The following is a 56,693-nucleotide window of genomic DNA, read 5'->3' on the forward strand; positions in this document are numbered from 1 at the left end:
GCGCGGGGGTGCCGGGCTCCGCGGCACGCCGCGTAAGGGTCGGTTCAACAGGCATGGATCAACGATATCGTCATCGGGACAGAGTCGCTATCGCCGTTATCACTTTCATGTTGACGTCGATAGTATCGGTGGTGGCTTTAGAACAGTTCCACTGGAAACATCGCTGCGAGGAGAACCATCATGTCCGACCGTTTGCGGATCACCGGGTTGGAAGAGACCGTCGTGGTGCCGGCCGTCCACGAGGCGTACCAGCGGGCCGGATCGCCGCAGATTTTCTCGCGTGGCTTTGGGGACGACCCGATCGCAAAGAATCTGCACGAGGTTGGTGAGCAGCGGCTGGCGCACATGGACGACCAGGGCATCGATGTCGCCGTGCTGTCCCTGTCGTCTCCGGGCGTGCAGGACCTGCCGGAGGCCGACGCCGTCGCGGTGGCCCGCGAAGCCAATGACCAGCTTGCCGAGATCGTCGCCTCCCGGCCCGACCGCTTCCAGGCGTTCGCCGCGATACCCACCCAGTCACCGGCCGCGGCCGCGGCCGAGCTGGAGCGCGCCGTGTGCGAGCTCGGCTTTCCCGGGGCCATGCTGTACGGCCGCACCGGGGACAAGCTGGCCGACCACCCGGACAACGACGAGCTGTACGCGACCGCCGAGCGGCTGGCCGTGCCGTTGCACTTCCACCCGCAGACACCGGTCCAGCCCGTCATCGACGCCTACTACTCCGACCTCCCGGACCCCATGGGCCCCGTGCTGGCCGGGGCCGGACTCGGCTGGTACTACGACCTCGGCGTCCAGTACCTGCGCATGATCTTCTCGGGTGTCTTCGACCGGTTCCCCGACCTGCAGGTGATCGCCGGACACTGGGGCGAGGTCGTGATGTTCTACCTCGACCACACCGGCTTCTTCGGCGAGGCAGGCCGCTTGCGGCAGCCCCTCGCCGACTACTTCAAGCAGAACTTCTGGGTCGCCGGCAGCGGTACCAACAGCCCCCGCTACCTGCGCTGGACCGCCGAGGTGATGGGCACCGACCGGATGCTGTACTCCACCGACTACCCCTTCACCTACGGCTTCCGCCCCGGCGGCTTCCCCTACGTCGACACCAGCAACGGTGGAGCCCGCTCCTTCCTGGAGAACTCGCCCTTCACCGACGAGCAGAAGGCCGACATCGGCCACCGCAACTGGGAACGCCTCACCGCCCGCGCCAAGCGCCTCTCGGCCTGAAGCACCGCCCACAGGGGCCGGCCAGACCGCCAACGCGCGCTCGATGCACCTCGCGGCAAAGCTGGGGTTCACCGAAGTGGAGCGGTACGAGGACTTCGGCGCCGAACAGTGGTTCGGCGTGTGCACTTCGGCCACGCCGCCCGGTTGAGCTCGTGCTCGACAGCGCGGATCCTCGGCGCCATCGAGCGGTGGTCGGCCTCGGCGCGGACAACAATCGAGTACGCCGGAGCCGCGCGAGGGCGGCGGCAGGTGACGTGGACTACTGCTCAAGCGGTGTTCCGAGAGAGGCTCTGGCGGCGTCGGCGTCGCGCATCGCGGCGCCTGATCGATCGTGTGGGGCCATCACCGATGGCGGTGGCGGAGGTAAGCGTTGATGATCTGCTCGGTGAGCTTGTCGAGCCGGCGGGGATGGCCGCCGATGGGCAGGCGGGGCTTGTCGAGGTCCACGTCGTCGAGGCCGAGTTTCTGCAACACGGTAGGACGAGCGGCGTGCACGGCGGTGAGCGCGAGGATGAGCCGGCGGATCGGTGTGGTGGCGTGGGCGACGAGCGCGTCAAGCTGATCAGGCTCCAGCCGTTGCGGCATGCTCGGCTCGACCGGTCCGCGCTTGACGCGGGCGGTCGGGTTTCGGAAGAGCCGTCCGGCCGCCTTGTGGAACTGAAAGATCGACCTTGGAGCGACCAAGACGCGATTGCGCTGCAGGCCGGTCAGGGCCTTCACAGCCTCTTTGACGTCCTGGCGGGTGACCTCGTGCAGGTGCTGATACCGGCCTGACCAGTCGATCAGCAAGGGCAGGGCCGCACCAAGGTAGTCGCGGATGCTCTACGAACGCCGGCTCGCCGAGCGCCTCGCAGCCGTCGAAGATCCCACACGACACCAGCTCCTGCACCGGTTCGCCACCTGGCACCAACGGCGACGCCTTCGGGCGAAGGCCGACGCCGGTCCGCTCGGACGCTCTCGTGGCCCAGAAGAGCATGACTCCGTGTATCCATGGCCCGTGTTCCAGGGCCGGGTCGCCTTCCGTCCAGTACAAACCGGTGCCGCCGGACTCGTCCCATCGCTCGGCCGGAACAGTCGTGTCCCTCAGATCCTGTCAGCCCGCCCCTGAACCACACCTGGGCCAGGGGCGCGGGCCCCCGGGCGGATCTCTGCGCGCGTTCGACGCGCGAGCAATGCGGCCGCCGATCGGCGTCGCGCACCACACAAGTGCTGCCGCTAGGTGCCGTGACCGGCAACGTTCACCGGTTTGCCATAGATGAACGGAGAGCCAGGCAGAGCGGAACCGATGTCTGGACTACTGCGCTGAGGGAGCGCGCTGTGCGGTGAGCACGGGCTGGCAGTACCCGCTGGAGGTCGGACTGTGCCAGGTGATGTCGGTGAAGCCGGTTTCAGCCACGAACTCTGTCAGCTGCGGGGGCGTCAGCGCCCAGTAGGTGCTCCGGCGGACTCGGACATGCCAGGTGTTCTCCGCAGGGATGAGCTGGAAGTGCTCCAGGTCGTAGCGCTCGCCGTCTTCATGCCAGTGCCACAGCTGGAAGGTGATCACTTGGCCGTCGCGTGTCTCCGAGACCTGGGGAGGTGTCGCCGTGGGTCTGGTCTGGCGCGTCTCGTCGTAGGCCCGGACAGTGATCACCAACAGTCCGTCGTCTCGGAGCACCCGTCTCATGCCGAGGAGTGCCGCCCGGAGATCTTGCCCGGAGAGCAGGTGCGGGAGCGAGTTGTCCGCGCAGAGGACGACGTCGAATGACGTCTCTCTGAACGGCAGTTGGCGCATGTCAGCCGCAGCGACCGGAAGCCGGCTGCCCCGGGCCGCCGCTTCGGCGGCGGCGCGCGCGGCGGCGACCGGGCTCAGGTCGCTGCCGACGACCTGGTGCCCGGCCAAGGCCAGCCCGATGGCCTGGGTGCCGATCCCGCACGAGCAGTCCAGGACAGTGTGCGGTCCGGCGCCGAGAGATTTACGGACGAGCCCGCCCAGTACCTCGGCCTGGTAGGCCATGCTCGCGTCCCAGTCCCGGAACATCAGATGGTAGTCGTGGGCCAACTCGTCGTAGAAATTCCGCACGGAGAGCTCGGACATGTGTCCCACCGTAGTGCGTGGCTGCCAGGAAGGACGAGCAGTTCAGGCAGTAGCTGGCAGACCTTCGGCCGCCCCAGCGGATGCCCTTCTCGCTGCGGATGCGGGCGCGTTCGCGACGCTGCGCCGCGAGGACGTCGGGGTGGGTGGGCGTTGGTGTTGCGCCAGCGCGGATAGGCATGCAGGGCCCGGGTCTGCACGCTGTGGTTGCGGTGGTGGGAGTTGGCGATCGTGAACTGCCGCAGTGGCCCGAAATGGGCTTCGATCGGGTTGGCCCAGGAGGCGTAGGTCGGGGTGGAGCACAGCTCGACGCGGTTCTTCTTCGCCCAGCGACGGTTCTTGTCGCCCTTGTGGGCGGACAGGTTGTCCAGGTTGATGTAGATCGGGAGTCCACGATCCACACGTCATCACTCCGTACGGAGGTGTCGGTTGCCAGCACCCGGGTCACCCGCCGCAGCAGCTCGGTGGCCTTGTGCAGGCGCTTGTTGTAGCCGGGCTGCTTGGGCAGGTAGGGGAAGAGATGCCGCAGGTGGGCGCGGGCGTGGCGGAGCCACTTGGCCTCGGAGGTGAAGCCCAGCACGGCCTGCATCATCGCGAGCGTGACCAGCTCGGCATCGGTCAGTTGCGGGGCGATCCCGACCGCCGGACGCCAGGGCGCCAGGTGCGGTGAGTCCTTCAGCAGGTCGTCGGTCTTCACATAGAGCGCGGTGGCGAGGGAGTCCAACTCTGTCTTCACACACTGACGTTGGACTCCCCCCTTCCAACCCTGCGGGCGATTCTCCGGAACGGATCAGCATGTGGAGATCGATGGCTCGTGCGGACTCAGGCGCCCACGGTCCCGTCGACACCTTCGCGCAGAAAGTCCGCGTGCCCGTTGTGGCGGCCGTACTCCAGAAGCACGTGCGTCATCACCATCCGCAGCGACACCTCCTCGCCCCATCGTGGCTGATACCCGGCCTGGTCCAGGGACTCAGCCTCCCGCTCGATACGGCGCGAGTGCTCCACCTCGGCATCCCAGGCCACGAACGCCTCGTCCCTGGTCGACGCACTCGCGTCGTACGCTGCCTGAAAGTCGATCTTGTCGGACCAGACCATGGGCGCGTCGTTGTCCTCGAACACTCGACGGAACCAAGCACGCTCCACCTCCGCCATGTGCCGCACCAGACCGAGCAGCGAAAGCGTGGACGGCGGCATCGACTGCTGCCGCAGTTCCTCGTCGGTGAGCCCTTCGCACTTCAGGACGAGGGTTGCGCGGTGGTAGTCGAGGAAAGCCCGCAGCATGTCGCGTTCGCTGCCAAAACTGGGCGGTCCTATGCGATTGTCGCTGGTCATTGGCCGTGCTCCTCATCCGTGCCTGCGTTGAGGGCCAGTATCTAATCCCGTCGACCGTCCCCCTACGAGGCCGTCAACCGGACCTGATTGTTCCCACAGAGGTCGCCCAACACAGGAATGAGAAAGGCTCATTGGACCCCGCGCCACAACTGCCCCTTGGAATCGATCATCTAGACGGGCTCTGGCCGCGATTCCGTGAAGCCGCAGGTCAGCGGCGGAAATACAGGAGGTCGCGGGCTTGGCGGGCGAGTGTGGTCTTGCCCGCTGCGGTCGGCATCCCGCCACGGTCAGGCAAGCATCCGGATCCTTTGGCGCCCTTGCCGCCCGAGTTCGGGCGACCGGGTCAGGGTGGGCAGCCAGCCACAACTGCGGTTCACGATGCCGGAACCGAGAGGGAGGTATGCACCTCTTTGCCCGGTTCGCTGTTGTGTGTGGACGAGGCACAGTGATCAGTGGTTTGGGGCGTGGCCGATACCGGGTGCCGAGCGACGTAACTCAGTGGGCGGGAACCGGCTCCGACGACGGCCGCCACTCCCGCCTGATCAGCCCGTAGACCCACGAGTCAGAGACCTCGCCGTTGACTACGCAGTCCTCCCGCAATGTCCCTTCACGCGCGAAGCCGAGCTTCTCCAGCACGCGGGCAGATGCCACGTTGCGCGTATCGGCCTCAGCTTGGACGCGATTTAGCTCCAGCGTGTCGAATGCCCACCGCAGCAAAGCGCGCGCGGCCTCGGTCGCGTAGCCGTGGCCCCACGCTGCATCGTCGAAGCAGTAGCCAAGCGACGCGCTGCGGTAGTCCGGATTCCACCTGTTCAGGCTGCACCAGCCGATGAACGCCCCGTCGGAGACACGATCCACGGCCAGCCGCGCCCCGGTGCCCTCCTGTGCCATCTGCCGGCAAGCCGTGATGAACTTCTCGGCGCGCACGCGTTCGCTCCACGGTGGCGCGTCCCAGTAGCGCAGCACGTAGGCGCTGCTGTGCAGTGCGAAGAGGTCGTTCACATCCGCGTCTTCGAATGCACGCAGTCGAAGGCGAGCGGTGTGCAACGAGGGGGTGGGCAGCGACATACTCACGTTCTCTTCCCTGATCGGTGGCCGATCAATCAGACATCCGATGCGGGTCACTCGCAATGGGTTTTCTCGGCGGGCCGACAGAACGACGTGTCCCCTCATCGGCGCGACCGAGCCTCTCTCCGTGTGGTTGGGAGCGGACCGCGACGGCGTTCCCCGTCCCCGGCACCGTCCGTGGGCAGGTACAGAGCCCGGCCGGTCACCATGTGGCCGCGGTCGGTGGCGAAGGTGAGGTGGACGGCGACCTGGCACACCCCGACCCCGCCCAGCGCGCCGGAGTACTGCGGGCCGGCGCCGACCGCGTCCGTGGAAGACTTCTCGTCCCCGGCCCCCACCTCGCCGACCAGCGCCACCCAGATCACGAACTACTGCTGCCGTGAGAACACGGAAATCCTGCTCAGCAACCAGAAAGCGCTGCTCGTGCCGACGCCGTAGGCGAGGTGGGCGGTCAGATCATCACCCAGCGTCTTGGCGTCGTATGTCCAGATGGGTTTGTAGAGTCCCGCGATCGGAAGCAACACGTATCCGCTGAGCCACACGAGCGCACCGTACGGGAGCCCGTAGAGGACATGGGGCTTGCCCAGCGAGGCGCAGACGACGCCGTAGAAGGCCGCGTTGCCCACTCCATAGGCCCAGTGCATGAACGTGCTGACGGGGAACGCCGCACTGTCCGGCAGCTCGCGCAGCGTGAATGCCTCGGCCAGGCGCTTTCCGACCTGCCCGGGATCCGGCGCCTCCTGCCAGGTGCGGACCGGGGCGAACTCCCAGCGCAGGGCGTTGTGTTCGCCACCGGCCCGGCGCTGGCGCAGGAACCGCACGGTGTCCATGCAGACGGTGCCGATCACTCCCGCCGCCAGACCCGCACCGACAGCGCCGAGCGGAGCCGGCTGCTTGCGAGTGCGCATAGGTCGATCACTCCCGATCCCGGTACTTTCAGAAGCCGGCGCTCTGGCCGCCGTCGACGTGCAGGATCTCGCCGGTGACGAACGATGCCTGTTCGAGGTACATGATCGCCTCGACGACGTCGTCGATCTCGCCCATCCGCCCGAGCGGGTGCAGCGCGGCGAGCGTGCCGCCCGGGTCGTCCGGGTGCATCGGAGTGCGGATGACGCCGAGTGAGACGGCGTTGGCGCGGATGCGGCGCGCCGCGTATTCGATGGCCAGCTCCTTCGTCGCCGCGACCAGGCCGCCTTTGGTCAGCGAGGCGAGCGCCGCGGGTACGCGCGCGTTGGCGCGGTCGACCAGCGACGTCGACACGCACAGGACGTGCCCGCCGTCGCCGCCCGCGAGCATCGCGGGAATGGCGCTGCGCGTGACGTCGAAGAAGCCGCGCAGGTTGACGCCGGTCACCAGGTCGTAGTCGGCGTCGGTGTAGTCGGTGAATGGTTTCTCCCGGTAGACGCCGGCGTTGTTCACCAGCGTGTCGATCCGGCCGAAGCGGTCCAGCGCCTGCTCGACGATCTGCGCACCGGTACCGGGCCGGCTCAGGTCGCCGGGCACGGCGAGTACGTCCGGATCGTGCGACGAGGGGATGGACCGGGCGGTCACGACGACGGCGTACCCGCGCCTGCGATATGCGTCGGCGACGGCCGCGCCGATGCCTTGTGAAGCACCGGTGACGATTGCCACCTTCTTCTCCGAGCTCATGGGTATGTCCAAGCTGAGGTTCTCGCGTGGGTATGTCCAAGCTGAGGTTCTCGCGCTGGAAGTCTCCGGCTCACGGCGGGCCACACGCGGCGGCGGCGCCCACCGGTTCTCACTCTACGTGTCGCCGAGCCCCGGCGCCGCGTGGAGCTCTTCGGGTGCGGTCGGCGGCCGACCGTACGACGCTGGAGACACCGGCCTGTCGAGCGCGGGAGGAGCACAGGTCATGGCCGCTCTGATCGCCGTGAACGTCGGCATGCCCAAGGACGTCCCCTGGCACGGCAGGACCACCCGCACTGGCATCTGGAAGCACCCCGTCACCGGGCCCGTAATGGCACGCCGCCTCAACCTGGACGGCGACGGGCAGGGTGACCTCGCCGGGCACGGCGGCGAGCAACGTGCCGTGCTGGTCTACCAGTTGAGCTCCTATTGCCATTGGCAGGAGTACCTGAAGCGGGACGACTTCACGTACGGCCAGTTCGGCGAGAACCTCACTGTGGACGGACTCGCCGACGACGAGGTGTGCATCGGTGACCGCTACGAGATCGGCGGCGCGGTCTTCGAGGTCACCCAACCCCGCGTGACGTGCTACCGCGTGGGGTTGCGGCTCGGCGAGCCGCAGATGGCCGCCCTACTGGTGTCCCATCGCCGCCCGGGCTTCTACATGCGGGTGCTGACTGAAGGGCGGGTGCGGGCCGGGGACGAGATCGTGAAGATCGCCTCGGGCCCCGAGGAGATGACCGTCGCGGAGATCGACGCGCTGCTCTACCTGCCCGGCCACGCCCGACCGCAGCTCGAACGGGCCCTGCGCATCCCCGCGTTGAGCCCCGGTTGGAAGACGTCGCTGCGAGCCCTGCTCGACGACGCGGATCGCGGCTCCGGCGCCGTGGGTGGAAACCGCGGGCTGACCACCAGCAGCCCGCCGCCGGCCTGGCCCGGGTTCCGTCGGCTCGAAGTCGCCCGCATCGAGCCGGAGAGCGCGAGTATCTTCTCGCTCACTCTGGCGGCAGTCGACGGTGAGCCGCTCCCGGCCGCTCTGCCGGGGCAGTTCCTCACGGTCCGCCTGCGGCCGGACCCACAGGCCTCCCCGGTCATCCGCAACTACTCGCTCTCCGGCCGACCGGGCGCCGAGACGTACCGCATCAGTGTCAAGCAGGAGCCACACGGCGTCGCCAGCACCTACCTGCGTCAGCACGTGAAGGTGGGTGACGTTCTCGATGTCGCCGCTCCGCGCGGCACGTTCCTGCTCACGGACGCGGACACTCCGGTCCTGCTGCTGTCCGCCGGTGTCGGTGCCACCCCGGTCCTGGCCATGCTGCACGCTCTGGCCGCGGAGCGCTCGCAGCGCGCGGTGTGGTGGCTGCACGCGGCCCGGGACGGCGAGAACCACCCGTTCGCTGGCGAAGTGCGCGCACTGCTCTCCCAGCTGCCCGCAGGCCGGTCTTTCGTCTCCTACAGCCGTCCGTCCGGCGTCGACCGCCCAGGTGTCGACTACACGGTCAGTGGGCGGTTCAGTCCCGAGCGGATCCGCAGCCTGGAGCCGCCTCCGGACGCCGACGCCTACATCTGCGGGCCGAGCGCGTTCATGCGGGACATGACCGGAGCCCTGGAGGCCTGCGACCTGCCGTCCTCCCGGATCCGCACCGAGGTGTTCGGGGCCACGTCCGCCGTCACCCCCGGTGTGGTGACCGGATCCGCCCGGGCACCGCACCAGCCGGCCACTCCTCCCGGCGGCCGCCCGGGGCCGTCCGTAGCCTTCGCGCGCAGCGGGCTGATCGTCCCCTGGCACCCTGACTACGGGACACTGCTCGGACTCGCCGAGGCGTGCGACGTGCCCGTGCGCTGGTCCTGCCGCACCGGAATCTGTCACACCTGCGAGACCGCGCTTCTCTCCGGCCACGTCGAGTACGCCCCGCAGCCCCTGGAGCCCCCCGCCGGAGGAAGCGCGCTCATCTGCTGTTCGACGCCCCCGGCCGACGTGGTCCTGGACATGTGACCGGAAGCGTCCCTGGCCGAGGGCACCACCGCCGACGTCGCGATACGCGTCCAAGGCCGCCGACGGAGCACCGGGTTGCGCGCGGTCGGCGCAGCTGCCTAGCGTGGTTGCGTGGGAAGGGGAGAAAACCGGCGGGGCGGGTCGGTTTCGTGGGGCACCCCGCCGAACCCGCTCCTGGCATGCGTCCGAGAGGGGATTTCCCCATGGCAAAGGTGCTTTTCATCGTCAGCGGAGCCACCTACTGGGTGTTGAAGGACGGCACACGGCACGCGACCGGCTACTGGGCCGAGGAGTTCGCGAACCCGTACAAGATCCTCACGGACGCCGGTCACGAGGTCGTCGTCGCGACGCCGAACGGTGTGACGCCGACCGTCGACATGATGAGCCTGCGCCCCGAGATGGTCGGCGGAAACGACAGCGCCCTGGAGCTGGAGGCCATCATCCGTTCCGCGGAGGTGATGCGTCGACCGCTGCGGCTGTCGGACGTGCGCCTGGAGGACTACGACGCGGTCTACCTGCCGGGCGGTCACGGACCGATGGCGGACCTGGCGTGGGACGCCGACGTGGGGCGGCTGCTGACCCAGCAGCTGGCCTCGGGCAACCCGCTGTTCATCGTCTGTCACGGTCCCGCCGCGATGCTGGCCACCAGGATCCACGGCGAGTCGCCGTTCAAGGACTACAACATCACCTGCTTCACCGACGAGGAGGAGGAAGGCGTCGGGCTGGCCTCCAGGGCGCCGTGGCTGCTGGAGACCGACGTGAAAGCGAAGGTCGGGGTCAACTTCAGCCGTGGTCCGATCTGGGAGCCCTACATGGTCGAGGACCGCAACCTGGTGACCGGACAGAACCCGGCCTCGGCCGCGGTCCTCGGGAACCGGATGCTGGAGATCCTCAAGTGACCTGTCCTGGAGCGATCCGGCCCAGGCACGCGCCCGCCAAGTCACCCTCACCGAGGAAATCCGCCCGGTGATCGCCGGACGCATCCTCGCCGTCGGCCCCGACCCCGACGCGCGGCTCTTCACCGGCCCCCCGCGGCGGGCGCATCTCCACCGCCGTCCTACGGGACGCAGCCCACTGGGACGAGGTGGTCATCTCACTCGGCCATGAACACCTGCGCCGCCACGACCTCCGCTGCCTCCGCCACACAGGACTCACCTGGTTCGCCGGCGCCGGTGTCCCCGTCCACGTCCTCCGCAAAATCGCCGGACACGGCTCCCTCCTCACCACCCAGCGCTACCTCCACCCCGACATGGCCCGGATCACCAAAGCCGGCCACGCCCTCACCGCACACCCCCACCCCATCCGCACACCCCTCGCCGTCCAGCCGGCAGCAGGACGGCACCGCTGGACACCGTGGTCCCCAACTGGTCCCCAGGAAAAGCGGAAAGGCGGTACCGGATTTCTCCGATACCGCCTGCGACCTGCGAAAAAACAAGTCGGGACGACAGGATTTGAACCTGCGACCCCTTGACCCCCAGTCAAGTGCGCTACCAAGCTGCGCCACGTCCCGCTGCGATTCCCCCCGGTGTTCCCGGGCGGCTGCGCAGGACAAACATTACCTCACTCTGCGGACCGGATCGACGCCCGTGCCTGGTGGGCGCGGTTTGCCAGGGATTCGGCGCCGCATGCCGTGGCCAGTTTGTGGGCCCTGGCCAGTTCGCGTGGGGAGCGGATGGCGATGCCGTAGTCGACGAGGGCCAGGGCATGTTCGTACGCGGACGGGGACGCCTCCAGATGGCGGACCGACTCGGCCAGCAGATGCGTGGCATCCTCCGGGCGGGCGAAGAGGGCGACACAGCGCAGGGCCTCACCGATCGCGGTGTCCGTGCCGAAGCGTTCGGCGTGGACCCGGGCCGTGGTGGCGAGTTGGGCGGCGCGGAGCGGGTCCTCCTCGGCCAGCGCACGGGCGAGATCGCCCGCCCAGGGCGCCCGTACGCCGTTGTATCTGCCGCGGGGTTCGAGGGCCTGACCGGCCGCTTCGAGTTCCGTGGCCGCTTCCTTCATACGGCCTTCGGCCAGCAGCAGCCGACCACGTACGCACGGGGCGTCGGGCAGCACCATCGCGCTGGGGTAGGGCGAGCCGAAGTCGTAGCGGTCGGCGATCTGGCGGGCCTCGGTGACACGGCCGCGGGCGACCAGGGTGTCGATGAGGAGGCAGGCCGCGTCCCAGTGGACGGGAAGTCCGCTGCCGACACGGTCGGCGAGGCGCAGCCCTTCACGGAGGAAGCCCTCGGCCTCGGCGAGCCGGCCGCGACGGCGGTGGACCAGCCCGAGCAGGGTGTGCGCGAACGCGAGGTGCGCGCCGCTCCAGCCGGAGATCTCGAAGGCGCGGACGGCCTCGCCGAACAGTTCCTCGGCCCGGTCTACGTGGTCCGTGAAGGCGTAGGTGATGCCGACGAGGGTGGGGAGTTCGAAGCCCCATTCCGTATCGGTCCAGCCGAGCCCGCGTGCGGGATGGCCGTCGACCAGGGCGCGTTCGCAGAGGTCGACGATGAGCTGGGCGTTCTCGCCGCGCATCATGGCGTCGAAGGCGCGGATGGTGAGCAGGGCGCGCTCGGCGTTGTCGCGGCCGGAGAGGTGGTCGGCGTTCCGGGCGAGCCGGCCGGAACGGGCGGGTCCGTCGTCCTCGGACGCCTGCATGCCCTCCCAGAGGAAGTGGGCGGCCTGGAGCCGCATCAGGCCGGGGCCCGGGGCGGTGCGCGCGGCCTCGGCGGCGAGGGCACGTGCCGCTTCCTTCAGCTGGTTGTTGTGGGAGTGCGCGGCTGCGAGCCGGTAGGTGGCGTCGACGCGCTGGTCGCCGGAGAGTCCGGGCATGTCGAGGGCGTCGCGCAGGTGCTGGACGGTGGTGGCGGGCGAGCTGAGCAGTGTGGCGCAGCCCAGTTCGTACAACAGGGTGGCCTTCACGCGGGGGCTCGGTGGTTCTTCCAGGGCGCGTTCGAGGCAGCGGCGGGCGGCCTCCGGGGCGCCGACCGCGAGGTGCTGCTTGGCGGCTTCGCGGAGTTGCCCGACGAGTTCCTGGTCGTTGTCCGGGTGCACTTCGAGGAGGTGGCGGGAGGCCGCTGCCGGGCCGAGCCCCGCGCGGGTGATCGCCCACGCCGCCCGGCCGTGGAAGGCCGTGCGGGTGGCCGGCGGGATGGAGCGGTACACCGCGGTGGCGATCAGCGGGTGGACGAACTCCAGCGGGTCGAATCCGGTGACGATACGGGCTTCGCGCAGCCGTGCCGTGCAGTCGGCGGCCTCGGCGGGGCTCATTCCGGCAAGGGTGGCGGCGAGGTCCTGCGAGATGTCCGTGCCGAGGACGGCCGCGGCCCAGGCGAACCGGTTGGCGTTGGTACCGAGCCGTTCGAGCCGGGCGACCAGACCGCTGCCGCGGGCCGATGCGCCGAGTTCGCGCAGCAGCCCGGCCGACTCCTCCAGCGGCACCAGTTCGCGGTCCTGGACCTTGGCGACGAGTTCGACCGCCTCGTAGGGGTTGCCTCCGGTGACGGCCCACACCTCGCGGCAGAACGGATCGTCGGCGTGTTCGCCGAGCGCCGCGCGGACCAGTTCCGCGGTGGCGTCCGGGGTGAGGGCGCGCAACGCCACCCGGACCTGGGCGGGATGGGCGCTGCCCGGTCCGCTCTCCTTCTGCCGCGCTGCCAGTTCTTCCGGCCGGTGGGCCTGGACGACCAGGACGGGCAGTTCGCCGAGGCGGGCGGTGAACGAGGCGAGCCAGGCGAGGGATTCGCCGTCCGCCCAGTGCGCGTCGTCGATGACGAGCAGGAGCGGACGGTGGCTCAGCCGGGACGCGAGCCGGGAGACGACGAAGTCGAGGCCGTCCCGGACGCCTTGCGGATCCGGCTGCGGACCGCTCGGTTCGGCGAGTCCGAGTGCGGGCGCGGCGATCTCGTACCAGGGCCCGAACAGGGTACGCACCTCGTCCGGCGGGAACTGGTCGAGGGCGGGCTGCAGCAGTTGGCGTACGACATGGAACGGCACGGACGTGACCGTTTCGCCGCCGCGTGCGGACCAGACGGTGCAGCGGTCGGCGGCCATGGCCCTGATCTCGGCGAGCAGCGCCGTCTTGCCGATGCCCGCCTCGCCGCTGAAGATCAGCAGCCCGCCGGCTGCCTGGGCGCCGCACAGGGCGTCCACGGCTTGTGCGGCGGCGGCGAGTTCCGGCTCGCGCTCGTACAGTGGCCGGGACTGCTTCATCCCTACCCTCCCCAAAGTGGTGCGGATGACAGTCGACACTAGTCGTGCACGGGGGTCCACGGACAGTGGTTCGGCCAGTTCGCCGCAGGTGCGGGGCACAATCGGAGGGTGGACGAGACTCGCAGGGACCGCGACGCGGAGGGCCGCGCGCGCAATGCGCGCCCCCGTGACGGGCTGGGACGCCCGCTGCCGTACGGGACGCCGGGAGTGGAGCGGCAGCCCGAGGGGGTGGTCCGCACCCCCGAGGAGACCTTGCGGGAGGCGCAGCGGCTGCTGGACGCGGGGATGCCGTTCCACGCGCACGAGGTGTTCGAGGACGCGTGGAAGTCGGGACCGGTGGCGGAGCGGGAGTTGTGGCGGGGGCTCGCGCAGCTGGCCGTCGGGCTGACGCACGCGGCCCGGGGCAATGCCGCGGGCGGGGCCCGGCTGTTGCGGCGCGGCGCGGCGGCGCTCGCGGAGTTCGCAGCCGCCCGGCCCCATGGGATCGGGGTCGACGGGCTGATCGGCTGGGCCGGGGAGCTGGCGGCGCGGGTGGAGCGGCGCGAGGCCCGCGGCGCGGACGCGGCCGGCGGCCGGGTGCCGGACGACCGCCCCGTGGACGCCGCCGCCGAGGCACCCCGCCTGCGGCCCCGGGACCGGTAGGGCCGGCCCGGCGGACCGGGGTCGCGACCCGTCCGCGGTCCGCCGGACCGGTCCCGGCCCCGGCGCCCGGTGCGGTGGGGCGTGGGGCAGACTCGGTGCGGTGAGAAAGATCTATGTCATCGGCATCGGCGCGGGCGACCCCGACCATCTGACCCTGCAGGCCGTCAAGGCGCTGAACCGGGCGGACGCGTTCTTCATCCTCGACAAGGGTGAGGAGAAGTCCGACCTGACCGGGCTGCGTCGGGACATCCTCGATGTGCATGTGGAGAACGCCGCGTACCGGCTCGTCGAGGCGCGTGATCCGGAGCGGGACCGCAGGACGCCGGACTACTCACCCGCGGTGGACGACTGGCGTCGGCGCCGCGCGGATCTCTACGAGCGGTTCATCGCGGAGGACCTCGGCGAGGACGAGTGCGGGGCATTCCTGGTGTGGGGCGATCCCGCCCTGTACGACTCCACGCTCGGCATCCTGGAGGAGATCCTCGACCGGGGTTCGGTCGCGTTCGAGCACGAGGTGGTCCCGGGGATCAGCAGCGTCTCCGCGCTGCTGGCCAGGCACCGGACGGGGCTGAACCGGGTGGCGCGCCCGGTGCAGATCACGACGGGCCGGCGGCTGGCCGAGGGGTGGCCCGAGGGGGTCGACGATGTGGTGGTGATGCTCGACGCCCGGCAGGCGTTCACCCGCCATCTCGACCAGGACCTCCACATCTACTGGGGCGCGTACGTGGGGACCGAGGACGAGATCCTGGTCTCCGGGCGCCTCGCCGAGGTGTCGGACCGGATCGAGGAGTTGCGGGCCGAGGCGCGCGCCCGCAAGGGCTGGATCATGGACACGTATCTGCTGCGCCGCGGCTGAACCGGCCTTTCCCACGGAGCAGCCGGAGCACCGACGCCACATCCTGCACGAGGGGCACGCCGTCGGGCGGTGGCGGGCGGCGGACCACGACCACGGGCAGACCGAGGTTCCTGGCCGCGGTGAGTTTCGCGGCGGTGGCGGGGCCGCCGCTGTCCTTGGTGACGAGGACGTCGACGGCGTGGTCGCGCAGCAGCGCCGTCTCCCCTTCGACGGTGTACGGGCCGCGGTCGAGGAGCACGTCCGCGTGGCGGGGCAGTGGCGGCTCGGGGGGCTCCACGGACCGTACGAGGAAGTGGAGCGCGTCCGCGCCGGGGGCGGTCGCGAAGACGGCCAGGCCCAGGCGGCCGGTGGTCAGGAAGATCCGGCGGCCCAGGGCGGGCAGCCGCTCGGCGGCGTGGGCGAGGTCGTCGACCGGGTGCCAGCGGTCGCCGGGGCCCGCGGTCCAGCCGGGACGGCGCAGCGCGAACAGCGGGGTGCCGGTGGCCTTCGCGGCCTCGGCGGCGTGGGCGCTGATGGTGGCGGCGAACGGGTGGGTGGCGTCGACGACGGTGTCCACGCCGTGGGTGCGCAGCCAGTCCGCGAGGCCCCCGGGGCCGCCGAAGCCGCCGATGCGCACGGCACCGGCGGGCATCCGGGGCCGGGCGACCCGGCCGGCCAGCGAGGTGGTGACGCGCGTCGTCGCGGCGCCGCCGCCGGGCCCGGTCAGCTCGGCGGCGAGCTGCCGGGCTTCGGTCGTGCCGCCGAGGACGAGAATGTGGCCGGGCATGCACCGAACCTACGTCACTTTCGCCGCCCGGCGTCCGGAGCGGTGAACAGGGGCGCCCGCAGCCATTACGATCCGGCGTCATGAGCACTTCTGACCAGGACCAGGCCGTGGACCTTCCGATAGAGGCTTCCGGAACGGCTTCCGAGGCCGTTTCCGAGAAGGCCTCCGAGGCGGCCTCGGAGTCGGGGAGCGACACCGAAGCCTCTCCGGAGAGCGCCTCCGGGGCCGATGCGCAGACGGCACCCGAGCCCGACGAGCGGCGGCTGACGCCACGTCAGGCGAGACGGCTGCGCATCGTGCTCTCGTCGGTCGGCATGGCGGCGATGGCGGTGGTCCTCGCACTGCGGATCGCCAGCCGGTCGTCCGTGCTGGTGGTCGGGGTGTACGGGCTCGCGCTGATCCTGTGCGGGATCGTGATCGAACTCAGCAGGAACGGCCGGACCCGGCTGGGCAGTTGGCTGCTGGGGATCGGCCTGCTGGCGGCGATCGGATCCGACTGGCTGCTGATTCCCTGACGTACGGTCGGTCAGCGCACCGCGATCCGCACGGCCGTGCCGTGCGGATCGACCCGGCGGCGCCGACGACGGTCACGTCGTAGACCGGGGCCCCGGGACCGGCCGCCGGTGCTCCGGCGGTGGTGATCGTGCGGTTCAGGGGGTGGCTCTCGTACGCGTCAGGCATGTTCCAGCAGGGTCTGCACGGCCGCACGGAATCCGGCGAGGCGTTCGGCCGCCTCGTCGGCTCCGATCCGGGGCTCGTACACGGCGGCGGGCTTCCATTCGGGTACGGCCTGCCGGAGCGGGAGCCGCGGGTCGAGGCCGAGGCGGGCGACGGCACCGATGCCGAGCGCAGTGACATCGGGCAGTGCGGACACCTCGACGGGGCGTTGCAGCAGATCGGCCTGGGTCTGCATGAGCAGGGCGGAGCGCGTCAGGCCGCCGTCGACACGGAGCGAGGTCAAGGGGGATCCGAGATCGGTCGCGACCGCTTCGCAGAGTTCGACGACCTGTGCGGCGATGCCTTCGCACAGGGCGCGCACCAGGTGGCCTGCGGTGGTGTCGAGGCCGAGACCGGTCACCGATCCGCGCAGGTCGCCGCGCCACCAGGGAGCGGCCAGCCCGGCGAGTGCGGGGACGAACGTGACGCCACCGGAGTCCGCGACGCCGGCGCCGACCGGGTCGAGGTCGGCCGCGTCGGAGATCACCCCCAGGCCGGCGAGCCAGTCGACGGCGGAGGCTGCGGTGTAGACCTGTCCGTCGAGGCAGTAGCTCGTACGGCCGCCGAGCCGCCAGGCGACACAGCTGACGAGCCCGGTGGAACCGCGGCGCGGCGCGGGCCCGGTCTGGGTGAGCAGGAACGCCCCGGTTCCGTAGGTGCACTTGGCGTTGCCCGGGTCCAGGGCGTTCTGGGCGAGGAGGGCGGCCTGCTGGTCGACGAGGAGTCCGGTCAGCGGGAGTTCACCGCCGAAGGCGCTCGTCGTACCGACCGTCCCGTCGGAGTCGACGACGGCCGGGAGGCGTTCGTCGCCGAGGCCGAAGACGTCCAGGGCCTCGGGTGACCAGCGGACCCGGTCGAGGTCGAGCAGCTGGGTGCGTCCCGCGGTCGCCGCGTCCGTCACGAACGCACCGGTCAGCTGGTGGACGAGCCAGGAGTCGCTGGTGGTGACGGTGCCCTCACGGGTCAGCTCCCGGCGGATCCAGGCCATCTTGGGCGCGGCGAAGTACGGATCGAGCGGAAGCCCGGTGAGCCGCGTCAACTCTTCGCCGTGTGAGGAGAGTTCGGCACAGATCGAAGCGGAACGCCGGTCCTGCCAGACGATCGCGTCGGTGAGCGGCCGCCCGGTGTCCGGATCCCAGGCGAGCACCGTCTCGCCCTGGTTGGCGAGGCCGACGGCGACCACCGGTTCGCCCGCTTCGTGCAAGGCCCGGCGTCCGGCGTCGACGACCGAGCCGAGCAGTTCTGCGGGATCGACCTCGACCGCTCCCCCGGCGCCGTGCCGCGGCCGCACCGGCGCCGAACCGGAGCCGATCACGCCGCGCTCGGGGCAGATCACCAGCGCCTTGGTTCCCGACGTGCCCTGGTCCACAGCGAGTACCGGGCCTGTCATCGACACTCCAGCTGTACGGAAGCTCTGCGGCTTGAACGGAATCGTGATCATCGATCTGTGCCGCCCAGACTGGTGCAGACCACCGCGTACGTCAAGGGCCGACCGGGTGCGCGTGCGGAACGACCGGACGCCGGTCAACGTCCCTTCGTGTGCGTCGACTTGAGTAAGATCCGCGAATCGGTCCGGCGTTCGGCGCAACTGGCCTTACACTCACCGCCGAGCAACAACCGGACGCTTTCGAGCAGTTCGTTTTTCAACAGCTGCTTCACCCCCCACGTCCTTGAGGATTGATGAGACCGACACCCCGCCCCGAGCGCCGAGACTTCGACTCCCGGGCCTTCCGATTCCGTACGGGTTCCATGCCACCGCCGGGTTGCGTGACGTGCTGAGGAGATTCCCCAACCGTCGCATGCCGTCCCGCCGCATGTCGTCCCGTCGCACGGGGGCAGGGCGATTCCATGGCCAACAGTGATTTCCGGCCGGTCTACCACCCGGCCGGCCATGACAATGAATTGCGTGTCGCGTTACAGGATTTGCGCACCGGACGCTGGATGTCCATGCGGAACCTGCTGGAGAGTACGCCGGACTGGACCCTCTGGACCCAGCGCACACAGGTTCTCGGCGCGGTCGCCGCCGGTTCGGACGCGGTGCAGGCCTGGCAGGCCGAGGAGCCCCGAAGCGTCGCCGCCGCCGTGATGAACGCGCGGGTCGTCGTCGAGCGGGCCGTGCGGGCCCACCGCGAGGGCCACCACCGCGCGCAGGAGCTGTGGCAGGAGGCGTGGGGAGCCTGCCGGACGGCCGCACACACCTCGCCCGCGGACCCGGTGCCCTGGGTGTGCCTGCTGGCCCTGTCCCAGCTGGACGAACACCAGCAGTTGGAGGAGCACCGGCTCCATCCGCCGGGGCCGATGCTGTTCCCCGGCCCGTGGGGGCTGCTGGCGGAGGCCGACAAGCGCGATCCGTGCAATCGCGAGGCCTACCACCGAATGCTCCAGTTCGTGTACGCGCGCAAGGGCGGCGGAAGTCTCTCCGAAGCGTTCAACTTCGTCCAGTGGGCGTCCTCCTCGGCTCCCGACGGCTCCGCACTGCATGTACTGCCCCTGTATGTGCGGGTCGAGCGGTACCGCCGCGAGCGCGGTCACGAGAAGGCCCTGGATCTCCACTGGGTCACCGAGGACGCCGAACGGGACGCGGCACGGGCACTGGAGCTCTGGTTCCGCCGCACGGCGCCGGTCTCGCATTCCCTGCCCGACCTGAACCATCTGGCCCACGCCCTGTGGGGGGCTCTCCAATTCGCCGACGCAGCACCGGTGTTCCGGGAACTCGGCCCCTATTTCACCTCGGTTCCCTGGCTGTACCGCACGCGTGATCCCAAGAGCCCGGGAGGCGCCGAGGAAGTGTTCCTGCGCGCCCGGAGCCGCTGCCTCACCGTGTCCCCCGGCCCCGGGCGGGGGCCGCACGGCTGAGCCGGGACACCGAGCCGGCGCACGGCCGCCTTCTTCCGTTCCGGACCGATCCCTTTCCGTCCCTTCCCCAACCCGCTCATGGAGGTTTTTCCCATGTCCATATCCACCCCGACCCAGTCGGGTGCGGAGGCCGTCCCACCGAAGGACGAGGAGCAGCGCCTGCGCGAACTCGGCTACCAGCCGGTGCTCGCCCGCCGCATGGGCGGCTTCGGCAACTTCGCCATCAGCTTCTCCGTCATCTCCATCCTGTCCGGCTGCATGACCCTGTACGGCTTCGGCATGTCGACCGGCGGCCCGGCGGTGATGCTCTGGGGCTGGGCCGGCGTCGGCCTCTTCGTGCTCTGCGTCGGCATGGCACTCGCCGAGGTCACCAGTGCCTACCCGACGTCGGGGGCGCTGTACTACATGGCCGACCGGCTCGGCGGCCGCAAGTGGGGCTGGTACACCGGGTGGCTGAATCTACTCGGGCTGCTCGGCGCGATCGCCGGTATCGACTACGGTGCCGCGCTGTTCACCGGTGCGCTGATGAACCTGCAGTGGGGATTCACCCCCACACCGGGCAAGACAATGATCATCTTCGTCTGCATCCTGCTGCTGCATGCCGTGCTGAACCTGTTCGGTGTCCGTCTCGTCAGCGTGCTCAACTCCATCAGTGTGTGGTGGCATCTCGGCGGTGTCGCGGTGATCGTCGCCGTGCTGGCCATCGTGCCCTCGCACCACCAGTCGCCGTCGTTCGTCTTCACCGAGTTCGTCAACGACACCGGCTGGCACAACCCGTTGTACGTGGCGGCGATCGGCCTGCTCCTCGCCCAGTACACCTTCTGCGGCTACGACGCCTCCGCCCATCTCTCGGAGGAGACGTCCAACGCCTCGGTGACGGCCGCCAAGGGCATCGTCCGCGCGATCTGGGTCTCCTGGGTCGCCGGTTTCGTCCTGCTCGCCGGACTGACCTTCGCGATCCAGGACTACGCGGGCACCCAGAACAGTGCCACCGGGGTGCCCCCGGCGCAGATCCTGATCGATGCGCTCGGCACGTCCGGGGCCACGGCCATGCTCCTGATCGTGATCGCGGCGCAGCTGTTCTGCGGCAACGCCGAGGTCGCCGCCGCCAGCCGGATGGTGTTCGCGTTCAGCCGCGACAACGCGCTGCCGGGTTCGGCACTGTGGCACAAGGTGAGTGCCCGCACCCAGACCCCCGTCAACGCGGTGTGGCTGTCGGTCGTCGTCGCCGGCGTGCTGGCACTGCCGTCGCTGTACTCCGCCACCGCGTACGGCGCGGTGACCGCGATCAACGTCATCGGCATCACGCCCGCCTACGCCATCCCGATCTTCCTGAAGCTGCGCTCCGGTGACCGGTTCGAGCGCGGGCCGTGGCATCTGGGCCGCTGGAGCAAGCCGATCGGCTGGATCGCCGTGGTGTGGGTCGCCATCGTGACCGTACTGTTCCTGCTTCCGCAGTCGTCGCCGGTGACGGTCGACTCGATGAACTACGCGTCGATCGCGCTGGTCGCGGTGCTGGCCCTGGCCACCGTGTGGTGGTTCGTCGCGCGCCGTTCGTACAGCACGCCGTCGGCGTACGGGAACGCCCGCGAGCAGGCGGAGATCGAGGAAGGCATCATCTGACCCGTCCCCGCCCGCCCGTCGTCCTCAGCCCTCCCGGGTCGCAGCGAGTGCCCAGGGAGGGCTGAGACGTGTGTGCGGTGATGCGGAACGCCGTGTGCGCTCAGCGCGGCAGCAGTCGGAGTCCGCCGAGGACGGTCGCGCCCCTCGCGCACGCAAGGCCGGCCCGGGTGCTTCCTCGGATCGGTGGGGCGTACGGGGCGGTCCACCCGTAGGTGCGGCAGAGGTGCGATGGCTATGCTGCGACCCAAACGCTCACAGGAAGCGTTCAAACGAACAACGCGCGGCGGTACGGCGAGGGGGCCAAACAGCGATGCGGGAGCCGGTTGAACTCAGGCGGCAGCGAATCCTGTCGGTGGTGGAGTCGCGCGGCGCCGTCAAGGTCAGCGTGCTCGCGGCCGAGCTGGACGTCTCGGTGGTCACGGTCCGGCGGGACGTCGAGGAACTGGCCCGGGCGGGACGGCTGCGGCGCGGACACGGCGTGGCCCGGCCGGCGGGAGAGGCGCGGCCGCCCGCCGCGGCGCCGGCACCGCGGGGTGACGGGTCCGCCGGGGACGGCGGCGCGATCGCCCTGGTCGTCCCCGATCGGCATTCGTACCTGTACGAGACCCTGCACGGCGCCCGGACCGTCCTGGAGGAGTCCGGGATGCGGATCGCGCTGCACATCGCGCACCAGTCGGCCGGCACCGAACGTCCGCTGGTGGAGCGGGCACTGGCGGACGGCGCGCGGGGGTTGCTGATCGCGCCGCGCTGGCGCAACGCGCGCTCGGAGGAGCTGGAGTACGGCTGGCTCGCGGACGTGGGGGTGCCGACCGTGCTGATGGAGCGCCGGCCCCGGCCGGGCAGCGCGCTGCACGCTCTGGATTCGGTCTGCTCGGATCACTGGTACGGGACGTATCTGGCCGTGGAGCACCTGGTGTCACTGGGGCATCGGCGTATCGTGCTGGCCGCCCGCGACGACAGCCCGACCGCGCGCACCATCCGCGCCGCCTTCGCCGGGATCGCCGCGGCCCGTGCGGAGGTGGAGGACTGGTCGGTGGTGCTCAGTTCTCCGGAGGCGGTGCCCGGCCCCGGCCCCGAATCTCCTGCTGCGGGAGCAGTCACCGCCGCGGGAGCCGATGCTCCGCCCGTCGCCGCAGCCGGCGCCCGCGCGCCTCTCGACCTCGCCGCCCTGCTGAGGGAACGGGGTGCCACGGCGGCCGTGCTGCACGGCGACGTGGACGCGCTGATGCTGGTGCAGCGGCTGGCGGAGAGCGGTGTCGAGGTGCCGCGCGACTGCTCGGTGGTGGCTTACGACGACGTGGTCGCGGCCCTCGGCAGCACACCGCTGACGGCGGTGGCGCCGCCGAAGGCGGAGATCGGGCGGGCCGCCGCCGAGTTGCTGCTCCGCCGGCTGTCCGGGGCTGCCGGCGCGGGCGGTCCGGTGCGCCGGACGGAGCTGCTGCCCACGCTCAAGGTGCGCGGATCCGCGCGGGAACGGGTCCCCACCATGAAATGATCGTTTGACCGCTTTGATTTTCTTCTGAGCGATCTATTGACCAGTACCGATCAGCCGATCAGGATTTCCCGTGACCCGGATCAGAAGCCGCGGGAGGCGCACATGCCCGGCCGACGGAGCCGTCGATCCGCGCTCGCCACGATCGCCACCCTGCCGATGACAGGCGCGCTCAGCGCGTGCGCCTGCGGCAGCGGCAGCGGCAGCGGCAGATCGACAACAGGGTCGGGCAGCACCGGCAGAACGGCCGGCAGGAACAGAAAGAGCAGCAGGACAGCAGGAACTCGAAGCGGGCCGCACACATCACCGCCTGGTCCGCCCTGCGCGGCAGCCAGGCGTCTGTGGTCGCGTTCAACCGCACCCACGACACCGCGGGCCCACGGCGAGCGCCGTCAGGCAGCCGGGCCACCACCTCCACCCCGTACCAGGAGAGAGATGTCCAGCACCGCCCCCGACGTACGCGTCACCCGGAATCGGCCGCGCGCGGCCCTCGCCATGAAGCCGGACGCCGCGGCCGCGCTCCTCGACGCCCGGTCCCTGGCCTCACTCGGCGAGGTGTACGACCTCGCTCCCCTGCCCGTACTCGACGACTTCACCACCGACCGGGCCCGCGCCTTACTGGCGGACGCGGAGGTCCTGGTCACCGGCTGGGGCTGTCCGCCGCTCGACGCGGCCGCCCTGGCCGCCGCACCGCGCCTGCGCGCCGTCGTCCACACCGCGGGCTCCATCCGCGGCCACATCACCGAGGCCTGCTGGGAACGCGGCATCGAGGTGTCGTCGGCAGCCGCCGCCAACGCCCTGCCGGTGGCGGAGTACACCGTCGCGATGATCCTTCTCTCCGGCAAGCGGGCCCTGGAGCGGGCGCGCGACTACCGGACGGAACGCCGCCGCGACAACTGGCTCGCCACCTCGACCGAGGTCGGCAACTACGGCCGCACTGTCGGGATCCTGTCCGCCTCGCTGATCGGCCGGCGCGTCATCGAACTGCTGCGGCCGTACGACCTGCCGGTGCTGCTCCACGACCCGTACGTCACCGAGGCGGAGGCCGCCGCGCTCGGCGCCCGGTCCGTCGGCCTCGGTGAACTGTTCGCACACAGCGACGTGGTGAGCGTCCACACCCCGCTGCTGCCGGCCACTCGCGGTCTCGTCAGCCGTGAACTGCTCACCTCGATGCGTCCGGACAGCGTGCTCGTCAACACCGCGCGGGGCGCCGTCATCGACCAGGACGCGCTCACCGACGTACTCCGGCAGAACCGGATCCGGGCGATCCTCGACGTCACGGAGCCCGACACCCTGCCCGCCGCACACGCTCTCTGGGAGTGCGACAACGCATTGATCACCCCGCATCTCGCGGGCTCCCAGGGCAATGAGTGGCGGCGCCTGGTCGATCTGGCGGTCGGCGAGGCCGGCCGCTGGGCCGCGGGCGACGGTTTCGCCCATCCCGTACGACGCGAAAGGCTGGCATTCCTCGCATGACCGCACCCCACCTGGGTTCACCCCTCGAACTCCCCGCCGAAGAGCGGGTGTTGAGCCCGCACACCGGCTACACCCGTGCGCACTGGGAGGCCGCGGCCGACGGGCTGCTCAAGGCCGCCTGGACATGGGCCACTCCGGGCGGCGCGCTGCTGGACCTGCCGGGCAGGCCATCCGCGTCCGGTGTGCGCTCCGACGGTCTGGAGGGGTACGCGCGCACGTTCCTCGCCGCCGCCTTCCGGGTGGCGGGCGCGGACGGCAAGGACCCGCACGGCTGGCTCGACCGGTACGCGGACGGGCTCGCGGCCGGCACCCTCACCCCCGGCCGGGACGACGCCGAGTCGTGGCCGCTGATCCGCGACCACACGGTCTTCGGCCAGCCCATGGTCGAATCCGCGTCGGTCGCCATCGGACTCCGGCTCACCCGGCCGTGGCTCTGGGACCGCCTGGAGTCCGGGGTGCGGGACCGCGCCGAGGAGTGGCTGCGCGGCGCGCTGCGGCACGTCCCCTCCCCCAACAACTGGTACCTGTTCCCCTACTCCGTGGCCGCGTTCCTGGAGTCCGTGGGCCGGGGCGACGCGGAGACCGCGCGGGCGAAGGAGCGCGCACTCGGTCTGCTGGAGGGGTGGTACCGCGGAGACGGCTGGTACGCGGACGGCGACGGCCGCGCCTTCGACCACTACAACGGCTGGGCGCTGCACCTCTATCCCGTGCTGGACGCGCATCTGTCGGACGACGCCGAGCTGTCCGCGCACTACGGCGCCCGGCTGCGCGAGCACCTGGAGAGCTACTCCCTGCTGTTCGGCGGCGACGGTGCGCCGATCCACTTCGGCCGGTCCCTGACCTACCGTTTCGCCGCCGCCTCGTCGGTGGCGCTCGGAGCTGTCACCGGGCACACCCCGCTCGCGCCCGGCGTCTCGCGCCGGGTGATCAACGGATCGCTGCGCTACTTCCTGGACCGCGGTGCGACGGGCACGGACGGGCTGCTGAGTCTGGGCTGGCACGGCCCGCACGAGGCGACTCTGCAGTACTACTCGGCCCCCGCGTCCCCGTACTGGGCGTCCAAGGCCTTCGTCTCGCTGCTCGCCCCGGACGGCCATCCGCTGTGGGCCGCGACCGAGGAACCCGCCCCGAGCGAGGGCCCCGACCGGGTGCTCGCGCTGCCCGCGCCCGGACTGCTCGTCCAGTCCACCCGGGCGGACGGGATCGTACGGCTGCACAACCACGGCAGCGACCATGTGCGCCCGCACGAGGGCGAGTCGGGGGTCGCGGACGATCCGCTGTACAGCCGTCAGTCGTACTCCACGGTGACCGGCCCCACCTCGGCGGCCAACGCGGCGGACAACCATCTGGCCGTGGTCGTCGCCGGGGTGCGCAGCGGTCGCCGCGTCATCCGTCCGCTGGGCGCCGGGAGCGGTGACGGCTGGGGGTGGGCCGCGTCCTGGCACCGCCCGGTGTTCACGTCCGGTTCCCCGCTGGTGCCGGGGATGCGGGTGGAGAGCGTCACCGTGGTGCGTGGCCGGTACGAGTTGCGGGTGCACCGGGTGCTCGGCGCGCCGCCCGGCGCCCGGGTGGAGCAGACGGGCTGGGCGACCGGCCGGGACGACACGCTGACCTCCGCGCTGCACGGCCTGCACGGCTGGGAGTCGCGGGACGGGATACGGGCCCCGCAGGGCACCGCGTACACGCGCTGGGCGGAGGTGCCCCGGCTCTCCGCGGCCGCGGAGGGCACGGTGGTGCTGGTGGCGCTCGCCTCGTTGACCGCGGAGCCCGGCGCGGCGCCGCTCGACGCGGTGGTGAGCGGGGTGGAGGTGGACGGGGACACCGTGGAGGTCCGCTGGGCGCGGGACGCGACGACGACACGTATCGGCTTCGCGCCGATGACGGTCACGCACGGGTGAGCACCGGGGTTGCGCGGTCGGGAGGCCCCGCAACCCCGCCCCCTACACGTCCGTCCGGATCACGACGGCCAGCGTGCGCGGACCGTGCACGCCCTCCACCCGTTCCAGCTCGATGTCGGAGGTGGCGGAGGGGCCGCTGATCAGTGTGGTCGGCCGCTCCGGCACCAGCCGGGCCACCGCCTCCGGTACCCCGGCCTCGACCGTCGACAGATCGACGACACACACATGCAGATCGGGGACGAGGGAGAGCGCCCTGCGCCCCTGGTCGGGCGAGCCGTCCAGGAAGATCGTGCCGGTCTCGGCGCAGCTGACGGCCGAGGCGGTGACGACGCCGTCCAGCGCGTCGAGCCGGGGCGGCGGGATGTCGGCGCCGTCCTGCTGGACCTCTCCGTCGTACGCGCCGAGCCACGCCGGGTCGAGTCCGGCCGGCACACCGATCCGCCGGGCTCCGCGTTCCCGCAGCACCTGGGCGACGGTCGCGGCCGTACTGTCTGCGGTGCAGGTGTGCACGTGCGCCTTGTAGTCGACGAGCCGGTCGGTGAACAGGGCCAGGAGTTCGTCGTCGGGGAGGGTGCGGCCGGTGCGGTAGGCGCGCGGGACGGTGGTGTCCGGTGCGGGGGCGAGGGCCAGGGCGTCCTTGATCCTGCCGAGCACCGTTTCACGAGCGGTCGTCACTTCTCCCCCTCCTCCTTCTTCTTCCGGTTCTTCTCGTACGTGTCGGCGGCGGCCCGCCGCATGGTCGCGGCTCCCTCGTCCGATGCCAGCCACGCGCGGAAGGGCTGCTTCGGCGGCGCGGCGGTGTCGCGGCTGTCGCTCCAGCCGTTGAACGGCGGCGGCAGATGCGAGATCTTCCCGTCCCGCCCGGCGGCGATCCGGCCGATCACCGCCCCCTTCTGCGCGGCGGTGAACAGCTTCGGCTTCTTCATGACGGTGGCCGCGGCCTTCATGGCCAGCTTCTCCGCCGTCAGACCGGTCTGCTCGGTGTGCTGGTGGCGCAGTTCGACCAGCAGGGACGGAATGTCGATCTTGACCGGGCAGGCGTCGAAGCATGCGCCGCAGAGGCTGGAGGCGTACGGCAGCGAGCTGTTGGGGTCGTCCTTGGCCGCGTGCATCCCGGCGAGCTGCGGAGTGAGGACCGCGCCGATCGGTCCGGGGTATGTCGATCCGTACGCATGGCCGCCGGCCCGTTCGTACACCGGGCAGACATTGAGGCAGGCCGAGCAGCGGATGCAGTTGAGCGCCTGGCGGCCGATCCGGTCGGCGAGCGCCGCGGTACGTCCGTTGTCGAGCAGCACCAGATGGAAGTCCTGCGGTCCGTCGCCGGGCGTCACCCCGGTCCACATCGAGGTGTACGGGTTCATCCGCTCGCCGGTGGAGGAGCGCGGCAGCAACTGCAGGAAGATTTCCAGGTCCTGATAGCGCGGCAGCACCTTCTCGATGCCCATGACGGTGATCAGGGTGTCGGGCAGGGTCAGGCACATGCGGCCGTTGCCCTCGGACTCGACGACGGCCAGGGTGCCGGTCTCGGCGATACCGAAGTTGGCCCCGGAGACGGCCACCTTCGTCGTCATGAACTTCTCGCGCAGATAGGCGCGGGCCGCGGCGGCGAGATGCGCGGGTACGTTGTCGAGGCCCGGGTCCACGCCCGGGATCTCCTTGAGGAAGATCTGCCGGATCTCGTCGCGGTTGCGGTGGATCGCGGGCACCAGGATGTGCGAGGGCTTGTCGTGCGCGAGCTGGACGATCAGTTCGGCGAGGTCCGTCTCGTACGGGGTGATGCCGGCCGATTCGAGGTGCTCGTTGAGGCCGATCTCCTGGGTGGCCATCGACTTGACCTTGATGACGTCGCTGCTGCCCGTCGCCTTGACCAGCCGGGTCACGATCTCGTTGGCCTCGACCCCGTCGCGCGCCCAGTGGACGGTTCCGCCGCGCTCGGTGACCTTCCGCTCCAGTTGTTCCAGCAGTTCGGGGAGGCGGTTCATGGTGTCGGTCTTGATGGCCGACCCGGCGTCGCGCAGCTCCTCCCAGTCGGGCAGTTCCCCGGTGACGTTCAGGCGTTTGGCGCGGATCGTGTGGGTGGCCCGGCCGAGATTGCGGCGCAATTGCTCGTTGCGGAGCTCGTCGTGGGCGGCCTCGGGGAAGTTCCGGTCACCGCGCAGGTTGCCGGTCCCGTACGGGGAACGGGGCGGGGTGGCGGGCATGCCGAGGAAGGTGCTGCTCATCGGACGGCCTCCGTCGGGACGTACGGCGAGGTGCGGGTGGAAGAGAGGATCTGCGCGAGGTGCAGGGTGCGGGTGCCCGAGGCGATGCGGGAGAGTCCGCCGCCGATGTGCATCAGGCAGGAGGAGTCGCCGGCGGTGCAGACGTCGGCCCCGGTGGTGGCGATGTTGCGCATCTTGTCCTGGAGCATCGCCGTCGACGTCTCGGCGTTCTTGACGGCGAAGGTGCCGCCGAAGCCGCAGCAGGCGTCGGCCTCGGGAAGCTCGACGAGGTCGATGGAGTCGACGGCACGGAGCAGCTTCAGCGGCTTCTCGCCGACCCGGAGCATGCGCAGGGAGTGACAGGTGGGGTGGTATGTCACACGGTGCGGGAAGTACGCGCCGACCTCGGTGACGTCCAGGACGTCGACGAGGAGCTCCGACAGCTCGTACGTCTTGGCCTTGACGGTGGCGACCCCCGCGCGCAGCGCCGCGTCGCCGTACCGCTCGGCGACGATCTCGTGCTGATGACGGACCGAGCCCGCGCACGACCCGGACGGCATGACGACGGCGTCGATCGACGCGTCGCCGAACTGCTCGGCGAAGTTGCGTACCAGGGGCACGGGTTCGCGCTGGTAGCCGGTGTTGATGTGCATCTGGCCGCAGCAGGTCTGCCCCGGCGGGAACACCACGTCATGGCCCAGGCGGGCGAGCAGGACCGCGGTCGATTTCACCGCCTCAGGGAAGAGCGTGTCTCCCAGACAGGTGGCGAAGAGTCCGATGCGCATGAGGTCTCTCCGATCGTTTCTTCAGATTTTTATGGTCCGACCATACTAGCCTCGGTCCGGAACGTGAAGGACGCGACGCGCCTGGGCGGCACTCAGGGAAAGTCATGCACCTGACAATCACACATCCGATTCCCGCCCGACCGGACTCGCATACACGCGCCCGCAGCCGGGATCCCCTACCGCCGGTCGGAGTTCTCGTCGACCAGGGTGCCGTGGAGGCTGCGGATGTGCCGCTCCACCAGGTCGGCGGCGCTCGCGCCCTTCCCCGCGCGGACCAGCCGCAGGAGCTCCGCGTGTTCCGCGTTGAGTGCGGCGGCCGTGGCCGGCCAGTCCTCGGCCTCCTCCAGAGCACGCAGAATCAGCGGACGCACCGACTCCCGTACGGCGGAGGTGAGCGTGGAGGTCAGTTCATTGCCGGAGCTCCGGGCGATGTGCACATGGAAGCGGGTGTCCAGGTCGTTGAACTCGGGTACACCCACATCCGGCTCCCCCATCCGTACGACAAGGGCCTCCGCCTCGTCGAAGTCCTCCGCCGAGGCATGCCGTGCGGCCGCCTCGAAGCTGGACCTCTCCAGCACGACGCGCGCTTCCAGTACGTCCTCAAGGCTGTAGCTGCCGAGCGCGAAGTGCAGACGCAGCAGTCGGCCGAGGGCATCGTCCGGATTGCGCACGATGCGCGCCCCGGCATCCGGCCCCCGGCCCGGCTGGGCCACGAGCACACCGATGGTCTCCAGCACTCTCAGCGCCTCACGCAGCGCCGACCGGCTGACACCGAGAACCGGTGCCAGCTCACGCTCGGGCGGCAGCCGGTCCCCGGCCCTGAGGTCACCCGCGAACACCCGCTCCTCGATGCTCTGGAGCACGAGTTCATGCGTACGTGACTGCCGTACGGGTTGCCACTCGACGGGCATCCCGCCACCCCCTGCCTCGGCCGGAATCGTCCGGTTGCCGTCGCCTCTGCCGCCTGATCCTCCACTATGTCACACATCACATATGGTCGGACCAAAGATGGGGCGTCGCCGGACTCACCGCCCGGACCGCCGGCCCACCGGCAGCACGGCGACGATCAGTCCGGCCGCAGTCGTGATCACTCCGACGAGTGCCACCGCGGACCAGCCGCTGTCCGCCCAGGCAAGCGTTCCGGCCAGCGACCCCAGGGCGATACCCAGAAAGCGGAACGTGAAGTACAAGGTGTTGAGCCGACTGTGGACGGCGGGGTCGAGCGCGAACAGAGCCGTCTGGCTGGCGGCCTGGCTCCCCCAGACCCCCACGTCCAGCACGACCACCCCCGCGACGATCCAGCCGAGTCCGCCGCCCCCGGGCAGGAGCAGCAGCCATCCGACGACGACCAGGCCGATCAGCGCGGCCAGGGCGCCCCGGTGGCCGAACCGCTCGGCCAGTCTCCCCGCATGGGGCGAGGCCAGAGCACTGGCCGCCGCCACGAGTCCGAAGAGCCCGATCCCGGTCGGCCCGAAGCCGTACTCCTTCTCCAGCAGGAATGTCAGCGCGGTCCAGAACGCACCGAACGCGACCCCGACCAGGGCGCCGGAGAGGGTGATCCTGCGGATCAGGGGCTGCGAGGCGAAGAGCCGCGGCAACGAGAGGAGCGTGGCCCGGTAGCCTGCGCCGCCGGCCGCCTGTCCGCTGCGGCTGCCGGACGGGACATGCGGCAGCGCACGTCGCAGCACCAGCATCAGGAGCAGCGTCAGCACGCACGAGCAGGCGTACACGGCCCGCCACCCGAGCAGGTCGCCCACGGCTCCGGCGTAGGCACGGGAGGCGAGCACCCCGGTCAGCAGACCGGCCTGCACGATGCCGACGATCCGTCCCCGGCCGACGCCCGGAGCCCCGCGGTCCGCGAGTGCGACGGCGAGCGGTGTGACCAGCTGGGGGACCGGGGACAGGAGCCCGACGGCGAAGCTCGACACGATCAGCCACGCCACCGAGGGGGACAGCGCACAGGCGGCCAGGGCCAACGCCGAGGCGGCACCGAGGCCCAGGATGAGCCGACGCCGGTCATGGCTGTCACCTGCGGGGACGAGCAGCAGAATGCCCGTCGCATAGCCCAGCTGCGTGGCGGTGGGCACGGCCCCGAGCGCGTCGGGCGCGACCCCGAACGAGGCGGCGGCGGCCCCCGTCAACGGCTGGCTGAGGTAGACGTTCGCTGCGGTGACGGCACTGGTGGCGGCGAGCAGCGCGGTCAGACGCCGACCGGTGGCGCGTTCCGGGTCGGGGGCGAGGTCTGTTTCGATCACATGACCCGACGCTAGGCCGACCCCGTACTGGCATACTTTCGTTGTTGCGCCAATACCTGTCGAGAGTGCGCCAATGTACGGCAAGAGTGAACTTCGTGACGACTACCAGGACGTGCCCAGGCCCGTCGCGGCGATGGCCCGCGACCTGCCCGACGGCCATCACATCCCGCCGCACGAACACCCGCGGGCCCAGCTGATCTACGGCACGACCGGCGCCATCACCGTCGCCACCGGCCATGGAGTGTGGGTGGTTCCCGCCACCCGCGGCGTCTGGGTTCCGCCGGGCCTCACCCATGCGATGACCTGCGCGGGAGCGGTCGCCATGCGCACCCTGTACATCGAGGCGCAGCCGGACTGGCAGCTGCCCGCGGACCCGACCGTCGTCTCCGTCTCCCCGCTGCTGCGGGAACTCATCGACGAGGCGACGCGGCTGCCCGTGGAGTACGAGCGAGCGGGCCGGGACGGCAAGGTCATGGAACTGCTGCTGCTCCAGCTCGCACCGCGGCCCGTCCCGGCACTGCACCTGCCGGCTCCGGCCGATCCGGAGCTGGCCGGGCTCTGCGAGGCGATCCGCGCGCACCCGGGCCTGCCGTGGTCGACGCAGGACGCCGCCGCCCATGCGCATATGAGCCGGCGTAGCCTGCAGCGCAGGTTCGCCGCCGCGACCGGGCTGAGCCTGGCCCGTTGGGTGCAGCAGGCCAGGATCATTCACGCGGTCACCCTGCTCGCCCGGAACACACCGGTCACGGCGGTCGCGCTCGGTCTCGGATATGCGACACCGAGCGCCTTCACGGCGATGTTCCGCCGGGCGCTGGGCACGACCCCCTCGGCGTATTTCGCCGGCCCCGACGCCTCCGGTCCCCGTACGTGAGGACCGCGGGGCGGCGCACTCCGTCCACCTCGGCGTGCGAAGACGGCTCCGCCGCCCGTTCAGTCGGCGAAGGACCCGTGGCGGCCCGCGCCGCCCCCGAACCGGTCGGCACCGGCCTGCGTCTCTCCCGCGGTGAGCGGCACCAGGCCGTGCCGGAACTCCGCGGCCAGGGCCTCCGGCTCGCTCAGACCGTGCTGCTCGCGCGCCGAGAGCCGGTCGTGGCGCAGGCACAGCTGCGGGAACGCGGCGATCTCCCGGGCGAGCCGCTCCGCCGCGCGGCGCGCCTCTCCGGGTGGGACGATCCGGTTGGCGAGCCCCATGGCGTACGCCTCGGGGGCCGGGACGGGGCGCCCGGTGAGGATCATGTCCATGGCCCGGCTCTCCCCGATCAGCCGTGGCAGCCGTACGGTCCCGCCGTCGACCAACGGGACTCCCCAGCGGCGGCAGTACACCCCGAACACCGCGTCCTCCTCGACGACTCGCAGATCACACCAGACGGCCAACTCCAGCCCTCCGGCCACCGCGTGCCCCGAGACGGCCGCGATGACGGGCTTGCTCAGGTTCATACGGGTCGGCCCCATCGGCCCGTCGCCCCCGGCCAGGACCCGGTTGCCGCGTTCCGTGCCGATGCCCTTCAGGTCGGCACCCGCGCAGAACGTACCGCCCTCGCCCCACAGCACGGCGACGGACGCATCCGGATCGTCATCGAACTCACGGAAGGCGTCGGCCAGTTGACCGGCCGTCGGGCCGTCCACGGCGTTGCGGACCTCGGGCCGGCCGAGGATCACGGTGAACACGGGGCCGTCGCGCTCGATCCGTACCGCGGGTTTCTCGCTCATCGTCCGCCCTCCCACAGGGGTCGCGCAGGGCCCGGCGGAGGATCTTTCCGACCGGGGTACACGGGGTGGTGTCCACGAAGCGCACGGTCTGGGGAACCCCGTGTCCGGCCAGCCTGGCACGGGCGCGCTCGGCAGGGGCGGCATCGGAGACCTTCGCCCCCGTTTCGCAGGGAGCCGAAGGCGGTGACGGTCTTCATCCGGGCGCGGCCCGGATTCATCTGATTCTCACGCAACGGTTCTACGGTGGGCCACGTGACCCAGACGAGCCCGCCCGGTTGGCATCCAGACCCCGGGCATACAGGAACCGGCCCCCTTCACGAGCGCTGGTGGGACGGCGGCCGGTGGACCGACCACCTCCGCGTACCGCCCGCCGCGATCCGGCGCCGCCGGTTGCGCATCGGCATCGGCATCACCGCCGGTGCGGTGGTGCTCGCGACCGTCGGAGGCGGCCTCTTCCTGCTGTCGGACCATTCCGGCGGGTCGAAGGACGATGCGGCCACCGCGCCGTCCGGCGCGCCCAGCCGAGGACCGGGCGCGCCGGGAGGCGGCGGCCGCGGGGGCGGCGGTGGGGGCGGGGCACCCGAGCGACAGCTGCCGCAGACCGAGGACGGCTACGCCACGGACGTGGTCAGCGGCATCAGCCTCCCGGTTCCCGACGGCTGGACGGGCACGTCGGGGATCGCCGGAGCGGGAGTGACCACCGGCGAGTACGCCTGCCCCGGCAACACCTCCGAGCAGTGCGTGCGCGGCGGAGTGTTCTCCATGCCGGCGAAGGCCCTGAAGCTCGACACCACAACGGCGAAGGCCACGGCGACGAAGGACATCTCCTCGAACGCCGAGGAGTCCTACGGCGAGAAGATCTACGGAGGCATCACCTCGCATCAGCAGCTCAAGTCCGGTCCGGTCACCGTGGCCGGCGAACAGGGCTATCTGGTGCGCTGGAAGGTGGTGACCAAGAGCGGCGACGACGGGTACGTCCAGTCGCTGGCCTTCCCGTCCCCCCACGCGAAGGACATGCTGATCGTCGTGCGTTCCGGCTTCGACATCGCCGCCAAGGCTCCGGAACTGTCCGTCATGGACGACATCACCGAGGGCATCAAGGCCGCCTCCGGAGCGGGTTCCGGCCCCGGCACCACCGCGTAGGAACACGGCGGAGACCGGGTGGGCGGGGCGGGCGTCATGCACCGCCGTGCGAGCGCCGAAGGGGTAAGTACGAAAGGGCGGCCGGACTGAGTACGTCGTCCCATCCGACGGCGGGCCATGGCTGATCGAATGACCGCCATGGCTCCTGACGCACCGCACCGCCCCCGCATGCAGCATGTCACCTCAGCCGGAACGGCCCTGGCCGTGACCCTGGCGCCGCTGGTGATCGGCGTGCTGCTGGCCAAGACCATGTCGACGGACCCGATGACACCGGTCAACGCGATGGTCACCAGGGGCGGGCAGACCCTGCCTGTCTCGCCCGCACAATGGCGCAGGTGCGGCAGGCAGGCGCTGCGCGGTTGGCAGGGGCCGCTGAACGTGTGCAGGCGCCCGGGCGCTCTTGTGCGGCGGCGCCCGGGGGGACGGCGCCCGCGCAGGCCCGTGGCGGCGCCGCGCGAGCGCTGAAGGGGCGACGGACCTGGCGCACCAGGCAGAACCCCGGGTGTCAGGTCCGCCGGCAGTGCAGGAACAACTGGGGCTCGGCCGAGGCTCCTTCGTGGGCCGGGGTGAACAGGCCGCTCTGCTCCCACATGACCGTGAACCCGGCCCCGGCGACCAGCCGGGTGAACTCCTCGGCGCCGAAACTGGTCGCCCGTACCTTCTGCCCCATGAAGACGACGCCGACGCCCTCGGCGTCCAGCGGCACCGTCGCGACGACCAGGTGGCCTCCGGGCACCAGCAGCCGCCCCAGCTTCCGCAGGAGCCGTGACTGGTCGTCGCGGGACATCTGAAGCAACGAGAAGTAGACGCAGATCGCGTCGAAACTCCGCTCCTCCAGGGGAAGTCCGCGAATGTCGGCGCACTCGAAGGACGCGCCGGGCACCTGCCGGGCCGCCAGATCCACCATGACGGGCGAAACATCGACACCCAGCACGTCGTGACCGGCGTCGGCAAGGGTCCGCGCGGTAGGCCGGCCCGTTCCGCAGCCCACGTCCAGGACCCTGCTGCGCGGGGCGAGACGGTCCAACAGCCAACGCAGCGAGGCGTGGTGGGTGGCCGAGTCGGCGAACGCCCGCTCGTACTCGGCGCCCAGGGCGTCGAACACGGTTGCGGCGGAGAGTCCTTGGTCTTCGTCCATCGATGCGCGTCCTTCCGTTGCCCCGGCGGCTCCCCGGGATCGTTTCATCATTCACAGCGGCCTTCAACGCTCCGCCGCCCGGTCGGGGACCCGGGTCGGTGGCGAGTGCGACCGCCGTCCACGCCACGGCGCTGATGGCACCGCCGGGCACGGCGCCGGTATCAGCGCCGTGGGGCGCTCCTTCGACACGCCGTTCCGGTTCAGCGGGCATGGAGTCCGGATCGTCACGGGCGGCCGCCACGGAAACATCCCACCCGCTCGACCGGCCGGCGCACGGAGCGCTTCACCGGATACGGCGTCACGCGGAAAACCCGGTGACCCGCCCGCACCGGGCTCACTACACTCGCCGCGAAGCGCACACCGCGGCAACATCGCGTGCGCACCATGACCAGCGAGGGGAGACCGGCCGTGCGTGACCGCAGCGCCGTTGTCGTCCCCCCGTCACGGTACGAGGTGATCCTGGTGTCTTCGTGCGCCCGGTGCCCGCTGCGCGGCCGGCACCGGAGATCCGAGACGAGCAACTGACCTCTGTCCCACCGGCGTTGAGGCGCCTGGGCGGCTGCGCGCCGATACGGTGCGCCGCGGCAGGGGTCACTGCGTGGCCTGACCGCAGGCCGGCTCGTCCGGACATCGCGCCGCCTCGCATCCGGATCACCCCGAAAGGCCATGGGCCGTGCGTACCGAACTGCACCGTCATCCCACCAGTCCGCCGACCGGCGTTCGCAACCTGGGCATCCTCGCCCACGTCGATGCCGGCAAGACCACCGTCACCGAACGGATCCTCTACCTCACCGGCACCACCCACAAGCGGGGCGAGGTCCATGACGGGACGACCGTCACCGACTTCGACCCCCAGGAACGGGACCGGGGAATCACCATCTTCGCCGCTGCGGTGAGTTGCGACTGGGACGGCCACCGGATCAACCTGATCGACACCCCGGGCCACGTCGACTTCTCGGACGAGGTGGAGCGCTCGCTTCGGGTGCTCGACGGTGCCGTCGCGGTGTTCGACGCCGTCGCGGGGGTCGAGCCGCAGAGCGAGTCGGTGTGGCGGCAGGCCGATCGGCACGGGGTGCCTCGGATCGCCTTCGTCAACAAGCTGGACCGCGCCGGTGCCGACCTCGACTCGGCGGTCGCGTCGATACGGGAGAGGCTGGGCACGGTCCCGCTGGTGGTGCAGTTGCCGATCGGGAAGGAGGACGGGTTCACCGGAGTGGTGGATCTGCTGCGCATGCGGTCGCTGGTCTGGGCCGACGGCCATGGCACGTTCGAGGAGGGACCGGTGCCGGACGGTCTGCGGGAAGAGGCGCACCGACGGCGCCGGGTGCTGGAGGAGGCCGTGGCGGAGCTCCATCCGACGGCTTTGGAGGAGTTCTGCACGGATTCGACGGTCTCGGCCCGGACCCTGGCGGCCGCGCTGCGCGACGTGACCCGCAGCGGTGAGGGCGTTGTGGTGGTGTGCGGATCGGCCTACCGCAACCGCGGGATAGAGCCCCTGCTGGAGGCCGTCGTGGCCTATCTGCCCTCGCCGCTGGATGTGCCGGCGGTACGCGGCACCCTGGACGGCGCCGAGCAGGAGCGGCCCGCCGACCCGGCCGCGCCGTTCGCCGCGCTGGTGTTCAAGGTGAACGCGACCGCCACGGGGCGACTGACCTACCTGCGTGTGTACTCGGGAACGATCCGGAAGGGGGACGCGGTGCTGGACGTGGGCGCGCGGCGCAACGAGCGCATCGGCCGGATCCTGCGGGTCCGGGCCGGGCAGCACTCGGACGTGGACCAGGCGTCGGCCGGGGACATCGTCGCGGTGATCGGGCTCAAGGCGGCACGCGCCGGGGCGACCCTGTGCACACCCGCGGCGCCCCTGGTTCTCGAACCGCCCTCCGTCGCCGACCCGGTGGTCTCCGTGGCGGTGGAGGCCCGCAGAGGTGTCGACACCGACCGTTTGGCGTCCGCGCTGGCGCGGCTGGTCGAGGAGGACCCGTCGCTGGTGGTCCGGTCCGACCCCGAGACCGGTCAGACGGTGCTGTCGGGAATGGGGGAACTGCATCTGGAGGTCGCGGTGGAAAAGATCCGCCGTGCTCACGGGCTGGAGGTCGGTGTCGGCCGGCCGCAGGTGGCCTACCGGGAGACGGTCGTCCGCGGCGTCTGCGGACTGGTGTACCGGCACGTCAAGCAGGACGGCGGCGCCGGTCAGTTCGCCCACGTCGTCCTGGACGCGGAGCCGCTGCGGGCCGCCGGTGGCGACGACCTGGGCGGCACGGTGGGCTTCGTGTTCCGGTCGGTCGTCGTCGGGGGCCGGGTGCCGCAGGAGTACGTCCGGGCGGTCGAGGCCGGCTGCCGGGACGCCCTGGCCGAGGGCCCACTCGGCGGTCACCCGGTGACCGGGCTGCGGGTCACACTGACCGACGGGGCGACCCACTCCAAGGACTCCTCGGAGATGGCGTTCCGCACGGCCGGCCGGCTCGCGCTCCGTGAGGCGCTGCGCAACAGCGCGATGGTGCTGCTGGAACCGGTGGTGGAGGTCACCGTCACCGTGCCCGACGACGCCGTGGGCGGGGTGCTCGGCGACCTGGCCGCACGGCGCGGACGGGTCTCGGGCTCGTCCGCGCGGGCCGGTGCCTCGGTGATCACCGCGACCGTGCCCCTGGCGGAGCTGTTCGGCTACGCGACCCGGCTGCACAGCCGGACCCGGGGCCGGGGGACCTTCACCACCCGGGCCACCGGCTACGCCCCGGTGCCGAGCACGGTGCCCCGGGGGACACCGGACCGGTAGACCCCGGGGCGGGCCCCGTCCGTACGCGGGCGGGGCCGACGCGTTCGCTCCGCGCCTGCCGGTGGGGACGGCGGCCGCACTCCGGCCACGGCGGATCCGCGCTCGAAGCGCACCCTCTTGCGAGCGCACCGTTCCCTGAAGGTCAGTTGTGCGAAGACATCATCCGGCCCCATCCGTACTCCCCGTTGCCGGACGGCGAACCGGTGAGCACGGTGGTGCCAATGACCCTGGAGAAAGCGGACGTTGAGGATTCGGCGGCTTCTCACCAAGGTGGTGCCGCGGAGTTCGCCGGACCGTGGGCGGCGGGTGGCGGCGGGAGAGCGACCGAATGCCGTCGGGACCGGTTGCCGTCCCGCCGCCGCCCCCGCGTGCCCGGGGCATCGGACCGGAGGGTTCGCCGAGATCAGACCAGCGGAACCGGGTAGGTCGGGTACTCCACGCCGGACACGTGCTGGACGACGCGAATGACCTGGCAGGAGTAGCCGAACTCGTTGTCGTACCAGAGGTAGAGGATCGCGTTGTCGCCCTCGACCTTGGTGGCGCCGGCATCGACGATCGAGGCGTGGCGCGAGCCGATGAAGTCGCTCGACACCGCGTCCGGAGCGGTGGTGAAGTCGATCTGGCGCTTGAGCGGCGAGGTCAGCGACACGTTGCGCAGGTAGTCGAGGACCTCCCCGCGCTCGGCCTCGCGGCCGAGCCGCAGGCTGAGGATCGCGATCGAGACGTCCGGCACGGGAACGCGGATCGAGCTGCCGGTGATCGGCGCCTTCAGCTCGGGCAGCGCCTTGGCGACGGCGGAGGCGGCACCCGTCTCCGTGATGACCATGTTGAGCGGCGCCGAGCGGCCGCGCCGGTCGGCCTTGTGGTAATTGTCCAGCAGGTTCTGGTCGTTGGTGAACGAGTGGACGGTCTCCACGTGTCCGCGCAGCACGCCGTACTCGTCCGCCATCGCCTTCAGCGGCGGGACGATCGCGTTGGTGGTGCAGGAGGCGCAGGACAGGATCTGCTCGTCCGGCTTGATCGTGTCGTGGTTCACGCCGTGCACGATGTTGGGGACGTCGCCCTTGCCCGGGGCCGTCAGGACGACCTTGTCGATTCCGGGGCGCAGGTGCTTCGACAGGCCCTCGCGGTCGCGCCACTTGCCGGTGTTGTCGATGAGGATGGCGTCCTTGATGCCGTACGCCGTGTAGTCGATCTCCGACGGGTCGTTGGCGTAGATCACCTTGATCTCGTTGCCGTTGGCGACGATCGTGCTGTTCGCCTCGTCGACGGTGATCGTGCCCTGGAACTGGCCGTGGATCGAGTCGCGGCGCAGCAGCGAGGCGCGCTTGACGATGTCCTGATCGCCGCCCTGGCGGACGACGATGGCGCGCAGCCGCAGGCCGTTGCCGGAGCCGGCCTTCTCGATGAGCAGCCGGGCGACGAGGCGGCCGATGCGGCCGAAGCCGTAGAGGACGACATCACGTCCCTCGCGGCTCTCGATCTTGTTGGCACCCGTGGCGCCGTCGACGGCCTCGGCAGTGAACTCCTCGACCGAGAGACCGCGGCCGTCGGTCTTGAACGTCGCGGCGAGCATGCCGATGTCGATCTGCGAAGGGCCGAGATCGAGCGTGGTGAGAGCCTGCAGGAACGGCAGCGTCTCGGTGACCGAGAGTTCCTCGCCGTCGATCTGGCGGGCGAATCGGTGGATCTTGAGAATGCTGACCACCGACTTGTTCACCAAGGAGCGGCTGTGCAGCAGGACCGTCACGTCCCGCTCACGGTGCAGCTTCCCGATGACGGGGATCATCGACTCCGCGATCTCCTCGCGGTTCTTCCAGTTGGTGAACGAGTCGTCATTGACAGTCACAGGCTTATCTTTCGAGCTAGGCGGCGCTCATATGCTAACCCCCCGCACTTTTGATCATTCAAGCGGTGCGGCTCGGACGGGATGCCGACGTGGGCCGATGAACGGCAATTTCACTCAGCCCAGGTCCGCTGCCCCACCCCCGCAAGGCATCCGCGAGGCACTCCTGGACCGGCTCGAACGGTCATTCCTGCCTGTACGGGGCCGGCGGGCCGGGTGAGGGATGCGGGTTGCCGCAGGACATGGGGCGCATCGGCCGGAAGGAGCTGCGCGACCGGATCGGGACCCCGGACATGCGGCCGCCACTCTGCCGCGAGCGGCCGTCGCAGCCATGGGCCCGGCGAGCAGGGGGTGCGGTACATGACCGCCGTCGCACGGCGAATGCCGGGCAGCGGCGCCCCGGCACCCGTCCGCCGCCGAGCCGGTTCCCTCGGCGCGTCGGCAACGGAACCCTGCCGGTCACGGCAGTCATGAGGGTCCTGGTGGCCATGGGGCCGGCGATGTCATGGCCGCCCCGACACGCAAGGTGACCGAATCGGCGACGGGTACGGAAAAGGCCGCCCTCCCATGGATGAGAGAACGGCCTCCGACGTGCTCAATGCACAGTCGGGACGACAGGATTTGAACCTGCGACCCCTTGACCCCCAGTCAAGTGCGCTACCAAGCTGCGCCACGTCCCGATACCCGCCTGACCTGGGGTTTCCCCTGGCCGAACGCGCATGAGAACAATACCGCACTTGGACGGGTGGTCACGAACGCCTTTCCCGCGGCTTGACCTCAACCAAGCTTGATGTTCAACGCTGGGTTCATGACGAACACGACTGCCGCGCCAACAGGCGGCTACCGCGACATGAACCGGCTGATGAGCCTGATGACGGGGGACGAGAAGCACGGTCCCGCCGCGACCTCCACGCTGGACGTTCTCTGGGTGCTGTACGACCGGGTGCTGCGGGTGGCGCCCGGCACCGTCGACGCGCCCGGCCGCGACCGGTTCCTGCTGTCCAAGGGGCACGGCCCGATGGCGTACTACGCGGTCCTCGCCGCCCACGGCTTCTTCGCCGAGGAACTGCTGTCGGGGTTCGGGGCGTACGACTCCCCGCTCGGGCACCACCCGGACCGGACGCTGGTACCGGGGGTCGAGATCGGCAGCGGCTCACTGGGGCACGGACTGCCGTTGGCCGTGGGGAGTGTGCTCGGACTGCGGGCGCGGGGGCTGACCGACCCGAGGGTGTGGGTGCTGATCGGGGACGCCGAGCTGGACGAGGGCAGCAATCACGAGGCGATCGCTTACGCGGGCCCGGCCGGGCTGGAGCAGTTGCACACCGTGGTGATCGACAACGTGTCGGCTTCCTACGGCCGGCCCGGCGGGATCGCGGCCCGGTTCGAGGCCGCCGGCTGGTCGGTCGGCTCCGTCGACGGACGGGACCACGAGGCGCTGTACGCGGCCTTCACCGCACCGCACCCCGGGCGTCCGCGAGCCGTGGTCGCACGCGTCGACCCCAAGTACTGAAGCCACCGGGCAGAGATCCGGGACGCGAAGACACGAAACGGAGAGGGACACTTCACATGGACACGATGCGTGACCGATTCATCTCGACCACCTCGCACCTGCTGGACGAGGACCCCCGCCTCGCGCTGGTGCTGGCCGAGATCAGCCGGGACGGATTCGAGCGCGCCGAGCGGGCCCATCCGGACCGGGTCGTCAATGTGGGCATCAGGGAACAGCTGCTGATCGGGGCGGGTGCCGGGATGGCACTCGCCGGGCTGCGGCCGATCGTGCACACCTTCGCCAGCTTTCTGGTGGAGCGGCCGTTCGAACAGGTCAAGCTGGACTTCGGCCATCAGGGGGTGGGTGGGGTGCTGGTGAGCGCCGGGGGCTCGTACGACTGGCCGGCCGGCGGTTTCACCCATATGTCGCCGGGCGATGTCGCCCTGATGGACACCCTCGACGACTGGACGATCCATGTGCCGGGCCATCCGGACGAGGCCGAGGAGCTGCTGCGGCAAGCCGCGGCCGGGGAGGGCCGGGTGTATGTACGGCTGTCGCTCCAGTCGAACGGCCGGGCGAGGCCGGTCGGCGCCGGGGCCGGGTTCACCCCGGTGCGCGAGGGGGCGGGCGGGGTGGTGATCGCGGTCGGACCGATGCTCGACAACGTCCTCGCGGCGACCGACGGCCTCGATGTGACCGTGCTGTACGCGACGACGGTGCGCCCATTCGACCGGGCCGGGCTGCGACGTGCGGTCGGCGGCCAGGGGTCCGCCAATGCAGTGATCGTCGAGCCCTATCTGGCGGGCACGTCCACGGCCGCCGCCAATGACGCGCTCGCCGAGCAGCCGCACCGGGTGCTGGGGCTCGGGGTGGGGCGGGCGGAGCTGCGCAGGTACGGGCAGATGGACGAGCACCTCGCCGCCCACAGGCTGGATCCTCGGGGGCTCCGGGAGCGAATCGACGCGTTCCTCCGTCACTGAGCGGGGCGGGAACCCCTGGACAGTGGGTGCCCTCGGACGGCGGTGCGCCGGCCGCGCCGCGCAAGGCGGGGCCGCGGGTGCCGGAGGACGTTTCACTCGCGGGCTTCGACGGCGTCCCGTGCTGGTACGGGAGTGTCACCGCCCCGCCACACGGTGGCGCTGCCGTCGGCCCCGGCGGGCGAGGGCGTGATCGCGCGGTGCTGCGGGAGCGGGCGGCGGGCCCGCATCGCTCGGACGGCGGGCGAGATGGTGGTGCGGGCGGGCGCGGAAGCGCCGCCGGTCGGGTGACCGGCGGCGCCGGGGGGGCCGGGGTGAGCGGCCCGGTGGTGGGGAGCGACCGCTACGGGTGGACGAGCACCTGGGAGAGCGCCACGCGTCCCGTGCCGGAGGCCACGATCTTCACGGTGCGGGTCCGGCTGTCCAGGTTCAGGACGGTCGGGCGCAGTGCCTTTCCGCTGACGTGGACCGTCCCGTCGTCCGTGACGACATCGAAGTCGGCCGTCGTGGAGGAGGAGTTGTTCCAGATCTCGACCTGGCGGATGTGCCGTTCGCCGCCCAGGTCGACCTGCCACCAGGCGCCCGCCTCGGACAGCGTGCGGGTGTCCGTGTTGGTGTCGGCGTCCAGCGCGAGCGCCGCGGTCGCCGTGCCCTCGGTGGAGGACTGGGTGGCCGTGCCGGTGCGGGCCAGGTCGGTCCGCAGCTGCTCGACCGGGCCGCCGTGGGCGCCTGCCCGGGCGGCGACGGCGAGCGCTTCGGCCGGCAGCCGGTCCAGGCCGGTGAGGTTGTCCGTCATGACCGAGCCGTTGCCGCCGAGTGCGGGCGCGGCGGTGTTGGTCCAGTTGCCCCGGGCGGTGTTCTGGATCCCGTAATCCGCCCAGTTGGACACCCACTTGTAGCCGATGCGGGTGATGACATTCTTCTCGACGACGATGTGCGAGGACTGTTCGTCGAGGTAGATGCCGTTGCCGTCGCGCTCGGTGTTGCCGAAGGCGGAGCGGTTGATGTAGTTGCCGGAGACGACCGTGCCCGGCTGCGCGCCCTGGGTGTAGATCGCTCCCCCGTCGTGCTGCTCTTGTGCGACCTCCATGACGTCGGTGATCCGGTTGTTCGTCACCTTGTTGTCGCGCAGGACGGACTTCTGGGCCTCGGGCTGGTTCCAGCCCCAGCCGACCGAGATCCCGGAGTACGGGAGGTGGTCCAGGCTGTTGTGGTCGACGGTCAACTCGGCCTCGTAGCCGGCCCAGATGCCCACCGAGTCGGTGTACTCGGCGCCGGAGCGGGTGATGGTGTTGTACGCGACGGTGTTCCGCTCCCCGGCGAGCGCCGCCGACGGCATGGGCTCGGTGTCGCCCACGTAGACGGCGCCGGAGGACAGGTCGGTGAAGGAGGAGCGGGTCACCGAGCTGTCCTTGGTGCCCGCTTCGAGGATCGCGCCCGCCCCGCCGAGCCGGCTGAACCGGGCGTTCTCGATGCTGACGCGCTGTCCGCCGCGGACGGTCACCGCTGCGGCCGGCTTGGTGTAGAAGCGGCCCGCGTGGTCGACGGGGCCGGTGGCTCCGGTCAGGGTGAGACCGGCCTGCATGCCCGCGTAGCCCTCGTCGGTGCCGGGCAGGCCGTATGCCGCGTACGCGAAGCCGATCCCGCTGATGGTGACGTCGTGGGCGCCGTCGACGACGAGCAGCTGTTCGGTGTGCGGGGTGACGGCCCGCGCGTGGCGCATGTTCTCGCCCTTGCGCGGGAGGTACGTGACGGTACGGTCCTCGGAGTTCCAGACGAACTCGCCCGGCTCGTCGAGGAGTTCGGGGGCATTCTCGAAGAAGGCGACGCCGCTGTAGCGGGTGGAGTCCACCGTGGTGGAGTCCCAGGCGGGTCCGGTGCGGTCGGTGCCGCTCGCCGAGTTGGTCCAGCAGGGCCGGGCGAAGGTCATGGCATCGCCGTTCACGCCCGTGATCCGGCAGTGGTAGTTGCGCCAGCGGACCCGGATGACGGCTTCGGCGTCGGTGGGGCGCTGCCACTGGGCGATGCCCGTGGCGACCGCGCCGGTCATGCCGGTCTTCGTGGCGTCGCAGGTGCTCGCCGCGCAGGCCTCGCCGCGGGCGCGGGTCGCGCGCCTGCCGTCGACGAAGAGCTGGCGGGGGTCGACGCCTGCCGGGGCGTCCGCGGTCCAGGTGCCGTCGGCGTTCTGCCGCCAGCCGGTGATGTCCTGTCCGCCGGAGAGGACGGGGCGGGCGCCGGGGGCCGCGGTCCAGGTGGCGGTGTGGCCGTTCTTCCCGGAGTCTGCGGCGCCGAGCCTGAGGGGTTCGTCGAGCTTGTACGTACCGTTCTTCAGCAGGACGCGGACGTCGCGACCGGTCTCGGTGCGGGCCCGGTCGCGGGCGCCCTCGGGGCTGCAGGGGCGGGCGGCCGTGCAGGACGCGCCCCGGCCGTCCGGAGCCGCGTACAGGGTGCGGGCGCCGGGTGCGGCGTGGGCGGCCGGGGCCGCGAGGAGGGCAGCCAGGAAGGTTGCGGTGGCGGCAGCGGCGGTTCCTCGTACGGCGTTCAGGGGGCGGCGGTTCACGCGGACGCCTTCCAGTCGGGGTGGCCGGGCATGGGCGGGTTCACGGCTCCGAAGAGCCAGTCGCGCAGGAACGGGTCGAGGGACGGGTCGCCGGTGACGTCGACGGTGTGCCGGATGAACGCCTCGCTGGTGTACGTGGAGTCCTTGAAGCGCTTCACCCACTCACGCATGACCCGGTCGAACCTCCGCCGGCCGATCCGGAGGCTGAGCGCGTACAGGACGAGGGCGCCGCCGTCGTAGATGTTGGTGCCGCCGAGCGCCTTGGGCCGTCCGGGCGGGCCGTCGGCGGCGCGGACCGCGTCGAGCTTCTCGTACGTCGCCTTCATCTTGTCCTCGAAGACCGACCAGCCGCGCTCCTCGCCGTACAGACCGGCGTAGTACACGGCGGGGCCCTCGTTGAGCCAGGCCTGCTGCCAGTCGTTCGGGGTGACGGAGTCGCCGAACCACTGGTGGACCAGTTCGTGGACCATCGTGGTCTCGTAGCCGGGCCGGCCGTTGGCGTTGGGCTTGAACCAGTTGGTGGAGAACAGGGAGAGGGTCTGGTTCTCCAGGGCGTCGGTGTAGCCGTCGTAGATGTGGACACCGTAGACGGAGAACGGGTAGCGGCCGAACTTCGCCTCCAGCCAGGCCAGATGGTCCGCGGTGCGGGCGACTACGGGCGCGTACGTGTCCTCCTGGCCCTGCGGGACGATGTGCCGCAGGGGCAGTCCGCGGTGGCTGGTGCCGTACAGATAGGTGCCCTTGACGACCGCGATGCCGATGAGCTCGGTCGCCATCCGCTCGCGCAGGGCGAAATGCCAGACGGTGGAGCCGTCGGGGCGCGGGGTCTTGTGGAGCAGTTCGCCGTTGGCGGCGGCGACATAGCCCTGCGGGGCGCTGATGTGGAAGGTCCACGTCGCCTTGTCCGACGGGGTGTCGTTGCAGGGCAGGAAGGTGTCGGCGCGGGAGGACTGGGCGGCGGAGGCGAAGCCGCCGTCGGTGCCGAACTTCCAGCCGCTCAGGCCGAGTCGGGGCGCCTTGCCGTTTCCCCGGTAGCGCACCTCGGCGGTGAAAGCCTGCCCGTTGTGCAGCGGGCGGGCGGGGGTGACGGTGAACTCCTGGCCGCTCTGGCCGGGCGAGAGCTCCCAGGTCGCCGGGCGGCCGGCGACGGTGACGGAGTCGATGGTGTGGCCGTCGGTGTCCAGGTTGAACGCGGAGAGGTCCTGGGTGGCCTTGGCGTTGATCTTCACGACGGCGGTGAAGTCGTAGGTCACCGGGATGAAGTCGAAGGTCAGGTCGTAGTGGACGACCTGGTAGCCGCCGTTCCCCAGGGTCGGGAAGAGCGGGTCACCGACGCCGTCGGAGCCGGGCTTCGGGTCGAAACCGTGCGGCCGTGCGGAGGCGGGCGCGCCGAGCGCGGGTACGGCGACGGCCGCCGCGACCGCCGCGCCGCCGATTCTGAGTGCCGTGCGTCTCGTGGTCACTTCTTCCCCTTCTGGAAGGCGTCCTCGAATTCGCCGCGGGCCTTCTCGCCGCCCTTGGCCAGGTAGTCCTTGACGAGCTGGTCGTAGGCGGACATGGGCTTGCGGCCCGAGATGATGTCCTTGAGCGCGTCCTGCTTGAACGTGTAGAGGCTGCCGGAGCCCTTCGAGTCCCAGGTGGGCGAGGAGAACTGCAGGGTCGGGTCCTGCTCCATGATCGGGATCATCCGGGTGAAGGCGTCGTGGACGTGGCGGACGCCCTGTTCCGAGTCGGCGCTGAAGATGGCCGGCACGGCGGAGGCCATGAACTTCCAGGGCACGGTGACGTCCTGGGTGCCCTGCTTGGTGAGGGCCGGGTTGCCCTTGGCGTCACGGGTGAAGTCCTTGCCCTCGACGCCGTAGTTGATCAGCGTGTACTCCTGGCTGCCGAACGGCGAGGCGGCGAAGTCGGCGAGCGCCAGGATCTCCTTGACCCGGTCCCCGGACGCCTTCTTCACATGGGTGTTCTCCAGCTTGACGTTGTCCATCCAGGCGATGGCGTCCTTGCCGACCGGGACGAACGGGCGCGGGTCGTACTTCTTGTCGATCGCCTTCATGGCGGCGATGTATCCGACGCCGGGTGCCAGGTAGGTGGGCATGCCGTCGTAGACGTAGGCGCCCTTGCCGTTCTTGAACATGTCCGTGTACTGGGCCTTCTGCGCCCCGGACATCTGCAGGGTGCCCGGATAGAAGCAGCCCGCCTTGTAGAGACCGCGCGCGGTCTCCACGGCCTTGCGGAACTCCGGCGTCTCCAGGTCGGTGGTGAACTTGCCCGTCCTGGCGTCGAGCCGCCAGTAGTAGGGCGCGCCCGCGGACATCGCCAGCATGGTGGTGGCACCCGCGATGATGGCGTACTGGTCCTTCTTGGGCCGGGTCAGCTCCTTGCACACCTCGACGAACCGGTCGAGGTCGGTGATCTGGTCGAGGCTCGTGACGCCGACCTCTTCGAACAGGTCGTGGCGGTAGAAGCCGGCGCCGCCGGTGCCGGTGCGGGCGATCGGGATGCCGTACAGCTTTCCGCCGAAGATGGCGGCCTGCCAGGCGCCCTTCGGTATCGCGGCGAGGTTGGGGTAGTCCTTGACCTTGTCCCCGGCGAGGTGCGGGGTCAGGTCGGCGCACTTGGCCTGGAGGAAGGCCGCCTTGTTGTCGACGCCTCCGACCTCGGGGTACATGAAGAGATCGGGCAGGCTGTCGCTGGCGAGCATGGTGGAGAACTTGGTGCCGTAGTCGTCGGCGGGGACGGCGGTGATGTCCACCTGGGCGCCGAGGAGCTTCTCGATCTCCTGCCACGCGGCGTTCTTGCCGCGGGCGGGCGGCGGCGGGGAGAAGGTCTCCATCGTCGCGCTGATCGTCTTCGCCCCCTTGAGCGGGGTGCTCTTCGTGGCCCGCAGCGGCTTGGCCGGGTAGCTGAAGAAGCCCTGCGGAACACCGGCGGCAGTGCCTGCCAGGTCGGGCTTGAGGCCGATGTTGCGGACGGCGGTGTCCGGGAGCAGCGAGGCGCTCTTGGCCTCCGCCTTCGCGGTCGTGCCGCCGTCGCCGCAGGCGGCGAGCAGCGGGGCGGCGGCCAGTCCCAGACCTGCGCCCGCACCCATGCGGAACAGTGCTCTGCGGTTGATGGGGGTGGAGCTCGACACCTGAATCTCCTTGAGAGAGGGAAGGGAAGGAGTGGGGGGAGGTGGTCGCGCTCAGCCCTTGACGGCGCCTGTGAGCACGCCCTTGGTGAAGTAGCGCTGGAGGAACGGGTAGACGCAGAGGATCGGTACGACGGCGATCACCAGGACGGCCATCTGCACGGCCTGCTGCGGGGCGAGCGCCTCGCCGGCCGAGGCGGCGTTCAGGCTCTGGCCCTGGAGGACGTAGGTGCGCAGCACCATCGGCAGCGGCCATTTGTCGGAGTCGTTGAGGTACAGGAGCGAGTTGAAGAAGGCGTTCCAGTACGTCACCGCGTAGAAGAGGCTGATCACGGCGAGGACGGCCTTGGACAGCGGCAGGACGATCCGCACCAGGATGCGGAAGTCGCCGGCCCCGTCGACCTTCGCGGCGTCGTACAGCTCGTCCGGCAGGCTCATGAAGAAGGACCGCAGGACGACCAGGTTGAAGGCGCTGACCAGGGTGGGCATGACGAGCGCCGCGTAGGTGTCGTACAGGCCGAGTCCCTTGACCAGCAGGAAGTTCGGGATGATGCCCGCGTTGAAGAGCATCGTGAACAGGGCTGTCATCAGGATGAAACGGGATCCGGTGACGTCGCGGCGGGAGAGTCCGTACGCCATGCCGACGGTGACGAGCAGGCTGGCGAGGGTGCCGACGGCGGTGATGCCGACGGAGACGATCAGCGCGCGGGTGACGACTCCGCCGGTGAAGATGGTGCGGTACGCGTCCAGGGTGGGGTGTTCGGGCCACAGGACGAGACCCGAGCTCTTGATGATGTCGGTCTGCGAGGCGAAGCTCGTGCCGATGACGCCGACCAGCGGGTAGGCGACGGCGAGGACGACCACGACGACGGCGACCGCCTTGGCGATCTGCCCGACGCGGGTCGGCCGCTCCATCCACGGGGGCCGGCCGTCGGATTTCCCGACGGTGACGGGCGCGGGCGCCGGTGCGGTGGATTCGCTCGTGGCGCGCGTCTTCTCAGCGGTCAGCACCGCGGTACACCCCTTCGTGGCCGAGTCGGTGGGCGAACTTGTTCGCGCCCAGGACGAGTGCGGTGCCGATGACCGCCTTGACGAGTCCGACGGCGGCGGCGACGCCCCAGTCGTTGTCCTTGATGCCGTGGTAGTAGACGTAGGTGTCCAGGACCTCACCGGCGTCCGGGCCGACCGCGTCGCGCTGGAGCAGGATCTGCTCGAAACCGACGGAGAGGATCTGCCCGAGGTTGAGGATCAGCAGCAGGATGAGTACGGGGGCGATGCCCGGCAGGGTCACGTGCCAGAGGCGGCGGCGCGGGCCCGCGCCGTCGATCGCGGCGGCCTCGTACTGCTGCCGGTCGATGTTCAGCAGTGCGGCGAGGATGATGATCGTGCCCCAGCCGGCGTCCTTCCAGGCCACCTGGAGGGTCAGCAGCCAGGGGAAGGCGTCGGGGTCGCTCATCATGTCGTAGCGCGGCAGCCCCAGTCCGCCGAGGACGTCGGGCAGGAGACCCGCGCCGCCCAGGATCTGCTGGAAGATCGAGACGATGATGACCCAGCCGATGAAGTGCGGCAGATAGACGACGCTCTGCACGAAGCGCCTGATCCGGTCGCTGGCGATGCTGTTGAGCAGCAGGGCCAGGGCGATCGGGACCGGGAAGAAGAACACCAGCTGGACGAGGGCGATCTCCAGGGTGTTGAACGTCGCTGACCAGAAGGCCGGCTCACCGAACGCCGCGGAGAAGTTGGCGAACCCCACCCAGACGCTGTGCATGTAGCCGAGGTACGGCTGGTAGTCCTGGAACGCCACCACGTATCCGAGCAGCGGTACGTAATGGAAAACGACAAAATACAGCAGACCGGGCAGGGTGAGCAGCAGCATCACCCGGTCCCGCTTGATCCGCTGCCGGAGTGTCAGCCGGTGCTGTACGACGGCGGCCCGGACGTCGGGCGGGGAAGGTGTTTCGGCCTTCCGCCGTCGCTTCTCCCGTGGCAACGGGGGTGCTGTTTCAGCCATGGTGCGTCCTGTTCGGCTGGGTGGCGCATGGTGGGCCTTCTGGGGCCGCAAGTTAGTAAGCGGTTAACCCAAGCGTCAAGAGATTCTGACGAAAGTCATCGAGACGCGACGCAATCACCGTCGATTCCAGCCCGATGAATCACCAATAATGCCCCTTAAGCGGACAGTTGAGTCGTCCATGAGCTTGACGGTCGCCCCACATGCTCCCTAGCGTGCCGGTCATTCCATAGAACGCGATTACTATCCGGAGGCAGGGTGCGAACCACCGAAGAGGCACCGGCTCATTCCGGTAGCGATGCTGCGGCACCGCCCCCGCGACGACCACGCACAGTTCTGGCCATGAGCCCCGGGCTGCTCGACGACGTCTTTCCGCCACCGGTAAGGGCCCGTCTCGAAGAGACCGCCGACCTCCTCACCCCGTCCGGGATCAGCGAGTTCGACTCCCCGGACGCCTCCGCCGCACTGGGCACCGCCGAGGTCCTGCTCACCGGCTGGGGCTGCCCGCCCGTCGACGCCGCGCTGCTGGACCGGGCACCCGCGCTCCGTGCCGTGATCCACGCGGCCGGCACGGTGAAGACGTTTCTGTCCCCCGCCGCGTTCGACCGCGGGATCGTCGTCTCCTCGGCCGCCGCCGCCAATGCCGTACCCGTCGCCGAGTTCACCCTGGCCGCGATCATCATGGGCGCCAAGCGAGTGTTCCCGCTGGCCGGGCTCTTCCGCACCCGGCGCACCCATCGCACCGGAGCCGACCTCGACCGCCAGCACTGGCTCGGCACGCACGGGCTGACCATCGGCGTCGTCGGGGCCTCCCGGATCGGCCGCCGGGTCATCGAACTGCTGCGGGTCCTCGACGCGGAGGTGCTGCTCTACGACCCCTATGTCGGCGTGGCCGAGGCGGAGCTGCTCGGGGTCACCCCGACCGACCTCGACACCCTGGTGGCGAGCAGCGACGTGGTGACCGTCCACGCCCCCGACACCCCGGAGACCCGGGGGATCATCGACGCCCGGCGGATCGGCCTGATGCGCCCCGGCACCCTGCTCGTCAACACCGCACGCGGGCCCCTGGTGGACACCGAGGCGCTGACCGGGCACCTGGTCAGCGGGCGGCTGGACGCGGTTCTCGATGTGACGTCGCCGGAGCCGCTGCCCGGCGGCCACCCCCTGTGGGACCTGCCGAACGTCTTCCTCACCCCGCATCTGGCGGGCGCCCAGGGCAACGAGGTGGGACGGCTCGGCGCGCTCGCCGTCGCGGAACTGGCGCGCTACGCGCGGGGCGCACCGTTCGACCACCCGGTGCACCGGGTGGACCTGGGGAGAATCGCATGAGGTCCGTCCCGGCGCAGGCTCTAGGCTCGGCGTCACACAACAGCCACCAGGGGGTGAGCCGGATGCCCCGGCAGAGCACAGCCGCGGACGGACAACGGCGCGCGACGGTCACCGATGTCGCGCGGCGGGCGGGCGTCTCGACGGCCACGGTGTCCCGCGTACTGAACCGCAACTACCCGGTCGCCGAGGCGACTCGGGAGCGCGTCGAGACCGCGATGCGCGAACTCGGCTATGTCGTCAACGCCCACGCGCGTGCGCTGGCCGGCGTCTCCAACCGCACCGTCGGCATCATCGTCAACGAGGTCATCGACCCGTTCTACGCGTACATCGCGCGCGGCGTGGAACGGGAGGCGGCGCTGGGCGGACGGCTCTGCCTGGTCTGCTGCACCCAGGGGGACCCGCAGCGGGAGCTGGCCTTCATCGACCTGATGCACGAGCGCCGGGCGGACGCGGTGGTCGTGGTCGGCGGCTCCCTCGCGGACCGCGGGTACACCACGGAACTGGCCCGCCGGGCACGCGAGCTGGACGCCGGCGGATCGAAGCTCGTCCTGTGCGGCAGGCCGCCCCTGGGTGAGCAGGCCCCGACCGCCTCGGTCGAGTACGACAACGAGGGCGGCGCCTTCGCGATCACCGATCATCTGCTGATGCAGGGGCACGAGCGGATCCTCTACCTCGGTGGCCCGCCCAGGCTCTCGACCACCCGCGACCGGCTGGCCGGCCACCAGCGGGCCCTGGAGCTGCGCGGCGTCGCACCGGACCCCGAACTGGTCCAGCCCGGCGCCTTCAGCCGGAACTTCGGCTATCGGCGGATTTCCGAACTGCTGCGGCACGGGCCGGACTTCACCGCGGTCTTCGCCGCCAACGACATGGTGGCGGCGGGCGCGGCGCAGGCCCTGGAGGAGGCCGGGATCCGGGTGCCGCAGGACGTGTCCCTGGTGGGGTACGACGACATCCCGGTGGCCCAGGAGCTGCGGCCGCGCCTGACCACCGTCCATGTGCCGCTGGAGGAGATGGGGCGCCAGGCGGTACGGCTCGCCGTGGCCGGCGGCGACGAGGACGACTGGCGCGAGCCGACGAGCGGTGCTCTGCGGCTCGGCACCCACATCGTGGTCCGGGACTCCGTTGCGCCACGGTCCGGTCGTTCGCCCCGCATGTGACCGGTTACTTCCTGCCTGTCCGCAGTTGGCCATAGAAAATAACAGTAAATTCCCGACTCCCCTTGCGGGTCCATAGCAACCGCTTACATGCTGACGCCGAGCAGGACCGTTCCGCACGCCTCCGCCCCTCACCCATTTCCGCAGGGAGAGTTCCGCATGCGTATGCCCATCGACTCCGCAGCCTCCTCCACGGCCCTTTCTGCCGTTTCCTCCCCGGTCGGCCGGCGTTCCGTTCTCGCCGCCGCAGCCGGCACCGCGCTCGCGCTCGGCACCGGCGCCGCCACGGCCAGGGCCGCGACGGCCGATGCCTCCTCCCCTCGGCGGGGAGCCCGCCCGGTCCGGCTGAGCGTGACCGCCCGGCCCGCCGCCGAGGCCGAACGGCTGCGGCTCGGACAAGCCCTGCGCGGCTCGGAGTTCCAGCCCACCGGCCTGTATGTCCCCGCGGGAACCCCCCTCTCCCTCACCGTCCAGCCGCACGACGGCCTGCTGCCCACCCTCTGGATCGGAGCCTGGGACTACTACGGCGAAATCACCGAGCCCCGCAGCTATCCGCTGACCGCGGGTGCCAACACCGTGACGGACCCGCACGGCGGCCCCGTCTACCTCACGCTGACGGGCCGCGGCGAGCGGGCCGGTGTGCTGGTCCGCTCCGGCGCCGTCCCCATGCCGGTCTTCGCGCTGGGGCGTACCACGGAGGCCGACTACCAGCGGCAGCTGGACACGCTCACCGCATCGCCGTACGTCGAACTCCACGCGCCGCACACGATCATGACCCTCACCCGCGAGGGCGCGCTGCTGTACCGCGGCGAGGACCATGCCGCCCTGCTCGGACTGGTCGAGACGATCATCGACTCGCACGCCCGGATCAGCGGTCTCGACGGCTCGAAGCCGGTGCACCGCCGCAAGGCGGGGCCGTACCACTTCACCGAGGTCAGCAAGGTCCCGAGCGGTGTCGGCGCCTACGCCACGCACGGCTACAACGGCTTCCCGCGCGCCTACCTCGACCGGGCCACGACGGTGGAGGGGCTGCGCACCCGCGGCTGGGGGCTGTACCACGAACTCGGCCATCTGCACCAGCAGTTCGCCTACAAGCCGGGCGGCCTGACCGAGGTCACGGTCAACATCTACTCGCTGGCCGCGCAGCGCACGCTGAAGCAGCCGTCCAACCTCCTCACCGTCGACCCGGCCACGGGGCTCACCTACTTCCGTTCGGCGCAGCAGAAGTTCGGCACGGCCGGGCTGACGTACGAGAAGGCGTTCGGCGCGTACGAGAAGCTCGTCCCGCTCCGCCAGCTGGAGCTGGCGTTCGGCGACGACTTCTGGCCCCGGCTGCACAAGCTGGTCCGCGAGGAGAACCCGCAGTCCGAGTACACGGAGAACGACAAGCGCTACCGGGCCCTTGCCACCTACTCCAGCCGGGTCGCGGGCTACGACCTCACGGACTTCTTCGTGAACACCTGGGCGTTCCCGATCGATGCCACGGGCCGGGCCGAGCTGGCGGCGCTGAACCTGCCGACGCCCCCGGTCGACCCGTCCACCCTGACCGACTGACCGCGGCGGCAAGGAGCCACTGTGAACCTCAGCAGAAGAACCCTTCTCGCGGCGAGCGGCGCCACGGCCGTCACGGCCGCGACGACACTCATGACGTCCGCCGGCGCCGCGCAGGCGCGGCCCACCACGGCCGCGTCCGCCGAAGCCACGTCGACCGCCGGTTTCGACACCCTCCTCCAGCGAGCGGAAACGCTGCTCACCGGCGGGGAGTTCGACCGGAGCGACACCGACTTCACCGCCGCGGTCGCGGCGCTGGACACCACGGCCGCGGGGCTCTGGGACACGCTCGACCGCGGCCCCGGACGGACCGCGCTCTGGGCGGACCTCGCCCCGCTCACCGACCCGGGCAACTTCGGCCAGAGCTATACCCGGCTGCGTACCCTCGCGACCGCCTGGGCCACCGAAGGCACCTCCCTCGCCGGGAGCACGGAGGTGGCCGACGCCCTGGTCGCCGCGCTGCGCCTCACGTACGACACCGCGTACAACCCGGCCGAGCGCGAGACCGGCAACTGGTGGTTCTGGGAGATCGGCGCCCCGCGCGCCCTGATGGACTGCTCCGTGATCCTGCGCGACCGGCTTCCCCCGGCGGATCTGGCGGACTATCTGTCGGTCGTCGACCGGTTCTGCCCGGACGCGGACCGCCGTACCAACTCCCCCGCACTCGCCGAGACCGGCGCGAACCGCACCGACAAGGCCGTCATCGTGGCACTGCGCGGGCTGCTCGGGCACGACGCCGCCAAGCTCGTCTCCGCCCGTGACGCGCTCTCCGACGTACGCGACTCCGGCCGCAACAGCCTGTTCCGCCACACGGCTTCGGGTGACGGCTTCTACGAGGACGGTTCGTTCGTCCAGCACGACGACGTCGCCTACACCGGTTCGTACGGCATCGTGCTGCTCAACGGCACGGCCTGGCTGCTGGCGCTGCTGGCGGGCTCCGAGTGGGCGGTCGCCGACCCGAAGGTGTCGGTGATGTACGAGGCCGTCGAGCGGACCTTCGCCCCGGTGGTCTTCGACGGCCTGATGATGGACTCGGTCCGCGGCCGGGCGATCTCCCGGGAACGCGCCGGTGACCACCGCGACGGCGCGACGGCCCTCGCGGCGATCTTGCTCCTCGCGTCCGGCGCCCCCGCCGAGTACGCGGACCGCTGGCGGGCGCTGGTCAAGGGCTGGCTGACCCGCAACCGCGCCACCCCCTTCGCGGCTCTCGCGACCCTCCTCCAACTCGCCCTGGCCAAGGGCGTCCTGAACGACCGCACGGTGGCGGCCGAGGCGCGCACGACCGGCACCTTCGTCTTCGCCGACATGGACCGTGTCGTGCATCGCCGCCCCGGCTGGGCCTGCGCGCTGTCGCTGTCGTCGAAGCGGATCTCGGCGTACGAGGCGGGCAACGGCGAGAACCTGCACGGCTGGTACACCGGCGACGGCATGACCTATCTGTACGACGGCGACGACCTGCGGCAGTTCAACGACGGCTTCTGGCCGACCGTCGATCCGTACCGGCTCCCCGGCACCACGGTCGACACCCGCCGGCGCACCGATCTCGGCACGGGCGCCGGTACGTCCACCTACCGTCCGGCGAACGCCGTCGCCGGCGGGGCCGTGCTGGACGGCCGGTACGGGGCCGCCGCGATGGAGGTGATCGGCGCCCCGGGCAGCACCCTGCGGACCAGGAAGTCCTGGTTCCTGCTCGACAACGCGGTGATCGCGCTCGGCGCGGGCATCACCGCGAGCGACGGCCGACCGGTGGAGACGATCGTCGAGAACCGCAATCTCGGCACGGACGGCCGGCACCGATTGCTGGTCGACGGCGTCCGGCAGCCCGTCGAGCAGGGCTGGACCGGGAACTTCGGCCGAGCGCGTTGGGCACATGTCGACGGCGTGGGCGGCTATGTCTTCCCCGACGGGACCGCCCTGCACGCCCTGCGTGAGGAGCGCACCGGGACCTGGCGGGCCATCAACACCGGGGCGGACACGGGCGGCAGCACCGATCCCGTCGACCGCCGCTATCTCACGCTCTGGGTCGACCACGGCACCTCCCCCACCGACGCCCGTTACGCCCATGTGCTGCTGCCCGGCGCATCGGCTGCGGCCACCTCGGTCTGGTCGCACTCCCGGCCGGTCCGGATCGTCGCCAACGACGCCACCGCGCAGGCCGTGGAGGTGCGCCGGGCGGGACTGACCGCGGTGACCTTCTGGGGTGCCGGGAGCGCGGCCGGGATCACCTCCTCCGGACCGGCGTCGGTGCTCGTGCGGCGCCGGGGCGCGCACGTCTCCGTGGCGGTCTCCGACCCGGGCCGGTCGCTCACCACGCTCTCGGTCGAGCTGCCGTTCCGCGTACGGTCGGTGGTGGACGCCGACGACACGGTGAGCCTCGCGCCGGGCCGCAGGCCCGTACTCACCGTCGCCGTCGGCGGCTCGCGCGGCCACACCCACCGAGCCGAACTCGTCCAGTAGCCCCCCCCTTCCCACCCCTCCGAGGAGCAGCACCACCATGTCCGTCGCACCGCATCTGCAACTGCCGCCGCCCGACCGGATCCTGTCGTCCCGTACCGGCTGGACCCGGGCCCACTGGGAGGCGACGGCCGACCGGATGCTGGACGCACTGGTGCCGCACGCGACCCCCGGCTTCGCGCAGTACCGGCTGCCCGGCCGCACCAGCTGGTCGGGGGTCGTCTCGGACGGTCTCGAAGGTTTCGCCCGGTCGTTCCTGCTCGCCGCCTGCCGTATCGCGGGCGCGGGCGGGGCGGTCGACCCCGCATTGACCGAGCGGTACGCGGCGGGCCTGG

Annotated in this window: 48 protein-coding genes, 2 tRNA genes and 3 pseudogenes (2 of these 53 running past the window's edge); 24 read left to right on the forward strand and 29 right to left on the reverse strand. The window is 70.8% G+C overall.

Going from position 1 to position 56,693, the window contains the following annotated elements:
* Positions 1-55, reverse strand: partial view of a TetR/AcrR family transcriptional regulator gene (locus tag ACFVT1_RS09860; RefSeq protein WP_389793912.1) — the 5' portion only. It extends 674 nt beyond the left edge of the window; the window shows 55 of its 729 coding nt (coding positions 1-55); it begins with the start codon at positions 53-55; its stop codon lies off the left edge, out of view.
* Positions 56-180: 125 nt separating this feature from the next.
* Between ACFVT1_RS09860 and ACFVT1_RS09865 the strand changes: the two genes are divergently transcribed.
* Together ACFVT1_RS09865 and ACFVT1_RS09870 are read left to right on the forward strand one after the other, a co-directional pair.
* On the forward strand, positions 181-1,218 hold the full coding sequence (locus tag ACFVT1_RS09865; protein ID WP_389793914.1) for an amidohydrolase family protein: 1,038 nt from the start codon (positions 181-183) through the stop codon (positions 1,216-1,218).
* Positions 1,214-1,366 (forward strand): annotated as a pseudogene (locus tag ACFVT1_RS09870) (GNAT family N-acetyltransferase); the annotation flags it as partial. The gene ACFVT1_RS09865 and the pseudogene ACFVT1_RS09870, both read left to right, overlap by 5 nt.
* Before the next feature lie 194 nt (positions 1,367-1,560).
* On the opposite strand, the gene ACFVT1_RS09875 reads toward ACFVT1_RS09870, so the two are convergent.
* The 9 genes and pseudogenes from ACFVT1_RS09875 to ACFVT1_RS09915 form a co-directional block, all read right to left on the reverse strand.
* A complete protein-coding gene (locus ACFVT1_RS09875; protein ID WP_389793916.1) occupies positions 1,561-2,007 on the reverse strand; it encodes a hypothetical protein in 447 nt (148 codons plus the stop codon).
* A gap of 505 nt (positions 2,008-2,512) precedes the next feature.
* Entirely contained in the window at positions 2,513-3,295 is a 783-nt protein-coding gene (locus ACFVT1_RS09880) for a class I SAM-dependent methyltransferase (protein WP_389793918.1), read from the reverse strand.
* A 64-nt stretch (positions 3,296-3,359) separates the two neighbouring features.
* A pseudogene (locus ACFVT1_RS09885) lies at positions 3,360-3,684 on the reverse strand (transposase); the annotation flags it as partial.
* Positions 3,678-4,028, reverse strand: a pseudogene (locus tag ACFVT1_RS09890) (IS982 family transposase); the annotation flags it as partial. The pseudogenes ACFVT1_RS09890 and ACFVT1_RS09885, both read right to left, overlap by 7 nt.
* 86 nt (positions 4,029-4,114) lie before the next feature.
* Positions 4,115-4,624 carry a DinB family protein gene (locus ACFVT1_RS09895; protein WP_389793920.1) on the reverse strand — a complete coding sequence of 170 codons (510 nt, stop codon included), beginning with the start codon at positions 4,622-4,624 and terminating at the stop codon, positions 4,115-4,117.
* A 495-nt stretch (positions 4,625-5,119) separates the two neighbouring features.
* Entirely contained in the window at positions 5,120-5,692 is a 573-nt protein-coding gene (locus ACFVT1_RS09900; RefSeq protein ID WP_389794080.1) for a GNAT family N-acetyltransferase, read from the reverse strand.
* 101 nt (positions 5,693-5,793) lie between these two features.
* Complete coding sequence (locus ACFVT1_RS09905) at positions 5,794-6,057, reverse strand: transposase (protein WP_389793922.1); 264 nt, start codon at positions 6,055-6,057, stop codon at positions 5,794-5,796.
* Between the two features lie 3 nt (positions 6,058-6,060).
* Positions 6,061-6,600, reverse strand: coding sequence for a hypothetical protein (locus ACFVT1_RS09910; RefSeq protein ID WP_389793924.1), 540 nt, complete (start codon positions 6,598-6,600; stop codon positions 6,061-6,063).
* Between the two features lie 28 nt (positions 6,601-6,628).
* On the reverse strand, positions 6,629-7,342 hold the full coding sequence (locus ACFVT1_RS09915; RefSeq protein ID WP_389793926.1) for an SDR family NAD(P)-dependent oxidoreductase: 714 nt from the start codon (positions 7,340-7,342) through the stop codon (positions 6,629-6,631).
* A 223-nt stretch (positions 7,343-7,565) separates the two neighbouring features.
* Here ACFVT1_RS09915 and ACFVT1_RS09920 point away from each other — a divergent pair, with 223 nt between their 5' ends.
* The 3 genes from ACFVT1_RS09920 (at position 7,566) to ACFVT1_RS09930 (ending at position 10,806) form a co-directional block, all read left to right on the forward strand.
* A complete protein-coding gene (locus ACFVT1_RS09920) occupies positions 7,566-9,335 on the forward strand; it encodes an MOSC domain-containing protein (protein ID WP_389793928.1) in 1,770 nt (589 codons plus the stop codon).
* Positions 9,336-9,538: 203 nt separating this feature from the next.
* On the forward strand, positions 9,539-10,234 hold the full coding sequence (locus ACFVT1_RS09925) for a type 1 glutamine amidotransferase domain-containing protein (RefSeq protein ID WP_389793929.1): 696 nt from the start codon (positions 9,539-9,541) through the stop codon (positions 10,232-10,234).
* A gap of 185 nt (positions 10,235-10,419) precedes the next feature.
* Positions 10,420-10,806 carry a tyrosine-type recombinase/integrase gene (locus tag ACFVT1_RS09930; protein WP_389793931.1) on the forward strand — a complete coding sequence of 129 codons (387 nt, stop codon included), beginning with the start codon at positions 10,420-10,422 and terminating at the stop codon, positions 10,804-10,806.
* On the opposite strand, the gene ACFVT1_RS09935 is transcribed toward ACFVT1_RS09930, so the two are convergent.
* Positions 10,772-10,845, reverse strand: a tRNA-Pro gene (locus ACFVT1_RS09935). The genes ACFVT1_RS09930 and ACFVT1_RS09935 overlap by 35 nt on opposite strands.
* A gap of 50 nt (positions 10,846-10,895) precedes the next feature.
* Positions 10,896-13,529, reverse strand: a complete 2,634-nt coding sequence (locus tag ACFVT1_RS09940; protein ID WP_389793933.1) for an ATP-binding protein — start codon at positions 13,527-13,529, stop codon at positions 10,896-10,898.
* Between the two features lie 108 nt (positions 13,530-13,637).
* Here ACFVT1_RS09940 and ACFVT1_RS09945 point away from each other — a divergent pair, with 108 nt between their 5' ends.
* Together ACFVT1_RS09945 and cobF are read left to right on the forward strand one after the other, a co-directional pair.
* Complete coding sequence (locus tag ACFVT1_RS09945) at positions 13,638-14,171, forward strand: DUF309 domain-containing protein (RefSeq protein WP_389793934.1); 534 nt, start codon at positions 13,638-13,640, stop codon at positions 14,169-14,171.
* A gap of 100 nt (positions 14,172-14,271) precedes the next feature.
* Positions 14,272-15,027 (forward strand): precorrin-6A synthase (deacetylating), encoded by a 756-nt coding sequence (cobF, locus tag ACFVT1_RS09950; RefSeq protein WP_389793936.1) that lies wholly within the window; start codon positions 14,272-14,274, stop codon positions 15,025-15,027.
* On the opposite strand, the gene ACFVT1_RS09955 is transcribed toward cobF, so the two are convergent.
* The gene (locus tag ACFVT1_RS09955; RefSeq protein ID WP_389793938.1) at positions 14,996-15,793 is read right to left on the reverse strand and encodes a cobalt-precorrin-6A reductase; all 798 of its coding nucleotides are present in this window, start codon (positions 15,791-15,793) and stop codon (positions 14,996-14,998) included. The two genes, cobF and ACFVT1_RS09955, sit on opposite strands and share 32 nt — an antisense overlap.
* A gap of 80 nt (positions 15,794-15,873) precedes the next feature.
* Between ACFVT1_RS09955 and ACFVT1_RS09960 the strand changes: the two genes are divergently transcribed.
* Positions 15,874-16,308 carry a hypothetical protein gene (locus tag ACFVT1_RS09960; RefSeq protein ID WP_389793939.1) on the forward strand — a complete coding sequence of 145 codons (435 nt, stop codon included), beginning with the start codon at positions 15,874-15,876 and terminating at the stop codon, positions 16,306-16,308.
* Between the two features lie 158 nt (positions 16,309-16,466).
* Here the strand turns inward: ACFVT1_RS09960 and ACFVT1_RS09965 are convergent, their stop codons facing one another.
* Positions 16,467-17,900, reverse strand: a complete 1,434-nt coding sequence (locus ACFVT1_RS09965; RefSeq protein ID WP_389793941.1) for an FGGY family carbohydrate kinase — start codon at positions 17,898-17,900, stop codon at positions 16,467-16,469.
* 458 nt (positions 17,901-18,358) lie between these two features.
* On the opposite strand from ACFVT1_RS09965, the gene ACFVT1_RS09970 reads away from it, so the two are divergent.
* From ACFVT1_RS09970 to ACFVT1_RS09980, 3 genes are all read left to right on the forward strand, one after another.
* Positions 18,359-19,366 (forward strand): hypothetical protein, encoded by a 1,008-nt coding sequence (locus ACFVT1_RS09970; protein WP_389793943.1) that lies wholly within the window; start codon positions 18,359-18,361, stop codon positions 19,364-19,366.
* Positions 19,367-19,459: 93 nt separating this feature from the next.
* Positions 19,460-20,989, forward strand: coding sequence for an amino acid permease (locus tag ACFVT1_RS09975; protein ID WP_389793945.1), 1,530 nt, complete (start codon positions 19,460-19,462; stop codon positions 20,987-20,989).
* Between the two features lie 310 nt (positions 20,990-21,299).
* On the forward strand, positions 21,300-22,484 hold the full coding sequence (locus ACFVT1_RS09980) for a substrate-binding domain-containing protein (protein WP_389793947.1): 1,185 nt from the start codon (positions 21,300-21,302) through the stop codon (positions 22,482-22,484).
* Positions 22,485-22,564: 80 nt separating this feature from the next.
* Here the strand turns inward: ACFVT1_RS09980 and ACFVT1_RS09985 are convergent, their stop codons facing one another.
* Positions 22,565-22,783 (reverse strand): hypothetical protein, encoded by a 219-nt coding sequence (locus tag ACFVT1_RS09985; protein WP_389793949.1) that lies wholly within the window; start codon positions 22,781-22,783, stop codon positions 22,565-22,567.
* A 133-nt stretch (positions 22,784-22,916) separates the two neighbouring features.
* On the opposite strand from ACFVT1_RS09985, the gene ACFVT1_RS09990 reads away from it, so the two are divergent.
* Together ACFVT1_RS09990 and ACFVT1_RS09995 are read left to right on the forward strand one after the other, a co-directional pair.
* Complete coding sequence (locus tag ACFVT1_RS09990; protein ID WP_389793951.1) at positions 22,917-23,957, forward strand: hydroxyacid dehydrogenase; 1,041 nt, start codon at positions 22,917-22,919, stop codon at positions 23,955-23,957.
* A complete protein-coding gene (locus tag ACFVT1_RS09995; protein ID WP_389793952.1) occupies positions 23,954-25,855 on the forward strand; it encodes a DUF2264 domain-containing protein in 1,902 nt (633 codons plus the stop codon). Before ACFVT1_RS09990 ends, ACFVT1_RS09995 begins: the two co-directional genes overlap by 4 nt.
* Positions 25,856-25,897: 42 nt before the next feature.
* Here the strand turns inward: ACFVT1_RS09995 and ACFVT1_RS10000 are convergent, their stop codons facing one another.
* The 5 genes from ACFVT1_RS10000 to ACFVT1_RS10020 all read right to left on the reverse strand — a co-directional run bounded on the left by ACFVT1_RS10000 (position 25,898) and on the right by ACFVT1_RS10020 (position 31,096).
* Positions 25,898-26,530, reverse strand: a complete 633-nt coding sequence (locus ACFVT1_RS10000) for a lactate utilization protein C (protein WP_389793954.1) — start codon at positions 26,528-26,530, stop codon at positions 25,898-25,900.
* Positions 26,527-28,077, reverse strand: a complete 1,551-nt coding sequence (locus tag ACFVT1_RS10005; RefSeq protein WP_389793955.1) for a lactate utilization protein B — start codon at positions 28,075-28,077, stop codon at positions 26,527-26,529. The genes ACFVT1_RS10000 and ACFVT1_RS10005 overlap by 4 nt, the downstream gene beginning before the upstream one ends.
* On the reverse strand, positions 28,074-28,841 hold the full coding sequence (locus ACFVT1_RS10010) for a (Fe-S)-binding protein (RefSeq protein ID WP_389793957.1): 768 nt from the start codon (positions 28,839-28,841) through the stop codon (positions 28,074-28,076). The genes ACFVT1_RS10005 and ACFVT1_RS10010 overlap by 4 nt, the downstream gene beginning before the upstream one ends.
* A gap of 176 nt (positions 28,842-29,017) precedes the next feature.
* A complete protein-coding gene (locus tag ACFVT1_RS10015) occupies positions 29,018-29,752 on the reverse strand; it encodes a FadR/GntR family transcriptional regulator (RefSeq protein ID WP_389793959.1) in 735 nt (244 codons plus the stop codon).
* 114 nt (positions 29,753-29,866) lie between these two features.
* Positions 29,867-31,096: an MFS transporter gene (locus tag ACFVT1_RS10020; protein WP_389793961.1), complete on the reverse strand. Its 1,230-nt coding sequence runs from the start codon at positions 31,094-31,096 to the stop codon at positions 29,867-29,869.
* Between the two features lie 73 nt (positions 31,097-31,169).
* Between ACFVT1_RS10020 and ACFVT1_RS10025 the strand changes: the two genes are divergently transcribed.
* A complete protein-coding gene (locus tag ACFVT1_RS10025) occupies positions 31,170-31,967 on the forward strand; it encodes a helix-turn-helix transcriptional regulator (protein ID WP_362211825.1) in 798 nt (265 codons plus the stop codon).
* 59 nt (positions 31,968-32,026) lie between these two features.
* Here the strand turns inward: ACFVT1_RS10025 and ACFVT1_RS10030 are convergent, their stop codons facing one another.
* Complete coding sequence (locus tag ACFVT1_RS10030; protein WP_389793963.1) at positions 32,027-32,806, reverse strand: crotonase/enoyl-CoA hydratase family protein; 780 nt, start codon at positions 32,804-32,806, stop codon at positions 32,027-32,029.
* A 252-nt stretch (positions 32,807-33,058) separates the two neighbouring features.
* On the opposite strand from ACFVT1_RS10030, the gene ACFVT1_RS10035 reads away from it, so the two are divergent.
* Both ACFVT1_RS10035 and ACFVT1_RS10040 read left to right on the forward strand, forming a co-directional pair.
* On the forward strand, positions 33,059-33,949 hold the full coding sequence (locus ACFVT1_RS10035; protein WP_389793965.1) for a DUF2510 domain-containing protein: 891 nt from the start codon (positions 33,059-33,061) through the stop codon (positions 33,947-33,949).
* Positions 33,950-34,087: 138 nt separating this feature from the next.
* Entirely contained in the window at positions 34,088-34,414 is a 327-nt protein-coding gene (locus ACFVT1_RS10040; RefSeq protein WP_389793967.1) for a hypothetical protein, read from the forward strand.
* A 40-nt stretch (positions 34,415-34,454) separates the two neighbouring features.
* Here ACFVT1_RS10040 and ACFVT1_RS10045 read toward each other — a convergent pair whose 3' ends face one another.
* A complete protein-coding gene (locus tag ACFVT1_RS10045) occupies positions 34,455-35,087 on the reverse strand; it encodes a class I SAM-dependent methyltransferase (protein WP_389793969.1) in 633 nt (210 codons plus the stop codon).
* Between the two features lie 673 nt (positions 35,088-35,760).
* Here ACFVT1_RS10045 and fusA point away from each other — a divergent pair.
* Positions 35,761-37,860: an elongation factor G gene (gene fusA, locus ACFVT1_RS10050; RefSeq protein ID WP_389793971.1), complete on the forward strand. Its 2,100-nt coding sequence runs from the start codon at positions 35,761-35,763 to the stop codon at positions 37,858-37,860.
* 403 nt (positions 37,861-38,263) lie between these two features.
* Here fusA and ACFVT1_RS10055 read toward each other — a convergent pair whose 3' ends face one another.
* Positions 38,264-39,709, reverse strand: a complete 1,446-nt coding sequence (locus ACFVT1_RS10055; protein ID WP_389793973.1) for a glyceraldehyde-3-phosphate dehydrogenase — start codon at positions 39,707-39,709, stop codon at positions 38,264-38,266.
* 603 nt (positions 39,710-40,312) lie between these two features.
* A tRNA-Pro gene (locus tag ACFVT1_RS10060) sits at positions 40,313-40,386 on the reverse strand.
* 128 nt (positions 40,387-40,514) lie between these two features.
* On the opposite strand from ACFVT1_RS10060, the gene ACFVT1_RS10065 reads away from it, so the two are divergent.
* Both ACFVT1_RS10065 and ACFVT1_RS10070 read left to right on the forward strand, forming a co-directional pair.
* Positions 40,515-41,216 (forward strand): transketolase, encoded by a 702-nt coding sequence (locus ACFVT1_RS10065; protein WP_389793975.1) that lies wholly within the window; start codon positions 40,515-40,517, stop codon positions 41,214-41,216.
* A gap of 56 nt (positions 41,217-41,272) precedes the next feature.
* Complete coding sequence (locus ACFVT1_RS10070; protein WP_389793977.1) at positions 41,273-42,175, forward strand: transketolase family protein; 903 nt, start codon at positions 41,273-41,275, stop codon at positions 42,173-42,175.
* A gap of 340 nt (positions 42,176-42,515) precedes the next feature.
* Here the strand turns inward: ACFVT1_RS10070 and ACFVT1_RS10075 are convergent, their stop codons facing one another.
* The 5 genes from ACFVT1_RS10075 to ACFVT1_RS10095 form a co-directional block, all read right to left on the reverse strand.
* A complete protein-coding gene (locus ACFVT1_RS10075; protein WP_389793979.1) occupies positions 42,516-44,732 on the reverse strand; it encodes a right-handed parallel beta-helix repeat-containing protein in 2,217 nt (738 codons plus the stop codon).
* Positions 44,729-46,195 (reverse strand): M1 family metallopeptidase, encoded by a 1,467-nt coding sequence (locus ACFVT1_RS10080; protein WP_389793981.1) that lies wholly within the window; start codon positions 46,193-46,195, stop codon positions 44,729-44,731. The genes ACFVT1_RS10075 and ACFVT1_RS10080 overlap by 4 nt, the downstream gene beginning before the upstream one ends.
* A complete protein-coding gene (locus ACFVT1_RS10085; protein ID WP_389793983.1) occupies positions 46,192-47,865 on the reverse strand; it encodes a hypothetical protein in 1,674 nt (557 codons plus the stop codon). Before ACFVT1_RS10085 ends, ACFVT1_RS10080 begins: the two co-directional genes overlap by 4 nt.
* Before the next feature lie 51 nt (positions 47,866-47,916).
* On the reverse strand, positions 47,917-48,777 hold the full coding sequence (locus ACFVT1_RS10090) for a carbohydrate ABC transporter permease (RefSeq protein WP_389794081.1): 861 nt from the start codon (positions 48,775-48,777) through the stop codon (positions 47,917-47,919).
* A gap of 82 nt (positions 48,778-48,859) precedes the next feature.
* On the reverse strand, positions 48,860-49,873 hold the full coding sequence (locus ACFVT1_RS10095; RefSeq protein WP_389793985.1) for an ABC transporter permease: 1,014 nt from the start codon (positions 49,871-49,873) through the stop codon (positions 48,860-48,862).
* Between the two features lie 339 nt (positions 49,874-50,212).
* Between ACFVT1_RS10095 and ACFVT1_RS10100 the strand changes: the two genes are divergently transcribed.
* The 5 genes from ACFVT1_RS10100 to ACFVT1_RS10120 all read left to right on the forward strand — a co-directional run.
* Positions 50,213-51,199 (forward strand): hydroxyacid dehydrogenase, encoded by a 987-nt coding sequence (locus ACFVT1_RS10100; RefSeq protein ID WP_389793986.1) that lies wholly within the window; start codon positions 50,213-50,215, stop codon positions 51,197-51,199.
* 62 nt (positions 51,200-51,261) lie between these two features.
* Positions 51,262-52,356, forward strand: coding sequence for a LacI family DNA-binding transcriptional regulator (locus tag ACFVT1_RS10105; protein WP_389793988.1), 1,095 nt, complete (start codon positions 51,262-51,264; stop codon positions 52,354-52,356).
* Between the two features lie 156 nt (positions 52,357-52,512).
* Positions 52,513-53,907, forward strand: a complete 1,395-nt coding sequence (locus tag ACFVT1_RS10110; protein ID WP_389793990.1) for a M60 family metallopeptidase — start codon at positions 52,513-52,515, stop codon at positions 53,905-53,907.
* Positions 53,908-53,928: 21 nt separating this feature from the next.
* Positions 53,929-56,361 carry a polysaccharide lyase 8 family protein gene (locus tag ACFVT1_RS10115; protein WP_389793992.1) on the forward strand — a complete coding sequence of 811 codons (2,433 nt, stop codon included), beginning with the start codon at positions 53,929-53,931 and terminating at the stop codon, positions 56,359-56,361.
* Between the two features lie 37 nt (positions 56,362-56,398).
* Positions 56,399-56,693, forward strand: the 5' end (the start) of a protein-coding gene (locus ACFVT1_RS10120) for a DUF2264 domain-containing protein (protein WP_389793994.1). The gene runs 1,616 nt beyond the window's last position; the window shows 295 of its 1,911 coding nt (coding positions 1-295); its start codon is at positions 56,399-56,401; its stop codon lies beyond the right edge, outside the window.

This window comes from Streptomyces sp. NPDC057963 (assembly GCF_042887155.1).
In the GTDB taxonomy this organism is placed as follows: domain Bacteria; phylum Actinomycetota; class Actinomycetes; order Streptomycetales; family Streptomycetaceae; genus Streptomyces.

Bases quoted from the DNA above. Each gene is read 5' to 3' on its own strand.
- ACFVT1_RS09895 (WP_389793920.1), bottom strand. From the start codon at position 4,624: ATGACCAGCGACAATCGCATAGGACCGCCCAGTTTTGGCAGCGAACGC.
- ACFVT1_RS10100 (WP_389793986.1), top strand. From the start codon at position 50,213: ATGAGCCCCGGGCTGCTCGACGACGTCTTTCCGCCACCGGTAAGGGCC.
- ACFVT1_RS09965 (WP_389793941.1), bottom strand. From the start codon at position 17,900: ATGACAGGCCCGGTACTCGCTGTGGACCAGGGCACGTCGGGAACCAAG.
- ACFVT1_RS10070 (WP_389793977.1), top strand. From the start codon at position 41,273: ATGGACACGATGCGTGACCGATTCATCTCGACCACCTCGCACCTGCTG.
- ACFVT1_RS09980 (WP_389793947.1), top strand. From the start codon at position 21,300: ATGCGGGAGCCGGTTGAACTCAGGCGGCAGCGAATCCTGTCGGTGGTG.
- ACFVT1_RS10040 (WP_389793967.1), top strand. From the start codon at position 34,088: ATGGCTCCTGACGCACCGCACCGCCCCCGCATGCAGCATGTCACCTCA.
- ACFVT1_RS10015 (WP_389793959.1), bottom strand. From the start codon at position 29,752: ATGCCCGTCGAGTGGCAACCCGTACGGCAGTCACGTACGCATGAACTC.
- ACFVT1_RS09880 (WP_389793918.1), bottom strand. From the start codon at position 3,295: ATGTCCGAGCTCTCCGTGCGGAATTTCTACGACGAGTTGGCCCACGAC.
- ACFVT1_RS10105 (WP_389793988.1), top strand. From the start codon at position 51,262: ATGCCCCGGCAGAGCACAGCCGCGGACGGACAACGGCGCGCGACGGTC.
- ACFVT1_RS10090 (WP_389794081.1), bottom strand. From the start codon at position 48,777: ATGGAGCGGCCGACCCGCGTCGGGCAGATCGCCAAGGCGGTCGCCGTC.
- ACFVT1_RS09925 (WP_389793929.1), top strand. From the start codon at position 9,539: ATGGCAAAGGTGCTTTTCATCGTCAGCGGAGCCACCTACTGGGTGTTG.
- ACFVT1_RS09910 (WP_389793924.1), bottom strand. From the start codon at position 6,600: ATGCGCACTCGCAAGCAGCCGGCTCCGCTCGGCGCTGTCGGTGCGGGT.
- ACFVT1_RS09940 (WP_389793933.1), bottom strand. From the start codon at position 13,529: ATGAAGCAGTCCCGGCCACTGTACGAGCGCGAGCCGGAACTCGCCGCC.
- ACFVT1_RS09990 (WP_389793951.1), top strand. From the start codon at position 22,917: ATGTCCAGCACCGCCCCCGACGTACGCGTCACCCGGAATCGGCCGCGC.
- ACFVT1_RS10010 (WP_389793957.1), bottom strand. From the start codon at position 28,841: ATGCGCATCGGACTCTTCGCCACCTGTCTGGGAGACACGCTCTTCCCT.
- ACFVT1_RS10110 (WP_389793990.1), top strand. From the start codon at position 52,513: ATGCGTATGCCCATCGACTCCGCAGCCTCCTCCACGGCCCTTTCTGCC.
- ACFVT1_RS09865 (WP_389793914.1), top strand. From the start codon at position 181: ATGTCCGACCGTTTGCGGATCACCGGGTTGGAAGAGACCGTCGTGGTG.
- ACFVT1_RS09900 (WP_389794080.1), bottom strand. From the start codon at position 5,692: ATGTCGCTGCCCACCCCCTCGTTGCACACCGCTCGCCTTCGACTGCGT.
- ACFVT1_RS09975 (WP_389793945.1), top strand. From the start codon at position 19,460: ATGTCCATATCCACCCCGACCCAGTCGGGTGCGGAGGCCGTCCCACCG.
- ACFVT1_RS10030 (WP_389793963.1), bottom strand. From the start codon at position 32,806: ATGAGCGAGAAACCCGCGGTACGGATCGAGCGCGACGGCCCCGTGTTC.
- ACFVT1_RS10065 (WP_389793975.1), top strand. From the start codon at position 40,515: ATGACGAACACGACTGCCGCGCCAACAGGCGGCTACCGCGACATGAAC.
- ACFVT1_RS10025 (WP_362211825.1), top strand. From the start codon at position 31,170: ATGTACGGCAAGAGTGAACTTCGTGACGACTACCAGGACGTGCCCAGG.
- ACFVT1_RS10005 (WP_389793955.1), bottom strand. From the start codon at position 28,077: ATGAGCAGCACCTTCCTCGGCATGCCCGCCACCCCGCCCCGTTCCCCG.
- ACFVT1_RS09920 (WP_389793928.1), top strand. From the start codon at position 7,566: ATGGCCGCTCTGATCGCCGTGAACGTCGGCATGCCCAAGGACGTCCCC.
- ACFVT1_RS09960 (WP_389793939.1), top strand. From the start codon at position 15,874: ATGAGCACTTCTGACCAGGACCAGGCCGTGGACCTTCCGATAGAGGCT.
- ACFVT1_RS10095 (WP_389793985.1), bottom strand. From the start codon at position 49,873: ATGGCTGAAACAGCACCCCCGTTGCCACGGGAGAAGCGACGGCGGAAG.
- ACFVT1_RS09915 (WP_389793926.1), bottom strand. From the start codon at position 7,342: ATGAGCTCGGAGAAGAAGGTGGCAATCGTCACCGGTGCTTCACAAGGC.
- ACFVT1_RS09955 (WP_389793938.1), bottom strand. From the start codon at position 15,793: ATGCCCGGCCACATTCTCGTCCTCGGCGGCACGACCGAAGCCCGGCAG.
- ACFVT1_RS09970 (WP_389793943.1), top strand. From the start codon at position 18,359: ATGGCCAACAGTGATTTCCGGCCGGTCTACCACCCGGCCGGCCATGAC.
- ACFVT1_RS09995 (WP_389793952.1), top strand. From the start codon at position 23,954: ATGACCGCACCCCACCTGGGTTCACCCCTCGAACTCCCCGCCGAAGAG.
- ACFVT1_RS10045 (WP_389793969.1), bottom strand. From the start codon at position 35,087: ATGGACGAAGACCAAGGACTCTCCGCCGCAACCGTGTTCGACGCCCTG.